Here is a 57,671-nt window from a genome sequence, read left to right as displayed (position 1 = left end):
GGGCCGGGCCAGCGGGAGCTGGACCTGGCGGAGGGTCTGCCAGCGGGTGGCGCCCAGGGAGTGGGCGGACTCGATGGCGGCGGGGTCCACCTGGCGCAGGCCCTGGGTGGTGATCCGGATGACCGCGGGCAGCGCGTAGACCACGGCCGCGGCGGCCGCCGGGGCGCGGCCGACGGCGAAGAGCGCGACGACCGGGATCAGGTACACGAACTGCGGCATGGTCTGCATGACGTCCAGGACCGGGCGCAGGATCGCTTCGAAGCGCTTGCTGCCCGCGGCCAGGATGCCGATGCCGAAGCCCAGCACCAGGGTCACCACCAGGGCGGCGATGACCTGGGAGAGGGTGTTCATGGACGGCTTCCAGACGCCCAGCACACCGATGGCGGCCATCGCGAGGACGGCGGTCAGGGCGGTGCGCCAGGTGCCGATGAGCCAGGCCAGCGCGGCGACGATGAGCAGCGTGCCGTACCAGGGCAGCGCCGTCAGGCCGTCACGCAGCGGGTTGAGGACCCAGTCGGTGAAGTGGGCGGCCCAGTCGGCGGTGCCGCCGATGACGGGGACGCCGGAGTAGAGGTGGTCGACCATCCACTCCTTGAAGTCGTTGACCGGGCGGGCGATGGCGACGACCCAGCCGGTCGGCCAGACCAGGGAGCCCGCCAGGCGGCCGATGACGGCGAGGACGACCGTGATCACGCCGATGCCCGCCCAGGCCGGCCAGCCGCGCAGCAGCTTGGGGCCGTTGGGGTCGGAGGCGGCGCCAAGGCTCCCCCAAGCTCTCGGCTTCGCTCGGGCAGGGCGGTCCCCCCCTCCGGCCGCCGCGGTGATGCGGTCCATGACGATGGCCAGCAGGATGATCGGGATCGCGGCGGAGAGCGCGGCGCCGACGTCGACCGAGGCGAGCGCCTGGTAGACGCGGTCACCGAGACCGGCGGCGCCGATCATCGAGGCGATCACGACCATGCCCAGCGCCATCATGATCGTCTGGTTGACGCCGAGGAGGATCTCCTTACGGGCCAGCGGCAGGCGGGCGGTCAGCAGCCGCTGCCGTCCGGTGGCGCCGAGGGAGGCGACGGCCTCCAGGACGCCGGCGTCGGCGCCGCGCAGGCCGAGCGCGGTCAGGCGGGCCATCGGCGGAGCCGCGTAGATGACGGTGGCCAGGAGGGCGGCCGGTACGCCGATGCCGAAGACCAGCACGACGGGGAGCAGGTAGGCGAAGGCCGGGAGGACCTGCATGGTGTCGAGGACCGGGCGCAGGATCTTGAACAGCCGGTCCGAGAGGCCGGCGGCCAGTCCCAGCAGGGCGCCGACGACGACCGAGACGGCGACCGCCACGACCATCAGGGCGAGCGTCTGCATGGTGGGGACCCACATGCCGAGCAGGCCGCTGACCAGGAAGGAGATCAGGGCGGTGGCGGCGATGCGGAGGCCGGCCACGCGCCAGGCGAGAAGCGTGACGCCGGCCGTCACGCCGGTCCAGCCCAGGGCGAGCAGCAGCAGATAGACACCGCGTACGGAGATCACCACGGCGTTGCTGAGGTGGCCGAGGAAGTACACGAACAGCCAGTGGCTGTCGCGGTTGTCGATAATCCAGTCGCTGGTCTTGCCGAGCGGGCCGGAGACGTCGACGGTCAGCGACGACGGCCAGGCGGCGCCGTACTTGGACTGCAGCAGCGGAACCAGGACGGCCGCGGCCACGGCGAGCAGCAGGAGCTTGGCCAGGCCGCGGCGGTGCAGCAGCTGCTGCACCGGGGCGGGCTTGGCGGTGTCGAGGTATCTCTGGGAGATCGGGGGCGTACCGAAAACACTCATGCGCGCCCCCGCTTCACGGTGCCGGTGAGGACATTCATCGCGGCGGCGCGCTGGGCCTCGCGCCAGCGGCGCAGCAGGGCCGCGCGCAGACGGGAGCGGCGGGTCGCCACGGGGACTCTGGAGCTGACGACGCGGAGCCTGGCACCGCGGTGGGGAGCGGCGGCGTACATCAGGCAGCCACCTCGCCGTGCTGCGGGTGGTCGATCCGGGCGACCACCTTGAGCAGGCAGGCGTGGTCGACGATGCCCAGGCAGCGGCCGTCGTCGACGACGCGGGCGGCGCCGCCGGAGCGGGCGACGGCCTCGATGGCGTCGGAGATGAGGGTGTCGGGGGTCAGCGCCGGGCCCGCTTCGGCCTCGCCGTCCTCGGCCGGGCGCATGGCCCGCCGTACGGTCAGCACCTGCTCGCGCGGGACGTCCCGGACGAAGTCGCGGACGTAGTCGTCGGCCGGGGAGCCGACGATCTCCTCGGGGGTGCCGATCTGGACGATCTTGCCGTCGCGCATCAGGGCGATCCGGTCGCCGACCCGCAGCGCCTCGGCGAGGTCGTGGGTGATGAAGACCATGGTGCGGCCCTCTTCGCTGTGCAGGCGGCAGACTTCTTCCTGCATATCGCGGCGGATGAGGGGGTCCAGGGCGCTGAACGGCTCGTCGAAGAGCAGGACCTCGGGGTCCACGGCGAGGGCGCGGGCCAAGCCGACGCGCTGCTGCTGACCGCCGGAGAGCTGCCCGGGGCGGCGCTTCTCCAGCCCGGCCAGGCCGACCTTCTCGACCATCTCGGTGGCCCGCTCGCGGCGTTCCGCCTTGCCCATGCCCTGGATCTCCAGGCCGTAGGCGACGTTGTCGACGACGGTGCGGTGCGGCAGCAGGCCGAAGTGCTGGAAGACCATCGAGGCGCGGCGGCGGCGCAGTTCGCGCAGTGCGCTGCGGTCCATGGCGCGCACATCCTCGCCGTCCATCTCCAGGCCGCCGCTGGTCGGCTCGATCAGCCGGGTCAGACACCGGACGAGGGTGGACTTGCCGGAGCCGGACAGGCCCATGACGACGAAGACCTCGCCCTTGTGGACGTCGAAGGAGACGTCGCGGACGGCGGCGGTGCAGCCGGTCTTCTCGCGCAGCTCCTGCGCGGAGAGATCGGCGACGGAGGCGTCGTCGGGGATGCGCTCGGCCTTGGGGCCGAAGACCTTCCACAGGTTACGCACGGAGAAGACGACCTCGCGGCCGTCGGCGGACTCGGACTCGGACGCGGCTATGGCGGAGGTGGCTGCCATCACGCATCACCTCCCTTGGTAGGTGCTTCCTTGAGCAGTTCGGCGCACTTCTCCCCCACCATGAGCACGCCCAGCATCGGGTTGACGGCCGGCATCGTCGGGAAGACCGAGGCGTCGGCCACACGGATGCCGGACAGGCCACGGATCTTCAACTGCGGGTCGACGACGGCGAGTTGGTCGTCGGTGGCACCCATCTTGCAGGTGCCGGCGGGGTGGTAGACGGTATGCGCGGCCTTGCGTACGAGCTCGCTGATCTCCGCGTCGTCGGTCACGTCCGGACCGGGGAAGACCTCGCGCTTGAGCCACTTGGCGAACGGCTCGGCCTGGGCGACCTTGCGGGCCAGCTTGATGCCGTCGACGAGGGTCTTGCCGTCGTAGTCGCCCTCGTCCTCGAAGTAGCGGAAGTCGAGCGCCGGCTTGGCCTCGGGGTCCGCGGAGGTGAGGTAAAGGCGGCCGCGGGAGCGGGACTTGGGGATGTTCGGGGTCATCGACACACCGTGCTCGGGACGCTCGTAGCCCAGGCGCTCGGGGTTGTCGGTGAAGGGGATCTGGTAGAAGTGGAACATCAGGTCGGGGCCCTTGTGCTCCGGGTCCCGCTTGACGAACAGACCCGCGTCGGAGTCCATCGCGGAGTTGTCCGGGATCGGCCCGTCGGTCTCCCAGACGATGACCGACTCGGGGTGGTCGATGAGGTTCTCGCCGACGCCCGGCAGGTCCAGTACGCACTCCATGCCCAGCGCCTCGAGATCCTTGCGCGGGCCGATGCCGGAGTGCATCAGCAGCCGCGGGGTGTCCACGGCGCCGGCGCACACCAGCACCTCGCGCGCGGCCTCGACGTAGACCTCTTCGCCGTCCTTGGTGCGCACGTGCACGCCCTTGGCCCGGCTGCCGTCCAGCTCCAGCTTGTGCGCCCAGGTCTCCAGCATCAGCGTGAGGTTCGGCCGGTCGCCGGCCTCCATGTGCGGATGCAGGTACGCGACGGACGCCGAGGAGCGCTTGTTGTTCTCCGGGTGGTACGAGAGGTCGAAGAACCCGACGCCCTCCTCGAAGGGCTGGTCGTTGAAGCCGACGACCTCGGGGACCCCGAGCGCGCTCTTGGTGGCCTCGATCCAGTCCGTGGCGATCTGGTTCTGGTCCTTCTTCGCCACCCGCACGATGTTGTTGCGCAGCTTGCCGAAGTACGGGTCCATGGCCTTGGCGTTCCAGCCGGTGGCCCCGGCCTCCTCCCACTCGTCCCAGTCGGACGGCAGCGGCTTGAAGGAGATCAGGGTGTTGTGCGAGGAGCAGCCGCCGAGGACCTTGGCGCGGCTGTGCAGGATGTGCGAGTTGCCGCGCGGCTGCTCGGTGGTCGTGTACTCGTAGTCCAGCTCGCCGCCGAGCAGGCCGAGCCAGCGGCGCAGCGTCAGGACGTCGTCGCGGTCGATGTCGGAGGGGCCGCCTTCGATGACGGCGACGGTGACGTTCGGGTCCTCGGTGAGCCGGGAGGCGATGACGGAACCGGCGGTACCACCGCCGACAACGACGTAGTCGTACACGGGCATTGAGGGGTGCTCCTTACTGCAAAGTGCGTGCGTGGCCGGGGAGTTGTGGGTCACCGGACGTCAGCCGGCGAACCACCGCACGGGCTGCGGCCGCAGGTTCTCGTAAACGTGCTTGCTCTCGCGGTACTCGTCCAGCCCCGTGGGCCCCAGTTCCCGGCCGATGCCCGACTTGCCGAAGCCGCCCCACTCCGCCTGCGGGAGGTAGGGGTGGAAGTCGTTGATCCAGACGGTGCCGTGCCGCAGCCGGGCGGCGACCCGGCGGGCGCGGGCGGTGTCGGCGGACCACACCGCACCCGCCAGCCCGTACTCGGTGTCATTGGCCAGCGCGACGGCCTCGTCCTCGGTCGCGAAGGTCTCCACGGTCAGGATCGGCCCGAAGGTCTCCTCCCGGACGACCTTCATCTCGCGGTGGCAGCCGTCCAGCACGGTCGGCGCGTAGAAGTAGCCGGTGGCGGGCCGTACGTCCGAGGGCTTGGGGCGGGAGCCACCGGACCGCAGCTGCGCGCCCTCGGCAAGCGCGGACGCGACATACGCCTCCACCTTGTCCAGCTGCTGCTGCGAGACCAGCGGACCGCACTCCACGCCGTCCTCGGTACCCCGCCCCAGCTTGATCTTCTCGGCGCGGCGGGCGAGCTCGGCGACGAACCGGTCGCGCACCGGCTCCTCGATGATCAGCCGGGCGCCGGCCGAGCAGACCTGCCCGCTGTGGATGAACGCGGCATTCAGCGCCTGGTCGACGGCGGTGTCAAAGCCTTCTTCGGTCGCGCACGCATCGGCGAACACCACATTCGGGTTCTTGCCGCCCAGCTCCAGTGCGATCTTCTTGGCGCCGGAGACCGCCGCCGCGCCCGCCTTAGTACCGCTGGCGAGGCCGCCCGTGAAGGAGAAGAGGTCCACGTCCGGGTGCTCGGCCAGCCGCTGGCCGACCGGCAGGCCCGCGCCGGTGACGATGTTGGCGACGCCGGCCGGCAGCCCGGCCTCGACCAGCAGCTTGATGAGGTGGACGGTCGAGAGCGGGGTGACCTCGCTGGGCTTGATGACGAAGGTGTTGCCGGCCGCGATCGCCGGGGCGACCTTCCAGCTCGCCTGCAGCAGCGGGTAGTTCCAGGGCGTGATCATCGCGCAGACGCCTACCGGCTCATGCACGACGACGCTGTGGATGTCGGGCGACCCGGCGTCGACAACCCGTCCGCCGCTCTCGTTCATCACCAGGTCGGCGAAGTAGCAGAAGGCATCGGTGACGCAGTCGACGTCGACCCGGCCCTCTTCCAGCGTCTTGCCGGTGTCCCGGCTCTCGATGAGCGCGATCTCCTCGCGGTCGCGCCGGAGCAGATCGGCGACCCGGCGCAGCAGGCCGGCGCGGTCGGCCACGGCCGTACGGGGCCAGGCGCCTGCGCCGCCGTCGAAGGCCCGCTTGGCCGCCGCGACGGCCGCGTCCGCGTCCGCGGCGCCGCCTTCGGACACCAGCTGGAGCACTGTCGCGTCGGCGGGGTCGAGGACCTCCCGCGTGGCGCCGGACGCGGCGGGGAGCCACACCCCGTCTACGTGAATGGTCTCGATTGCCGACACGTGTGTTCTGCCTTCCGCTTACGAATTTGTTCCCACTGGTGCAACCACTCGCGCACTCAGCAACGGGGACCCCTCCCCGAAAGCCCCCTACCTATGCCCAAACCTTCATGGAAAGTGAGCCGAGTCACTCCGTGCGGGTCCGATCGCCCAATGTGCGTATGAAAAGTCCGGAACGTACCCTGAATAGCCGTATGCCCCAGTCGATGTTCCGGCCGCACGTCGCCCGGGACCGGAGGTGCAGCAATGGCCAGCAGACGCCGCCCCGCGACCGCGATCACCGCCCTGACCTGCGGTGCAGCCCTTCTCGCCGGACCTGCCTGGATGGGCGTCGCGGCCGCGGCCGGCCCGGCGGACGGCGAGGGCGACCTCGCCGGCAAGTCGGCCCAGCAGGTCTCCGACGCCTCACTCCACGCACTCCTCGGCGCAAAGTCGCTGCGCCTGCGCACGATGGCGACCGCCGACGCGGGCAAGCTCGACATCACCTTCGACCGGGCCGGTAACTGCACCGGCACCATCAGCAAGGGCTCCTACGGCCGCGTCGACATCATCAAACGCGGCAACGACGTGTGGATGAAACCGGACGCCGCGTTCTGGAAGACCCAGGTGCCCGGCAAGGCGGGCGACACCGCCGCCCGCAAATACCAGGGCCGCTACCTGCACGGCACCGCCAAAGACGTCTTCCTCCAGAGCATCGCCACCGCCTGCGACCTGACCGCCTTCCAGAAATCCGCCGCCGCACCCACCAGCCCGCCCCCCTCCAGCCCGCCCCCCTCCGGCCGGCCCACCGCCCACCTGTCCAAGGGCAAGCCGACCGTCCAGGAGGGCGTCCGCGTCCTGCCCGTCGTCAAAAAGATGGGCAATGCGACCCAGACCCTCTACGTCGCCATCGGCGGCAAGCACTACCCCCGCAAACTCACCACCGAGGCCGATCACCAGACCGGCACGGTCCTGCTGAGCAACTACGACCAGCCGGTTTCCTCGAAGACGCCGCCGCCCGGCGATACGGTGGATATTTCGGCGTTGGAGAAGCGGTTGCCGGGGTCGCAGGCGACGTGACCTTTCGTACATACGAGCGTTGCACCGGGTAGCTGCCCGCATCGCGCGGCAGCGGGGAGGGAGCGGCACGATGACCATCACCGAAGAGCGGACCGAGACGGTCGAGACCGACGGGATCGAGATGGACGAGGCCAGCGAACAGCCCAATGATCAGCCCAAGGAGCTGAGCTTGGACGAGTTGTTCGCATGGCTGGAGCAGACGCCTGTCCCCGAGGGCTACAAGGTCGAGATCGTCGAGGGGACCGTCCACATGTCACCGCAGCGGGCCACGCACTGGGAGACCATCCTGGACATCGTCGAACAGCTGCGCACGCGATATCCGAAAAAGCGCGTGCTGTCCGACGTACGCATCGACTTTCCCGGCCACCTGAACGGATTCGCCTCCGACGTGGTGGCGCTGGCCGAGGACTGGGCCAAAGACGACAAGGGCCACTATCGCCACCAGGACGTCGAATTTGTCGCCGAAATCATCACCAAGGGCACCGCGGTGAACGACTACGGGCCGAAGAGGGCGGCGTACGCCACCGCCGGGGTTCCGGTCTATGTGATCGCCGACCCGTACATCGGCCGCTGCCGCGTCTTCACCGATCCTCAGGACGGCGAGTACAAGAGCGACCTCACGCTGACGTACGGCAAACCCATCGACCTCGCCGACACCGTCGTCGGCATCACCCTCACCACCGACGAATTCCCCAAGGACTGACCCGCCCCTCCCCCTCAACGGATTACCGAACGGAGCGGCGGGACGGGGTCGTAGCGCGGGCGCCTCGTCGCCGTCGCTCGGCGAGCCGCCGCGCTCCGTCACCGTCGCCCGGAAGACAATTCGGGCATGGGTAACGACACCGCGAGCAAGGCAGTACTGGAAGGCGGCCCGGACGATTTCCCGGGGCGCGTGGTACCGGTCGATCCCCCGGGGTCGCCCGAGCTGAAGATCCCGCATCTGGCCGGGTACGAGCACTTCCGGGCCACGCAGCGGACACGCGAAACGGATGAGGGGACGCTGCCGGTGTACGAGTGGTGGGAGCGGACGGAGCTGCCGGGATAGCGGGACTTGGCGGCAGCGTACGTGGCCCGGCGGGGCGGCTCAGCTCGCCGGGGCGAACTCCTGCAGCGCGATCCGCTGGATCTGCTCCTGTCGTGGCCATTCGGCCTCGGTGCCCCGGACGAGTACGGCGAACTGGCGGCCGTCGGTGGCGGTGAAGGCGCAGTCGACCACCTTGACGCGCTCCCCCACGTCCTTGCTGTCATAGGCGTAGACCAGTTGGACGGCGTCGGGGGCCGGGGCGGGGCCGGGCGGCGGGCCGAGGCTGATTTCCTCGTAACCGGGGTTGGCGGGGGATGTGGACAGCTCCGCCGACGTCTTCTCCAGCGACTGCTGCGGCGTCGCGTACGGGTCGGCCGGCTGCATGATCTGCACCAGGCCGCCCTTGTCCGGCGCGGTGTAGAAGACGCCGTTCTTGCGCTCGGTGCGCTGCCAGCCCCTGGGCACCGCGAGGGTGAAACCCGCGGTGTCGTGGACGAGGCGGTAGGCGCCGGGGAGGTCCGTGGCGGAGGGGGAGAGCTGCGTGGCGGGGCCGGCGTCGGTGGCCGGCGTGGTGGCGCCGGACGCCGAGGCGGTGGTGCGGTGCGATGCGCGGGCCACGGCCGGGTCGTCGCCGTGGCGGCCCCACAGCAGGTAGCTGCCCCCTGCGCCCGCCGCGATCACGGCCACCGCCGCACCGGCGACCAGCGCCCGGGTCCGGGTCCGGCGATGCGGGCCGGGTAAGGAGCCGGGCGGCCCGGGAGCGACGAGGGGGCCGTCGGCCGGGAGGGGGTCCGGGACGGGGTCCGTCGCGGAATCCGGGTCAGGATCCGGCCCGGCACCCGACGACGGTGCGAACCTCGGCCGCGGCGGCATCGGCCCCGTATAGGCGGCGGGTGGCGGCGTGCCGTCCTCCCAGCGCTGGGACTCGCTGTTCCAGCGGGCCGGTCGCCCGCCCGGCGCCGTCACCCGCCCACCAGGGCCGCGACGGCCTGGCCGACCGCCGTCCCGGAGGCCAGCAGGCCGACGACGGCGCCGGCGTCGCCGAGCGCCGTACGCAGCCGGGCCAGCCGCCCGGGGCCGGCCGCGCCGTTAGCGGTGATCTCCGTTTCGGTGTCGGTGAGTTCGCTGCTCAGCGCGGTGATCTGCGGGCTCGGCACGGCCCGCGCCAGATCGTCGCGCAGCTCCCGGACGGCACGCAGCAGCTCCTCCTGCGCCGGGTCCGCCGGGGGCCCGCCGACACCGTCGTTGTGGGTCACCGTGTTGTGGTCACCAATGGCGAAGGCGCCCCGGACGCTGCCGATGTGGATGCCGTTGCCGCGCTCGTCAGCCGTTGCCACGTTCGTTGCTTCCCTTCGACGCGGAGCCACTCGGGGTGGCGGTGTTGTGGGTGATCGTGTTGTGGTCGCCGATACCGACGGCGCCCTGTGCGGACTCGACGTACACCCCGCCCTTGGCGACGGTGACGACCCGCTGCTCGAATTCCTCGGTCCGGTAGCCGGCCTCGCGCAGCGCCGTGGTCACCCCGGCCGCCACCCGCTGCTGAATGGTCTTCAGATAGCGGGCGACATCCATGTCCTGGAAGAGCGAGGACTCGCCGAAGGAGCCCAGCTCGCGTACGGAGACGCCGGGACCCTCGGGCAGCGCGGCGCCATACCCTCCGGTGGCCAGCCGCCAGGTGGACAACAGGCCGCGCACCAGTGTGAGGACGGCCTGTCCGGCGGAGCGCGGGGTGCTGGTCAGCGCCCACACGGCCTTGCCGAAGTGGTGGTGGTGGCGGTACTGGTGGGCGATGCGGTCGGCGTCCTGGAAGACCTGCCGCAGCGGCCACAGCACATGCGGCGCGACCTCCAGCATCAGCATCCCGCCCTGGGTGTGCACCCGGACGAAGACCGTGGTGACCACGCCCTCGTTCCAGCCGCCGACCCGGATGCGCAGGAAGTGCCGCCGGGGCTCGCCGCCTTCTTCGACCGCGGCGGCCCGGTGTTCCTCGAAGGCCTCCGGTGCGTACGGCGCCGCCGCACGGGAGGGCAGCCCCTCGGCCGGCAGGAAGACACACTCGTCGATCTCCAGCGCCCGCAGCCGGTCGCGCACCGCGGCCGCCCGCTCCGGCGACCCGTGCGGGGACGGTACGCGCAGCGCCGCCACCAGGGGGACGATGCGTTCGAGGATGGCGGCGTTGTCCAGCGGTTCGGCCTCGCGGTCCGGCCGCGGGGTCAGTTCCACCGACAGCGACCAGGTCCGGTACGGGTCGCCGGCGCCGCAGAACGGGTTGGCGTCCCGGTACATCACCAGCGGCCCGTGCTGCTCGGTCCGTACCCGCTCGCGCAGCCGCTGGAAGCGGATGCCCTCGGACTGCTCGGCGGGGTCGGACAGGACGTCGGGGAAGCGGTCCCTGGAGAGTTCACGGGCCAGTACGCGGGCGAACTGGCCGCGCTGCATGGCGACGAGTACGGCCAGCATCAGCGGCAGCAGCAGCGCGACCCAGACCGGCAGCACCTGGCCGGCACCGGCCGTGTCCGAGGACGTGGAAACGGTGGCCGTGGTGGCGTCCATGGTCGAGTAGCCGCCGGAGAGGTCCGGGCCCGCGGTCGGCAGGTCCGGCAGCAGCCAGTGCCCGATTCCGGGGATGCCCTCCCCGCTGAACGCCGCCACCACCAGCCCCACAACGAACACCAGCAGCGTGATCCGTGCGTACCAGCGCAGCGTGAAGGAGGAGAGCAGCGCCAGCCACAGGGGGACGGGTGCCCGGCGTACGAAGCGGGCGAGCGCCATCAGGGCGACGGGGAAGAGGTACAGCACCGCCAGCCCGGACGAGAGGGGGATGGCGACGATCCACAGGACCAGGATGGCGGCCGCCCAGCCGAGCTGGAGGCGGCGGGCGCGCAGCGCGTGGGCGAGCACCCGGGCCGCGTCGATGCCGGACGAGGGTGCGGCGAACCGCTCCTCGTGGACGTAGAGCTCGTCGATGACCGCGTCGCGGAACGAGTCGTCCAGGTAGGTCCCGGCGCACAGCAGCCGGCCGGCCTCACTGGCGCCCGGCGGGGTCGGGGAAAGCGGCGGAGGAGGTGCGGGACTCCCGGATGCCTTGGTCAGCCGCTCTTGCTCTTCGGGGTCTCCGGGCTGCGCGGGCACATTCGTCCGGCTCATCGGCCTCCCTCAAAACATCAACTGCCCATCGTGGCAGCGTTGTTGTGCGGAATCCGCAGCATAGGGGAGAAACGGCCGAGCCCGCACGGCCATTGGGGGCCGTGCGGGCTCGAAGTGGCAGGGGCGCCGGATCAGATGAGACCGAGGCCGCGGACCGCCTCGCGCTCCTCTTCCAGCTCCTTGACGGAGGCGTTGATGCGCTCGCGGGAGAAGTCGTTGATCTCCAGGCCCTGGACGATCTCGTACGCGCCGTCCTTGGTGGTGACGGGGAAGGAGGAGATCAGGCCCTCCGGGACGCCGTAGGAGCCGTCCGAGGGGATGCCCATGGAGGTCCAGTTGCCGTCGGCGGTGCCGTTGACCCAGGTGTGGACGTGGTCGATGGCGGCGTTGGCGGCCGAGGCGGCGGAGGACGCGCCACGGGCCTCGATGATCGCCGCGCCGCGCTTGGCGACGGTCGGGATGAAGGTGTCCGCCAGCCACTTCTCGTCGTTGACGGTCTCGGCGGCGTTCTTGCCGGCGACCGTGGCGTGGAAGATGTCCGGGTACTGGGTGGCGGAGTGGTTGCCCCAGATCGTCAGCCGCTTGATCTCGGAGACCGGCGTGCCGGTCTTCTTCGAGAGCTGCGAGAGCGCACGGTTGTGGTCGAGGCGGGTCATCGCGGTGAAGCGCTCGGCCGGTACGTCCGGGGCGGCGGCCTGGGCGATCAGCGCGTTGGTGTTGGCGGGGTTGCCGACGACCAGGACCTTGATGTCGTCCGCGGCGTGGTCGTTGATGGCCTTGCCCTGCGGCTTGAAGATGCCGCCGTTGGCCTCGAGCAGGTCGCCGCGCTCCATGCCCTTGGTACGGGGGCGGGCGCCGACCAGCAGCGCGACGTTCGCGCCGTCGAAGGCCACGTTCGGGTCGTCGGAGATGTCGATGCCCTGGAGCAGCGGGAAGGCACAGTCGTCGAGCTCCATGGCGGTGCCCTCGGCGGCCTTCAGGCCCTGCGGGATCTCCAGAAGGCGCAGCTTGACCGGGACATCCGCGCCGAGGAGGTGACCGGAAGCGATGCGGAAGAGGAGGGCGTAACCGATCTGGCCGGCGGCGCCGGTCACGGTGACATTGACGGGAGTGCGGGTCATGGCGATCTCCTGCGCGACGTTTTCTGGGGGCAAGCCCCCGGACCACCATGGGTGGCGGTGGGTGTCCCTGCCCGGTTATCGAGGTCTCTTGGTATCGAGAGAACCAGCCGTCAGGCTATCGGACCCCCGGCCGGCACCGGCGTCGGGCCGGTGTGGGACACCTCACCGGGTGTCGCGGATCGCCGGTCAAGGGGCGGCGGTCGCCCACTCAGGGAGGGGGCTGCGGGCGACCGCCGGGTTGTGCCGCACCCGTGGGGGGGTATTCGTTCGCCTGCCCGGGATCCGTACGGGCAATCCCCCCTGATGTCCGCCGCCCGCGGCGAGCGACGATTCCCGGCCAGGAATCGTCGGGGGCCACTGGCTCAATACCCCGCGTTCGATGTCGTGCCCGCATCAGGAGGTGCGCCCTCGCCCGCGTCCGGGCGACGGACGGGCACTACGCCGGGCAACTGCCCGCCACCTGGCGGCAGTTGACTTCCGAGGTGCCCGCGACGGCCCCTCCTGCGCCACGAGCAGGCCGCCTTCCGCAGGGCCGGAAGGAAAGACTCAAGCGGTCATCCGTGCCCGCAGGTTGGTCTCCAGCGCATCCAGGAACTGCTCCGTGGTCAGCCACGGCGAGTCCTTCGAGATGAGCAGGGCCAGATCCTTGGTCATTCGGCCACCCTCGACGGTCTCGATGCAGACCCGCTCCAGCATCTCCGCGAACCGGGTGACCTCCGGGGTGCCGTCCAGCCTGCCCCGATGGGCCAGGCCCCGGGTCCAGGCGAAGATGGAGGCGATCGGGTTGGTCGAGGTGGCCTTGCCCTGCTGGTGCTGGCGGTAGTGGCGGGTGACGGTGCCGTGGGCGGCCTCGGCCTCGACGGTGCGGCCGTCGGGGGACATCAGGACGGACGTCATCAGGCCGAGCGAGCCGAACCCCTGGGCGATGCTGTCGGACTGGACGTCGCCGTCGTAGTTCTTGCAAGCCCAGACGTAGCCGCCGGCCGACTTGAGGGCCATGGCGACCATGTCGTCGATCAGGCGGTGCTCGTACGTCAGCCCCTTGGCCCGGAAGTCCTCGGCGAACTCGGCGTCGAAGGCCTCCTGGAAGAGTTCCTTGAAGCGGCCGTCGTACTTCTTCAGGACGGTGTTCTTCGTGGACAGGTAGACGGGGTAGCCGCGGGACAGGGCGTAGCGGAACGAGGCGCGGGCGAAGTCGCGGATCGACTCGTCGTGGTTGTACATCGCCAGCGCCACGCCGGAGCCCGGGAACTCATGGACCTCCAGCTCGACCGGTTCGGAGCCGTCCTTCGGGATGAAGGTCAGGGTGAGCGTGCCGGCGCCGGGGACCCGCAGCTCGGTGGCGCGGTACTGGTCGCCGTAGGCGTGCCGGCCGACGATGATCGGCCGGGTCCAGCCCGGGACCAGCCGCGGCACGTTCGCCATGATGATCGGCTCGCGGAAGATGACGCCGCCGAGAACGTTGCGGATGGTGGCGTTCGGCGAGTGGTACATCGCCTTGAGGTTGAACTCCTCGACCCGCGCCTCGTCCGGGGTGATGGTGGCGCATTTCACCCCGACTCCGTACCGCTGGATGGCGTGCGCGGCGTCGAGGGTCACCTGGTCGTGGGTGGCGTCACGGTGCTCGATGCCGAGGTCGAAGTACTTCAGGTCGATATCGAGATACGGGAGGATCAGCTTGTCCTTGATGAAGGACCAGATGATGCGGGTCATCTCGTCGCCGTCGATCTCGACGACGGGGTTGACTACCTTGATCTTGGCCATGCGGCGGACGTCCCTCTCGCGCTCCGGCCGGCTCGGCGGAATCGACGGACCGTGCCGACGTCACGACATTGCGTCATCAAGACATTGCGTCATCAAGTTACGCGACGGCGCTCCCGAAACGCGGAACCCGGCTACCGCACGGTGAAGTGAACGATGTCGTCCAGGAACGGAATGTGGATCCACGGCTTGGGCTGCACCATCAGCGCCAGCATCACGATCACGAAACCGAGCAGCCCGTAGGTCGCCAGGTCGGTGAAGCGGGACCGTACGGCCAGCATGCCGACCGACGGGAGCGCCCAGCGCAGGGCCGCCCCCGCCAGCAGGGACAGGCCGATCACGATCGTCCCGATGCGGAAGGCATCGACCGCGACCAGCAGCAGACCGGCCGCGACACCGGCCAGGACGGTCAGCAGCGGCCACTGCCGGGCGGGCGCGGGATGACCGCCGGAGGCGGCGCGGCCGCCGCCTTCCGGCCGGGCGGTGTCCCGGGTCAGCGACGGGAAGCGGCGCGAGGAGCGCTGCGGCTCGGACGCCTGTTCGGAGTGCGCATCGGCAGCCATACGGGGCGCTCCCTTCGGGTCGGGTACGGGTCAGCCGGCCGCGCGTTCGGCGGCCTCGACGACATTGACCAGCAGCTGGGCGCGGGTCATCGGACCGACACCGCCCGGGTTCGGGGCGACCCAGCCGGCCACCTCGGCGACGCCCGGGTGCACATCGCCGACGATCTTGCCCGCCTCGTCGCGGCTGACGCCGACGTCCAGGACGGCCGCGCCCGGCTTGACGTCCTCGGGCTTGATGATGTGCGGCACACCGGCTGCGGCGACGATGATGTCGGCCTGCTTGAGGTGCGCGGACAGGTCCCGGGTGCCGGTGTGACACTGGGTCACCGTGGCGTTCTCGGACTTGCGGGTCAGCACCAGCGGCATCGGGCGGCCGATGGTGATGCCGCGGCCGACCACGACCACGTCCGCGCCCTTGATCTCCACGCCGTGATGGCGCAGCAGCTGGACGATGCCGTACGGGGTGCAGGGCAGCGGGCCCTCGACGCCGAGCACCAGCTTGCCCAGGCTCATCGGGTGCAGGCCGTCGGCGTCCTTGGCGGGGTCCATCAGCTCCAGGACGCGGTTGGCGTCGATGCCCTTGGGGAGCGGGAGTTGGACGATGTAGCCGGTGCAGGCCGGGTCGTCGTTCAGCTCCCGGACGACCGCCTCGATCTCTTCCTGGGTGGCCGTTTCGGGCAGTTCGCGCTGGATGGAGGCGATGCCGACCTGGGCGCAGTCGCGGTGCTTGCCGTTGACGTACCAGCGGCTGCCGGGGTCGTCGCCGACCAGGAGAGTGCCCAGGCCGGGCTGGACGCCCTTGGCCTTCAGCGCCTCAACGCGGACGGCGAGCTCGGACTTGATCGCTGCGGCGGTGGCCTTGCCATCGAGAATCTGGGCAGTCATGCCCCCATCCTCCCGGATGAGGGCGGCCACGTTCCAATCAGGGCACGCGGGACGCCGCTGGCCGGAATTGATCATTGCACTTGCACAACGCCTTCAGGTCTTGACTGGACAGAGCCAAGCCGCAAATAGAAGGATTGTCGCGCAGTGCCGCAGGCATCGTCGGGGGCGGGCCAGTGAAACCTGTTTTTCCTCCGAGTCACGCCGCGTCGTCCCCCACTGACCCACACGGAGGAAAACACCAGATGAGCTTCGGCGATCCGAACAACCCTTACGGCCAGCAGCCGCCGCAGGCCCCGTACGGTGCTCCCCAGCAGCAGCCGGGCGTGCCCCCGCAGGGCGGCCAGCCGGGCTACGGCTACCCGCAGCAGACGCCGCCGCAGGCCCCGTACGGCGCCCCGCAGCAGCAGCCGGGCCAGTACGGCTACCCGCAGCAGCAGGCCGCGCCGGGCTACGGCTACCCGCAGCAGCCGGGTTACCCCGGTCAGATCGGCATGCCGGGCGTGCCGACGGCCTTCGCCAGCTGGGGGGCCCGCGTCGGTGCCGCGCTGCTCGACGGTCTGATCGTGGGCGCGGTGCCGATCATCGTCGGCATCATCTCGATAGTTGTCGCGACCTCGTCCGTCAAGACCTGCGCCTACGACGACTACTCGTGCAACGCGGAGGTGGCGAACTCCGGTGCGCCGACCATCGTCCTCATCCTCAGCCTGATCGCCTGGCTGTGCGCGATCGCCGGCGGCATCTTCCTTGTCGCCAAGGAAGGCAGCACCGGCCAGACGCCCGGCAAGAAGGCTCTGAAGATCCGGGTGGTCCGCGAGAGCAACGGCCAGGCGCTCGGCTTCGGTCTGGCCTTCGGCCGCAAGATCTGCCACTTCCTGGACTCCCCGCTGTGTGGCCTGGGCTACTGGTGGCCGCTGTGGGACGAGAAGAACCAGACCTTCGCCGACAAGATCGTCGGCACCGTGGTCGTCCGCGCCCAGTAAGTGCCCGCCCGACCGGCCCCACTTCGGCCGGTCCCCTGCTCCACCACCCCGAAGGCCCCCTCGCATCGCCGCGATTGGGGCCTTCGCGGCGCTGTACGCGACATCGCCGGGGCATCAAAACCCCGCTGCCGCCATACTTCTTTGACATCAGCGCAAGCCGATATCCGGTCAAGACGTCTGAAGGACACCGCTCGTGAGCTACCCGAATCAGAATCCCTACGGCCCGCCGCCGGGCCAGCAGCCCGGATACGGCTATCCGCAGCAGCCGCCGCAGCCGTCGCCGTACGGGCCCTACCCGGGCGGCGGCATGCCCGGCGGCGGCATGCCGGGCGGTCCGGTGCTGAACGGGATGCCAGGAGGGGTGAAGGCGGCGCGCATCATGCTGTTCGTGCTCGCCGGTCTGAACCTCATCGGCCTCGTCGGCGCGGTGGTCGGCCTGAGCAGCATCAGCAAGGCCTCCAAGCAGACCTCGGAGTTCGCCAGCGCGGACAGCACGGACATGCTGAACGTCGGCAAGGGCGTGATGATTGCCCTGATCGTGCTGATCGTGATCTTCACGGTGGTGGCGATCACCTGCGCCGCGCAGTTCGGCAAGGGCGGCAACGGCGTCCGCATCACGACCATCATCTTCGGCGTCGCCAACACCCTGGCCAGCTTTGTCGCCTTCCCCGTCGGCCTGGTGCACACCGCCCTGGGGATCCTGGTCATCGTCTTCGTCTCCAAGGACGACGGCAACGCCTGGTTCAACAGGCCGCGTTACTGACATCACGCGGTTCCCGGCAGCACAACGGGCCCGGCGGAGCGATCCGCCGGGCCCGTTGTGTTCGCCGGTCAGTGGAAGAAGTGCCGCGTCCCCGTGAAGTACATCGTCACGCCGGCCTTCTTGGCGGCCTCGACGACGAGTTCGTCGCGGATCGAACCGCCGGGCTGGGCCACCGCCTTGACGCCGGCCTCGGCGAGCACCTCGAAGCCGTCGGGGAAGGGGAAGAAGGCGTCCGAGGCGGCGTAGGAGCCGCGCGCCCGCTCCTCGCCGGCGCGCTGCACGGCCAGCTTCGCCGAGTCCACGCGGTTGACCTGGCCCATGCCGACGCCGACCGTGGCGCCGTCCTTGGCGAGCAGGATCGCGTTGGACTTCACCGCGCGGCTCGCGCACCAGGCGAAGGACAGCTCGGCCAGCTCCTCGGCGGACAGCGCCTCGCCGGCGGCCAGCGTCCAGGTCGCCGGGTCGTCGCCCTCGGCCTGCAGGCGGTCGGTGACCTGGAGGAGGGCGCCGCCGTCGATGGCCTTGACCTCGACGGGGTTCGACGGGGCGTCAGGGCAGCGCAGGACGCGGATGTTCTTCTTCCGGGACAGCGCCTCGATCGCGCCGTCCTCGTAGTCCGGCGCCACGATGACCTCGGTGAAGATCTCCGCGACCTGCTCGGCCATCGCCCGCGAGACCGGACGGTTGACGGCGATCACACCGCCGAACGCGGACAGCGGGTCGCACTCGTGCGCCTTGCGGTGCGCCTCGGCGACATCCGCGCCGACCGCGATACCGCAGGGGTTGGCGTGCTTGATGATCGCCACGCACGGCTCGGACTGGTCGTAGGCGGCCCGGCGGGCGGCCTCGGTGTCCGTGAAGTTGTTGTAGGACATCTCCTTGCCGTGCAGCTGCTCGGCGTCGGCGAGGCCGCCGCCGGTGCCGTCCACGTACAGCGCGGCGCCCTGGTGCGGGTTCTCGCCGTACCGCAGGACGTTCTTGCGGGAGTACGTGGCGCCGAGGAACTCGGGGAAGCCGGAGTCGTCGGCGGCGGCGTAGTCGTCGGCGAACCAGGAGGCGACGGCCACGTCGTACGCGGCGGTGTGCTGGAACGCCTCGGCGGCCAGCCGCTTGCGGGCGGCGAGGTCGAAGCCGCCGGCAGCGACCGCGTCGAGGACATCGCCGTAGCGGGCGGGGTTGACGACGACGGCCACCGACGGGTGGTTCTTGGCGGCGGCGCGGACCATCGAGGGGCCGCCGATGTCGATCTGCTCCACGCACTCGTCGGGGGTGGCGCCGGAGGCGACGGTCTCCCGGAACGGGTAGAGGTTGACGATCACCAGGTCGAACGGCTCCACGCCGAGGTCGGCGAGCTGCCGCCGGTGGTCCTCCAGGCGCAGGTCGGCGAGGATGCCGGCGTGCACCTTGGGGTGCAGGGTCTTGACCCGGCCGTCGAGGCATTCCGGGAAACCGGTGAGCTCCTCGACCTTGGTGACCGGCACTCCGGCAGCGGCGATCTTCCCGGCCGTCGAGCCGGTGGAGACGAGCTGGACGCCCGCCGCGTGCAGCCCCTGCGCCAGCTCCTCCAGACCGGACTTGTCATAGACGCTGACCAGCGCGCGCCGGATGGGGCGCTGCGTGCCTTCGGTGGCGGTCACGAGATACGTACCTTTCGTCCCTCAATGCGGTAGCCGTGCCGGGCCAGACGCCCCACGACCTCGACGAGCAGCGATCGCTCGACTTCCTTGATGCGCTCATGCAGCGCGGATTCGTCGTCCTCGTCCCGGACCTCGACCACACCTTGGGCGATGATCGGGCCGGTGTCGACGCCGTCGTCGACGAAGTGGACGGTGCATCCGGTGACCTTCGCGCCGTACGCGAGCGCGTCGCGCACGCCATGGGCACCGGGAAAACTCGGCAGCAGCGCCGGGTGGGTGTTGAGGATCCGGCCGCCGAAGCGGGCCAGGAATTCCTTCCCGAGGATCTTCATGAAGCCGGCCGAGACGACGAGGTCGGGCTCATGGGCGGCGGTCGCCTCGGTGAGCGCCGCGTCCCAGGCCTCGCGGCTGTCGTGGTCCTTGACCCGGCAGATGTACGTCGGCAGGCCGGCCGCTTCGGCGCGCTCCAGCCCGGCGATGGCGCCGCGGTCGGCGCCGACGGCCACGATCTCGGCGCCGTAGGTGTCCGGGCCCTGCTCGGCGATGGCGTCCAGCAGCGCCTGCAGGTTCGTACCCGAACCGGAGACGAGGACGACCAGGCGCGCCGGTCGGGCGGGCTGGGTGGGGGCTGGGGAGGAAGCCACGGCGGGGCTCTTTCTCGGTCTCGCGTGCGGTGATCTCACGTGCTTTGCGTGGTCGCACGCGTTTTGTGTGGTCGTACAAAGCCGTGGGTACCGCAAATACGGGGAACCCTACGAAGGCGCCGACCGTCAGCAACGATACCGGCACACCGAGCGGCCCCCGCGGGACGGGGGCGGGCACGGGAGGTAGCGTCAGGCGTAAGACTGCATGCAGTTCGTGGTAACCGGGCGCTGGGGCCAGTTGGCCCGCGTACGGACGAGACAAGGGGAAGACGCACTCCAGATGACGGACCGACGCCGCAGCGCGGCCCTCCTGCTTCTGCTGCCCGCCACCACGCCGGGGGCGGTCCTGCTGCGCGAGCGCAAGTCGTCGTCCTCCTCGCCGGGCAGCCCCTCCCCCGATTCCGGCGGCCCCGGGTCCCCGGACTCGCCGGACTCCCCAGGCACCCCGGATGCGGGCGGCAAGCGCCGTCGCGCGCACACCCCGGACCAGGACAATCCCTTCGCCGCCCCGCCGGCCGACGCCCCCGACCAGGAGTGGCGGCCGCGTCATCCGCACGGCCAGGGGGACGACGGCGATCAGGAGCAGTCGCCGCCGGACGAGCCGTCGCCGACCTGGGGCAGCCAGTGGAGCAGCCGGCAGCCGGGGCGGCAGAGCGGCGGATTCGGCTCCCGGACCGGCGGCCGCGGCACGCAGCAGGGCGGCGGGCAGGGCGGGCCCGGCGGCGGACCGGGCGGGCTGCGCTGGGACCCCACCGATCCGGCCCAGCGCCGCGCCCGCTACGCGCTGCTCTCCGGCATGTGGTCGTTCTTCTTCGTGCTCTTCAGCCTGCCGGAGGTCTCGCTGCTGCTGGGCGCGCTGGCCCTCTACTGGGGCGTCAGCTCGCTGCGCGCCAAGCCGGGCGCCGCGAAGGCGGCCGCGACGGCGACCACCGCGGCGATGGAGGGCCGCCCGGCGCCCGCTCCCGGCCCGGGGCAGCCGCCCGGCGGCCCGTCCGGACCGGTCTCCACCCGGCCGCAGACCACCGCGGCCATCGCCGGTCTGGTGACCGGCGCGCTGGCGCTGATGATGGTGGCCGCGACCTTCACCGTCCACATCGTCTACCGCGACTACTTCACCTGCGTGGACGACGCCCTGACCCAGCAGGCGGGCAAGTCCTGCGAGCAGCTGCTGCCCAGGGAACTGCGGCCGCTGCTGGGCACCACGCAGCAGTAGGACGGCGCCGCCCGGCTCAGAAAATGGCGCGCCCGGCTCAGGCGGTGGTGGTCGGGTCGCGCTCCTCCGCTTCGGCGGGGGCCGAGCGGGCGGCCGGTACGGACTCGGCGGCCGGCGCCGCCTCCGGGGGCGGTCCGGACGCGGGTGCGGGGAGCGCGGCCGCCGGCGGGACCGCGGCCGCCGGCGACCGGGCGGCCTTCCGCAGCTGCCAGGCCCGCAGCCCCAGCGCCCCCGGGACCCCGACCAGCAGCGTCCACCCCGTCGCCGCGAGTCCCGTGAGCCACCAGCTGGGGCCGAAGTCGGCCAGCGCGGCACTGCCCATCGCCCCGCCCGACACCGCCGCCGGCACCGCCGTCGCCACGCCGCACAGGCCGGAGCCCAGGGCGGCCACGGAGGCGGTCGTCCGCGCGGTCCAGGGCCCGGCCGGGGAGCCGGGGGCGGCCGCGGGGCGGGCCACGTAGCGGGCGAGCAGCACCCCCGCGGCCACCGGCACCGCGGCCACGACCCAGGTCAGCGGGCCGCCGGCGCCCGGCTCCGGCAGGCCGCTGAGCAGCGGGAAGTGCGGGAGCGCCGGACGGCCGGACGTACCCAGCGGTCCGACGGCGCCGCCCGCCCCGACCATGAACCCCGGCCCGAGCCCGTATGCCGCGCCCCAGACGGCCGCGTTCGGCAGCAGCAGCAGGCACAGCAGCAGCACCGTGCCGCGGCCCGCCCAGTCCCGGGCGAGACGGCAGAGGTCGTGTTGGGCGGTGCCCGCGTGCAGGGCGAGGGCGAGGAGGGTCAGCAGGACGCCGGCGGCGAGCAGGGTGAGGGTGGCGGCGGTGGCGGCCCGGAACGCGGCGGCGAGCCGGGGGCCTTCGAGGATGTCCCGTACGCCGTCCGGAAGGCGGGCCGGGAGCCGGCGGAGCGGGGCGGGCAGCAGGCAGGCGCCGGCGCGGCCGAGGATGCGCCAGGCGGTGACGGCGAGGACGGCGGCCGCGGTGGCCGGTACCCAGAAGAGGGCACTGAGCGGGGCGGCCCGCAGCGGACCGGTCGAGGCGTACGGCACCGTCGCCACCGCCACCGTCAGATAACCGGTCAGCAGCGCGCCGAGCGGGCGCCGGGGTTCGGCGGCCGTCGACAGGGCGTGGCGGGCGGCCCGGTGCAGCAGCCAGGCGGGGAGGACGGCGAGCAGCAGCGGGGTCACGGCGAGCGGCGCCGGGGTGCCGGACAGGGTGGCGTCGCGTACGAGGCTGCCGCCGTGGGCGAGCAGCCACAGGTCGGCGGACAGATGCAGGGCGCGGGAGAGGTTGCCGTCGGGGGACGGGGACGCGACCCAGAGCAGCAGGACGGCCACAACCAGCGCACCGAGGCCGAGGCCGGCGGCCAGTACTCCGCCGGCGAAGGCGGCGCCGAGGGAGGTGGAGGAGCGTTGCGCGGTCTGCTGGCTCACATGGCCATGCTGCCAATAACACCCGTTTCATCCGAGTAGTGACGGAATGCCCGACGTGTCGCACTGTGCAGGGATATAGCCTTTTTCCACACTGCTGATATGAGCAAGCGCAAGCGGAAACCGACCCCCGCGCCCGAACCGGCGCCCGAACCCGAACCTGCGCCCGAGTCCGAACCTGCGCCCGAGTCCGCGCCCGTCACCCCCGTCCCCACCCCGTCCGCCGCCTTCGACGCGCTCTGTACCCGGCATGCCGACACCCTGATCCGCCAGGCCTTTCTGCTCACCGGGCGGCCCCGGCTCGCGCGGCGGGCCGTCGAGCGGGCGTTCCAGCAGGCGTGGCAGCAGTGGCCGGAGGTGGCGGCGGACGAGGATCCGGCGGGCTGGGTACGGGCGGCGGCGTATGAGTATGCGCTGTCGCCCTGGCACCGCTTCCGCCCCAGGCGCCGGATCACCCTCAAAGCCTCGGCACCCGAGGACCGCGCCCTGCTGCACGCGTTGCTGGAGCTGCCCGCCTCCTACCGCCGCACACTGCTGCTGCACGACGGGGTGGGTCTCGGCCTGTACGAAACGGCGGCCGAGGTGGAGGCCAGCTCGCCCGCGGCGGCCGGACGGCTGATGCATGCGCGGGACCGGCTCGCCGAACAGCTCCCGGAGCTGGGGCTGGACGGCCGGTCGCCGGTCCGTCAGGGCGAGCTGCTGCGGGCCCGGCTCACCGAGCTGGCCGCCGCGCAGGAGGTCAAGGTGCCCACCCCCCGGGCCGTACGGACCGGGAGCGCGCGCACCGTCCGGTGGACCACCGGGGCCGCGCTCGGCCTGACCGGCCTGGTCACGGCGACGACCGTACTGACGGTGTTCACCGCGCCGGCCCGCTACACACCGCCGCATCGGCCCGCCACGAAGTCGGCCGCGCCCGCGGAGCGGGCCGAGCGAAGCGGGCCCGCCAAACCGGGCGTTGAGGCCGGGCAGGGCACCCGCAAGCATCCGAGCGGCCGTACCCACCCCGCCCAGGCCCGCCTGACCCCCGGCCTCCGCTAGCCGGAGCCACCCGAGCCGCCGGAGCCCTGGAGCCACCGGAGCCCCGGAGCCCTTGGAGCCGCAACGGACGCGGGCCCGCACCCACCAGGGGGTACGGGCCCGCGTCCGTATCTGCACTGCAGGCACTGCGCCGCAGGACGGGTCCGGCGGTGCCGCGTGGCGCAATCAGCCGCCGAGGATCTCGCGGGCCAGGCGCGCGGTCTCCGACGGGGTCTTGCCGACCTTGACGCCGGCGGCCTCGAGGGCCTCCTTCTTCGCCTGGGCGGTGCCGGAGGAGCCGGAGACGATGGCGCCGGCGTGGCCCATGGTCTTGCCCTCGGGCGCGGTGAAGCCCGCGACGTAGCCGACGACCGGCTTGGTGACGTTGGCCTTGATGAAGTCGGCCGCACGCTCCTCGGCGTCGCCGCCGATCTCGCCGATCATCACGATCAGGTCGGTGTCGGGGTCCGCCTCGAACGCCGCGAGGGCGTCGATGTGCGTGGTGCCGATGACCGGGTCGCCACCGATGCCGACGGCCGAGGAGAAGCCGAGGTCACGCAGCTCGTACATCATCTGGTAGGTCAGCGTGCCGGACTTCGACACCAGACCGATGCGGCCGGGCTTGGTGATGTCGCCCGGGATGATGCCGGCGTTGGACTGGCCGGGGGTGATCAGGCCGGGGCAGTTCGGGCCGATGATGCGGGTCTTGTTGCCCTTGGACTTCGCGTACGCCCAGAAGGCGGCGGAGTCGTGGACGGCAATGCCCTCGGTGATGACGACGGCGAGCGGGATCTCGGCGTCGATCGCCTCGACGACGGCGGCCTTGGCGAAGGCCGGCGGCACGAAGAGGACGGAGACGTTGGCGCCCGTCTTCTCCATCGCCTCGGCGACGCTGCCGAAGACCGGGACCTCGGTGCCGTCGAAGTCGACGGACGTGCCGGCCTTGCGGGGGTTCACGCCGCCGACGATGTTGCTGCCGTCACCGAGCATGAGCTTGGTGTGCTTCATACCGGTGGCGCCGGTCATCCCCTGGACGATGACCTTGCTGTCCTTGGTGAGGAAGATAGCCATGGTGTTGGTGTCCTCGTCCCTTACTTGGCCGCGGCCAGCTCGGCGGCCTTGTCGGCCGCACCGTCCATCGTGTCCACGCGCTGGACCAGCGGGTGGTTCGCGTCCGACAGGATCTTGCGACCCAGCTCGGCGTTGTTGCCGTCGAGGCGCACGACCAGCGGCTTGCTGACGTCCTCGCCCTTGGACTTGAGCAGCTCCAGCGCCTGGACGATGCCCTTGGCGACCTCGTCACAGGCGGTGATGCCGCCGAAGACGTTGACGAAGACGGACTTGACGTCCGGGTCGCCGAGGATGATCTCCAGGCCGTTCGCCATGACCTCGGCCGAGGCGCCGCCGCCGATGTCGAGGAAGTTGGCGGGCTTGACGTTGCCGTGGTTCTCACCGGCGTACGCGACGACGTCCAGGGTGCTCATGACGAGACCCGCGCCGTTGCCGATGATGCCGACCTGGCCCTCGAGCTTGACGTAGTTCAGACCCTTGGCCTTGGCCGCAGCCTCGAGCGGGTTGGCTGCGTCCTTGTCCTCGAGCGCCTCGTGCTCCGGCTGGCGGAACTCGGCGTTCTCGTCCAGGGACACCTTGCCGTCGAGGGCGATGACGCGGCCGTCGGCCACCTTCGCGAGCGGGTTGACCTCGACGAGGAGCGCGTCCTCGTCGATGAAGGTCTTCCACAGGGTGACCAGGATCTCGGCAACCTGCTCGGCGACCTCGGCCGGGAACTTCGCCTGGGCGACGATCTCGCGGGCCTTCTCGATCGAGACGCCCTCGTTGGCGTCGACCGGGACCTTCGCGAGGGCGTCGGGGTTCTCCTCCGCGACGACCTCGATCTCCACGCCGCCCTGGACGGAGGCCATGGCCAGGAAGGTGCGGTTGGTGCGGTCGAGGAGGTACGAGACGTAGTACTCCTCGGCAATCTCCGGCGCGGTCTCGGCGATCATCACCTTGTGGACCGTGTGGCCCTTGATGTCCATGCCGAGGATGTCCGTCGCGCGAGCGACGGCCTCGTCCGGGGTGGCTGCCAGCTTGACGCCGCCGGCCTTGCCACGGCCGCCGACCTTCACCTGCGCCTTGATGACGGACTTGCCGCCCAGCCGCTCGGTCGCCTCGCGGGCTGCCTCAGGCGTGTCGATGACTTCACCGGCCAGCACCGGTACACCGTGCTTGGCGAAGAGGTCCCTCGCCTGGTACTCGAACAGGTCCACGCGCGTCCGTCCCTTGTCTTCTCAGAATCGCCGTAGTGATCGCGGATCGTTGTCTGCGATGGGCGTGCCGCGAAGGGCAACGTGACGGCGCTGTCACTGGGGAGGCGTACACGGTGTCCGGATACGCGGCATGTCCGTCTCGCAGGTTATCGCCGCAGGACCTGAGGCCCTAAATCACAGATCACACTGCGGCGGTGATTACGGTCACAGATCTTTTGGCCAACTTACGCCTCCCCCGGTTTTCCGCATGCGGCCGGCCGCTTTTCGGCGCCGTCGCGGTAGCCGGCGGCTCCGCTGTCACCTGTCGTGCGCCTCCGCTTCACACATCGTTCGAGAGCTCCTCCCGGTACATCCCCGCACGCCCGATCTCACGCGATTCCGCTTCCGAAGACGAGGGGAATCCGGTTGGGAAGAAGGTGCAAGGCATCGTCACAAGACCTCCGCAGGCGGTGTCCTGAAAGGTCTCTTGACCCGTCAACTGCCCTCAGCTGAAACTGCGTTGAGCACTTACACATACATACGCATCAGGAGTCACAAGCTTCGGGCTTGGTCCCGTGCAGGTCGGTCGCCAGATCGCTCCGCACCGGGTGCAGACGGGGGAACTTGATGGGTAGTGGGGGGATGCGCGACCGCGGGCAGGGGGCGGCCGTGGGCTCTTCCGCACCCGCTTCTCCTCCCCCTTCTTCCCGCCACCCCTCCCAGCTTTCTCGATTTCTTGGTGTCGTCACACTCGGTGCCCGAAGGGATTGGAGGGGGAATGCCGACACATACGACCTATCCCGGCGTTTATGTCGAAGAGCTTCCCAGCAGCATCCGCAGCATCACCACCGTCACCACATCCGTGACCGCATTCGTCGGTCACACCCGGCGCGGCCCGCTCAACCAGCCGGTACGGATCACCAGCTTCGCCGACTTCGAGCGCCGCTTCGGCGGCCTGACCGCACAGAGCCCGGTCGCGTACGCCGTCCACCAGTTCTTCGGCAACGGCGGCACGGTCGCCGTGATCGTCCGGGTCACCAAGGCCGGCAGCGGCAAGGAAGCGCACGCCACCCTGGAGTCCACCGAGGGCCACAGTCAGTGCCCGGTGCTCGAGGTGCACGCCAAGGAGCCGGGCGTCTGGGGCTCCGGCCTCCGGTTGGCCGTCGACCACAGCACTCCCTGCCCGGACCAGACCTTCAACCTTCAGGTCCTGGACGCCCACGGCACCGCCCGCGAGTCCTTCTCCGGCCTGTCCATGGATTCCGGTCACGGCCGCTACGCCGAGACGGTGATCAACGCGGGCTCCGCGCTGATCCGCGTCCAGGTCGTCGGCGAGGGCCGCCCGGACCCGTCCGGCACCGTCTCCAAGGCCTTCCACCACGAACTCCCCGATCTGAACGTCGAGTTGACGGTCAAGATCGGCGAGGTGGAGCGCGAGTTCACGCTCTACGACCCGGACTGCGACGGCGAGGCGCCCTGCACCGTCACCGAGCTGGCGCTGCTGCTGGAGCACAAGCTGCGGACGCTGCCGGACGCCCCGGGCAAGCACGCCTTCGCGGGCGCCGAGGTCACCGCCTTCGGCCGCCGCATCCAGGTCGTCGCCGGTTCCACCGACCCGGACGACGTCGTGCGCTTCCTCGGCGAATGCGCCAATGACCTGGGCCTGGAAGCCTCCGTCAACCCGCCGGTCTTCCCGCTGTGCGGCGGCGAGGACGGCGATCCGCCCGGCCCGCTCGACATCATCGGCAGCGAGTCCCGCAAGAGCGGCCTGCAGGCGCTGCGCGACGTCCACGACGTCAACCTGCTCGCGCTGCCCGAGCTGGCCGGGTACGAGAACGTCGACGAGGCGATCACGGTCCTGTCCGCGGCCGAACGCCTCTGCCAGGAACGCCGCATCTTCCTCCTCGTCGACGCCCCCGCCACCTGGGGCAGCGTGGACGCCGCCCGCGCCGGCATCGCGGCCTTCGATCCGGTCCGCGGCAACCACTCCGGCCTGTACTTCCCGCACCTCCAGCTCACCGACCCGCTCTCCGGCCGGCTCCGCTCCTTCCCGCCGTCCGGCGCGATCGCGGGCGTCATCGCCCGTACGGACAGCGAGCGCGGAGTGTGGAAGGCACCGGCGGGGACGGAGGCCCGGCTGGCCGGCGTGCACTCCCTCACCGTGCAGCTGACCGACCGGGAGAACGGGCTGCTGAACCCGCTCGCGATCAACTGCCTGCGTACGTTCCCGATGGCCGGCCCGCTGGTGTGGGGCGCCCGCACGCTGCAGGGCGCCGACGCCCTGGACAGCGAGTGGAAGTACGTGCCGGTGCGGCGGCTGGCGCTGCATGTCGAGGAGAGCCTGCTGCGCGGACTGCAGTGGGTCGTCTTCGAGCCCAACAACGAGCAGCTCTGGCAGCAGATCCGGCTCAACGCCTCGGCGTACCTGCACTCGCTCTTCGAGAAGGGCGCGTTCAAGGGCGGTACCCCGCGCCAGGCGTACTTCGTCAAGTGCGACAAGGACACCACGACCGAGGAGGACATCGAGCGCGGCATCGTCAATGTCGTGGTCGGGATCGCGCCGGTCAAGCCCGCGGAGTTCGTGATCGTCAAGGTCCAGCAGATGGCCGGCCAATTCGACGTCTAGGCACAGGGACACGAGGGAAACGGACGTGAAGGAATCCGATGGCTGAGTTTCAGATCAACGCCCATCGCTTCGACCCGTACAAGAACTTCAAGTTCCTGGTCCTGTGGGACGGTCGTACGGTCGCGGGTGTCAGCAAGATCAGCCCGCTGAAGCGCACCACCGAGGTCGTCAAGCACCGCAACGGCGGCGACCCCAGCTCCCCGCGCAAGTCCCCGGGCCGCTCGGAATTCGAGGGCATCACCCTGGAGCGCGGGGTCACCCACGACCCGGAGTTCGACCGCTGGGCCAACAAGGTCTGGCAGGTCGGCGCCGGCCTCGGCTCCGAGGTCTCGCTGGCCGACTTCCGCAAGGACCTCGTCATCCAGGTCCTCAACGAGGCCGGGCAGGTCGCCGTCTCGCACAAGATCTACCGGTCCTGGCCGAGCGAGTACCAGGTCCTGGGCGAGTTGGACGCCAACGCCAACGCCGTCGCCATCCAGAGCCTGAAGCTGGAGTGCGAGGGGTGGGAGCGGGACTACGAGGTGCCGGAGCCGGAGGAGCCGTCGTTCACGCATCCGGCCTGAGGCGGACATCGGGTGAGCGCTGGGCAGCGGAACGGCGGGACGAGGTGAGGAATGGCGGTCACCGGGCCCGCTGAACTGCTGGCCACCTGGGAGGCCGGGCTGGCCCAGCAGGGCGGCGACCGGGCCCTGTTGCTGCACCGTGCGGCCCGCCCCGGGGTCGGCACCGACGCACTGCTGTCGGTGCCGCTCGGGGAGCGGGCGGCCGACCTTTTCGCGCTGCGCCGGGCGCTGTTCGGCGAGCGGATGCAGGTCACGCTCGACTGCGCGGACCCGGACTGCGGCGAGGCGATGGAGTTCGACCTCGACGCGGGCGAGATGGGTGCGCGGCCGCGGGTGCCCGAGGGCGGGCTGCGGGTCGGGGAGGGGGAATGGGTGGTGCACTTCCGGCTGCCCGGCCCTGCCGATCTCCTGGCGGTTTCCTCCGCTGCCGCCGATGCGGAGGACGCCCGGCGGCTGCTGGGCGCCCGCTGTGTCCTCTCGGCGGAACGGGAGGGGCGTGAGGTCTCCGAGAAGGAGTTCGCGCGGCTGCCCGAGCCGGTGCTCAAGCGCTTCGCCGAGGCAGCCGAGGAAGCCGATCCGGCCGCCGAGGTGACGCTGAACATCGCCTGCCCGGAGTGCGGTGCGGCCACCCCGGCCGAGCTGGACATCGCCGCCTACCTGTGGACCGAACTGGACGCCTGGGCGCGCGATGTGCTCCTGGACGTCCATCTGCTCGCCTCGGCGTACGGCTGGAGCGAGCCCCAGATCCTGGCGCTGAGCCCGCTGCGGCGCCGCTACTACCTGGAGCTGTGCGCAGATGCCTGACCTGGCTGACTACTTCGACCGGCTGCTGGTCCGGCATGCGCCGGCGCTCCCCGCGGATCCGTTCGCGGAGCTGCCCGGGTCGGCCGATGGTCATGCGGACGGGTCCGGTGGCCGTAGCGGCGGGGCCCGGCGCACGCTCGTACAGCCCCGTCTCCCGGGCCCGTTCGAGCGCATCGAGGCGCTCCGTGGCGCGCCCGCGGAGCCGGAGGAACCGGCGCCGCTGTATCCGCAGGCGCCCCGGACCTCGCCGTTCGACGGGGCGCAGATCCACTACGCGCGGGAGGTCAGGACCACCGAGCGGCAGACCACCGTCCTGCGGAGCGAGGCGGCGTCGCGGGAGGCTTCCGACCTGGCCGCGGCCGTGCTGCGGCCGGCCGGACCGCTGCTGCGGCCCGCGGCGGCGCTTGATCCCGGGCCGCTTCGCGTGCCGCCGGATGGCGTACGGCCACGGCGGGGGGCGGCCGGCCGGGCGGACGACGGCGGGCCCGCGCACCCGGCCGCGTCCGCGCCCGCCCGTCGGGGCGGGGATGCCGCTCCCGCCGCCACAGTCCCGGCGCTGCGCCCGCGTACCGACGACGTACCGACTGCCGCCCGTCCTGCCGCGCGGGCCGCGGCCGCCGGGCGGCGCGGGCAGCGCGGCGCCGAGCGGGTGGTGCATGTGCAGATCGGCCGTCTGGAGGTCAGCGCGGCCGGTACGGAGCGGCCCGCGGCGGCCGGCCGGCCGGCGCGTACGGAGCGGCCGGCGCCCTCGCTGAGCCTGGCGGACTACTTGGCGCGCGGGGAAAGGACCAGCTGACGGTGGCACCTCGGACGGCACCAGCGGCGATACGTACGACGACAGACACGGCCACAGGGACGACGACGGGGCCGGGGGCGGCTTCGGGGGGACGGACTTCATGAGCAACGCACTCGCCGTCGCGACGGTCACGCAGGCCCTTGCGCTGCTGATCGAGCACAATCTGCACCCCGAGATCGACATGGCCGTCTCGGTGGAGACCCGTAAGCCGCCGGCCGACCCGCCGACGGACCCGACGATCACGGTCTTCCTCTACCAGGTCACGCACAACCCCTCGATGCGCAACAACGACCTGGTCACCCGCGCCTCCGACGGCACCCTGCTCAAACGGCCCGCCGCCGCGATCGACCTGCACTACGTCATCAGCGCGTACGGCGAGGAGACCGAGCTGGTCGGGCAGCGGCTGATCGGCAGCGTGGTGCGCACGCTGCACGAAATACCGGTGCTGCCGAAGGAGTTGATCGAGGAGGCGGCGCAGCGCCCGTATCTGGAGGGCAGCGATCTCGCCGATTCCCCGCAGAAGGTCCGCTTCACTCCGACCCAGATGGACGTCGACGAGACCTCCAAGCTCTGGGGGATGCTCAACAACACGCCGTACTCGCTGTCGGTCGTCTACCAGGCATCGCTGGTGCTGCTCGACGGCCACCAGAAGCCGGTTCCGGCGAAGCCGGTGCAGAGGCCGGACGTCACGGTGCTGCCGTTCGGGGCGCCGGGGGCGCCGGAGCCGCCGGAGTCTTCGGTGCCGGGCGGGAAGGGGGGCGCCGGGGACGGCGCGTCGGGGGCGGCTGCTCCCTCGGGGCCGGCGAAGAAGACCGCGCCGGCAGCCGGGGCGAAGGCAGCGGGCGGGAGGCCGGAGGACGCGGCCGCCCACGCAACCACGCCGGACGACGCGAAGGCGGCTGCGCCCAAGGCACCTGAGGCGAAGCCCGCGTCGGGCGGCAGCACGCGAGCCGTCGCGAAGAAGACGGCGGCGGGCAACGCCAAGTCGGCTGCGGCGCCCGCACGTTCACGCACCCGCACCCGGAGGGCGTCCGGCGGGGCCGCCACCACACCCGACAGCGGCCAGGGCGGCCCCGGCCGCACCGAGGACACGGGCAAGGGAAGCACCAGCCGTACGGACGACGGCAAGGAGAGCTGAGCAGACGTGCGCGGAACGGGGGGAGTTGAGGGCATGGGCAGCGGCAGGGAAACGGGCGCAGCGCCCGGCGAACCGGACGGCGCCGCACTGGCCGCAGCCGTACGGTCCGTGCTGGCGCGCCTGGACGCCCACGCCGCGCGGGCCGGCACCAAAGGGGGCGAAGCGAGCGACGCCCCCACGGCCGCCCCCGACGCCACCGTGGCCCCGGCCCGGCCCGGCCCGGACCTCCCCTCCCCCGCCACCCTCCCCACCCTCGACGCGCTGACCTCCTGCTTCGGCCTGAGCCCCTTCGAGCGGGAGATCATCCTGCTCGCGGCAGCCGCCGAACTCGACCCGACGACCGGCGCCCGCTGCGCCGCCGCGAGCAGCGACCCCAGCCATACGCACCCCACCTTCGCCCTGGCCCTGGCCGCGCTCGGCGACCCGCACTGGAGCGCACTCACACCGGTCGCCCCGCTGCGCCGCTGGCGGCTGGTCGAGCTGGACGACGAGACCCGCCTGACCACCACCCGGCTCCGCCTCGACGAGCGCATCCTGCACTTCCTGGTCGGCTCGCCGTATCTGGACGCCAAGCTGCACGGTCTGCTGCGCCGTACGAGCGCGCCCGGCGCCCTGCCGCCGTCGTACGACACGGCCGCGCACCGGGTCGCCGCAGGCTGGGCGGGCGCCGCCCCCGACGCCCCGCTACGGGTCGAACTGGTCGGCGGCGATCTGCGCACCCGCGCCGATATCGCGGCGACCGCCGCCCGCCGCTCGGGCCTCGGCCTGTACTCCATGGCCGCCGACGACGTCCCGACCGACGCCGCCGACCGCGACCGGCTGGCCCGGCTCTGGCAGCGCGAGGCGATCCTCCTCCCCGCCGCCCTGCTCATCGAGGTCGGCGAGATGGACCGCGACCAGCACGCCGCGGCGGATGCCTTCATCGCGGGCGCGGCCGTACCCCTGGTCGTCTCCAGCGCGGCCCCCCGGCAGACCGGCCGGCCCCGCGGCGAGCGCGTGACCGTACCGAAGCTGACCGACGAGGAGCAGCTGGGCCTGTGGGCGGACGCCTTCGCGGAGATACCCGAGGTGACACCTCGTCATCTCCAGTCTCTGGTGGCTCAGTTCCAGCTTCCGCCGCACGTCGTTCGTTCGGCCGCCGCGACCGTACGCCGCGACCTGCCCGCCTCCGACACCCTGGACGCCGCCGAACTCGCCTGGCAGGCCGGCCTCACCGAGGCCCGGATGGGCCTGGACGAGCTGGGGCGCCGCATCGAACCCCGCGCCGGCTGGGCAGACCTCGTCCTCGCCGACCGGCAGCTGCGCATCCTCCAGGAGGTCGTCGCGCACGTACGCCAACGCAGCACCGTCTACCAGGACTGGGGCTTCGCGAAGGCGCTGCGCAGCGGCCTCGGCGTGACGGCCCTCTTCGCGGGCGGCTCCGGCACCGGCAAGACCCTGGCCGCCGAAGTCATGGCCAAGGAGCTGGGCCTCGACCTCTTCATCATCGACCTCTCCCAGGTGGTCAGCAAATACATCGGCGAGACGGAGAAGAACCTCAGCAGGGTCTTCGACGCGGCCGAGCGCGGCGGCGCCCTCCTCCTCTTCGACGAGGCGGACGCCCTCTTCGGCAAGCGCAGCGAGGTCAAGGACAGCCATGACCGTTACGCCAACCTGGAGGTCAGCTACCTCCTGATGCGCATGGAGGCGTACCGCGGCCTGGCGATCTTGACCACCAACATGAAGAAGGCCCTGGACTCCGCGTTCATGCGCCGCATCCGCTTCGTCGTCGACTTCCCCTTCCCGGGAGAGAAGGAGCGCGCGGAGATCTGGAGCCGGGTGCTGCCTGCGCAAGCGCCGATGAAGGGCATCGAGCCGTCACTGCTGGCCCAGCTCACCGTCGCGGGCGGCTCGATCCGCAACATCGCCCTCTCGGGGGCGTTCCTCGCCGCCGAGGAGGGCGACCGCCTCCAGATGCGCCACATGCTGGCGGCGGCCCGCACCGAATACCTGAAGCTGGAACGCTCCTTGACGCCGTCGGAGGTCCACGGATGGGTCTGAACGAGGTCAGGAACCCGCACCCCGCGCGGGAGCCCGCACCGCACTCCTTCCGTATCGACATCGGTGAACTGGTCCTGGACGGTTTCGACGCCCGGGTCGATCCGGACCGCGTATCGGCGGCGTTCCAGTCCGAGTTGACCCGTCTCGTGCGGGAGCGCGGGGTGCCGCTGGCGGCGGACGGCGCGGGCGTGGCACTGGACGGGCTCGCCGGTCTGCCGCCCCTGCCGGCCACCACCTCTCCCGTACGGCTGGGCGAGGCACTGGCGCGGGCGGTGCACGCGGGACTCGCAGGACGGGGGGAGGCGCGATGAGCACGGCACAGTCGTCCACGCAGGACAACCAGTCCGCCGCGAGCGACAAGCGGCGCAAGCGCAAGGAACGGTCGGCCAAGTCCCGTACCCCGGAGCCGAAGAACATCGTCAGCGGCGCCGGCCAGCCCCTCGACCTGAGCGTACGGCGCGAGCTGGAGGAACGGCTCGGCCACGACTTCAGCCAGGTCCGCCTGCACACCGACCGCGACTCCGGTCAGCTGGCGGACATGATGGGCGCGGACGCCTTCGCCGTCGGCCAGGACATCTTCTTCCGCGAGGGCACCTACAGGCCGGGCACGGCGGACGGCCGGCGGCTGCTGGCCCACGAGCTCCTCCACACCGTCCAGAACCCGCACGGGCTGGGCGCCCTGCGGGCCGGCCGGGACCTGGGCTCGGTCAGCCTCCCCCAGGAGTCGATCGAGCGGGAGGCGGAGTCGGCGGCGCAGTCGTCCGTACTGGGCGCATTACGCGATTCCGCGCGCGAGGACGAACCGGCCGCGGAGATCGAGGAGGGCCGGGCGACCCCCGGCTGGCTCCGTTACGCCACGGTCGACGCCGACCGTTCCCGTATGGAGAAGGTCGACCCGGCGACGCTGGTGGACCGGCTGGCGAACGGGGTGCTGAGGTCGCTGCGCGGCGACCCCGCGGATGTGTCCGGCCGCGTCCGTATGCAACTCGCCCGTATGAGCCCGGAGTTGCAGGACTCCGTACTGGACCGACTCGAAGTGCGCCTGCTGTCGCCGGAGTACGACCGGCTGCTGGATCTGACGGACGAAGCGGAGGTCGCGCCCCTCGGCCTGCAGCCCTCGAACGCGCCCGAACCGGTCCCGGACGTGATCGAACTGCTCCGGGACGAGCGGGCGGTGGAGGCCGACCGTGCGGACGGCAAGGAGAAGTCCGAGAAGGCGCGGGACGAGGACGCCACCGAGGAGAAGAAGGACGCCAAGGGCCGGGACGGCAAACGCGAGCAGGACCGGACCCGGGCCCAGCAGGACGCCTCGGCGGAGCAGAAGGAAGCCGGCGAACGCAAGGCGCAGGAGGACGAGCGGGCCGAAGAGCTCACCGACTCCAAGAAGGAACAGCAGCAGGACGAGGAAAAGCAGGGCCAGGAGCGCGAACAGGCGGACCAGGCGGACGCGGAAAAGGCCGAGAAGGGCCAGGAGGGCACCGAGCGCACCAAGGAGGAGCGCAAGGAGCAGCGCGAGCGCGAGGAGCAGGACCCGGAGCAGGCCAACCGGCCGGGTGCGGACAAGCGCCGGCGCAAGGACGACGAGAAGAAGCCTGCCGACGGGTCGAGGCAGGAGGAGCTCGAGAAGAAAAAGAAGGAGCAGCAGGGGCCGGTACGTCCGGAGAAGGTGGATGAGCGCGGCGAGGAACGCGACAGCCCGCTCAGCGAACACGGCCTGCACGAGAAGGATGAGGACGAGGGCGAGCCGCGCGAGGAGGAGCGGCCCATCGGGCTGGAGGCCGGCGCTGACAGGGAGGTCGACAGCGGTAACGACGAGAAGCGGGCCAGCGGTGGCGGCACGGGCGACGCGGAGCTGAAGCCCGAGGACTATCTGCCGGAGACCGATCTCGACCTGTCGTCCGTCCCGACGGCCGCGAACCCGACGGCCTCCATGCCGTCCTTCCCGGCACCCCCGCCCACCAAGGCCGAGCGTATCCAGAAGGAACGGGAGAACGACGCCGACGAGGAAGAGGATGAGGAGGCGCCGGAGGCCGAGGCCAAGGCGCCGGGTGAAGAGCGGGGGCCCGTAGAGGGCGAGGCGCCGCAGCCCGAGCACGGTCCGGCGTCCGAGGCCCCCGATCGCAGCGAGAAGGACCTGCAGCCGGAGAAGCCGGTCGAGCAGGAGGTCGGCCCTGATCCGGAGAACGAGGAGAAGCCGGATCCGGAACAGGAGGCCGAGGAGAAGGACCCCGAGCAGCAGCAGGACCAGGAAGAGGACGGGGCCAAGGCGGCGAAGCAGGACGCCAAGGACCGTGAGGCGGACGCGGACGGCGACTCGGGCGACGGCCAGGAGAAGCCGGACGCGGCCGAGGCGCAGGACGAGCAGGACGAGAAGAAGGAACAGGACCAGCACGAGGAGAAGAAGGAGGCCAAGGGCCGTCCTGAGGGGGCGGCCGCCGAGAAGCCCACCTCAGCCGCCCCCGCCGGCGGGCCGGGCACCGGTGCCACGGCCGCGCCCGCCGCGGTCTCCCGTCCCGCGGGTGCGCAGAAGGAGATGACGCAGGCCGAGGACCGTCACCCCTCCCCCGCCGCGCGCCGTACCGCCCAGCCGGACAAGGGCGAACGCTCGGAGCGCGAAGCCGCCGCGCCGCGCAGCCAGATCCCGAAGGAGAGCGGGCCGGGGGCAGCACCAAGCGGTTCGGTGGGTGCGTCCGAGGCGGCCGGTGGACCGAAGGTTGCCGAGGGGCCAGGCGGTGCGCCCTCCGCGGCGAAAGCGGCGGTCAGCCCTGCCGCCGAACAGGCTGATAGCCCAGGCAAGCTGGGCGCACCCGCGTCGGAGGGCGCCAAGGCCAGCCCCGAGGCGTCGCTGGAGAAGGACGGCGGTGGCTGCGCCCCACCGGAGCCGGCTGGGGAGCAGGACGCCGGTGGGAAGGGCGGCTGCGGCGGGGGCGGCGGTGCCGCGCCCAAGGAGGAGAAGAAGCCCGAGCCCCCGGACGTCTCCGGTCAGGACCCGAAGGCGGCGCTGAGTACGGTCAGCAAGCTGCCGCCCGACCAGGCGCAACAGGCACTGCCCGGTGTGGACGGTGCTGCTGAGAAGAAGGTCAGCGACGAGCAGAAGCGGCTGGACGCCAACCCCCCGAAGCGGGAACGGCCTTCGGGCGCCCCGCAGACCCAATCCGCGCCTCCTCCGCCCGCACCCGTCGCGGCCCCGGTCACCGGGAAGCTGGAGCGGGTCGGCGACGAGCAGGACAAGGGCAAGCAGCAGGCCAAGGGCGGCGAAAAGGCCGAGGGAGCCAAGGCGACGGAGAACGTCAAGAAGCCGGAGCTCCCGCCCAGCAAGGACGGCAAGATCTCAGCGGGCGACGCGGACAGTGTGGAGGCCGCCGCCGACCGGGTCCCGACCACCGACCCCGAGCTCAAGAACAAGACGGTCGGGCCGGCACCGAAGATCAAGCTGGAGGGCAAGAGCGACCCGAAGCGTACGGATGAACAGGCCGATGCGCTCAAGAAGAAGCAGGGGAAGGTCCAGTCGACGGGTCGCGAGGACGCGTCCAAGCCGATGGGCGAGGACAAGATCTTCCCGAACGCGCCCAAGGAGCAGTTGGAGGGCAAGGCTGCCGGGGGCCGCAGTCGCGGGGGCGGCGGACGGGAACGCCCTGGAGCCGCCCCCAAGCAGGGCATCGGCGTGGTCGCCCAGCAAGAGCGGGGGGCGGAGATCCGCGGCGGGGCGAACGATGCCCATGGGCAGCTGACGGCCAAGGAGAAGGAACACCAGCAGGGCGAGCAGAAGGCCAAGCAGGAGAAGCAGGCCGAGATCGACAAGGAGGTCGCCGCCAACGCCGACAAGCAGACGGCGGAGCGCGGCCGGGCGGCCCAGGAGACGACCAAGGAGCGTCAGAACTGGCGCGACGAGCAGGACAAGAAGATCGAGGAAGCCGACAAGGAGACCGAGAAGGAGCACAAGGACAAGAACGGGAAGATCACCAAAGGCCGGGACGACAAGGACAAAGAAGTCTCGGGCCGAAAGGACACTGACAACAAGGACATCGACAAGAAGCGCGAGGACGCCGAGAAGGAGGCGGAGAAGAAGAAGGAGGACGAGAAAAAGAAGTCCGACAGCCTCCTCGGCAAGCTGATGGGCGCTATCTCCGACTTCTTCGACAACCTCGTCAAGCTGGTCTCCGATGTCTTCGACAAGGCCCGCGGCCTGATCAACGGTGTCATCGACAAGTTCAAGGAGTTCGCCAACAAGGCGATCGACTTTGTACGCGACCTCGCCATCGATCTCATCAACAAGCTCGCGGACGCCCTGATCGCGGTCTGCGACGTCCTCCTGGCGGCCTTCCCCGAACTCCGCGACAAGTTCCGCAACAAGATCAACGAGCTGCGCGACGCGGCCATCAACACAGTCAACAAGCTCGCGGACGGCCTGAAGAAGGCCGTCAACACGCTGCTGGACGCCCTCGCAGCCGGCCTCAACTCACTCCTCGATGTCCTGGAAGCGGGCATCAAGGCCGCCATCAACGTGTACAAGGCGGTGATCGTCGGCGCGCTGAAGTTCGCGCAGGCCGCGATCGACGCGATGGGCAAATTCGCGGAACTCCTCGCCGACATCGCCCCCGACCCGGGCGGCTGGCTGAGCAAGGCGGGTAGTGCAGCGAAGACGGGCATCCAGGAACACCTGTGGGACGCCATCAAGACCGGCGTGAAGCGCTGGTTCGACACCAAGGTCGAAGGCATCCTCGGCCTCGGCAAGGCGGTCATCAACGTCCTGGTCAAGGGGTGCATGTCGATCAAGCAGATCGGCAAGATGGCATGGGACGCCATCATCGCTTCCCTCCCGATGATGATCGCCTCACTCGTCATCGAGAAGCTGATCAGCTCCCTGATGCCGGCCGCCGGCGCAATCCTCACCATCCTCCAAGGCCTGCTGGCGGCCTGGCGCAGCATCAGCTCGATCATCACCGCCTTCGGCAAATTCTGGGCCTATCTCAAGGCGGTCAAGGCCGGACCAGCGGCCTGCCTCTTCGCGGAGGCGGTCGCCGCGGGCATCGTCGCCCTCCTCGACTTCATCTCCAACTTTCTCCTCATCCGCCTGGAACGGGCTACAAAGGGCGTCGGCAAGCGCCTCAAGGGCATGGCCCAAAAGATCATGCAGGGCCTGAAAAAGACGGGTAAGGGTGCCCGCAAGGCCGCCGGCAAAGCCGTCAACGCCGCCAAGGGCGCCGCCCGCACGGCCGCCCAGGCCCTCCGCAAGCCGGTACGCCCGTCCAAGCCCAAGGGCCCCCGCCTCCCGGACCGCCCAGGGGTCTCCACGGACCGCACGCCGGGCGGCGGACAGCCCAAGCACCAGCCCAAGACACACCCTGACCACCGTCCCACCAGCAAGACGCCGGACCCGCTGAAGAAGAAGCACGACGACGAGGCCGAGGCGAAGAAGGCCAAGGACGGGGAGAGTACGGGCAAGACCCCCGACCAGAAGCCCGACAGGACGCCGGAGAAGGACGGCCCGGGGGGCAAGAAGGACACTGCTCCGGACAAGGACACCACCCCGGGCAAGAAGTCCGACAAGGGCAGCGATGGCAACAAGAAGGACAAGGCGCCCGACAAGACACCGAAGAAGAAGGAGACCGAGGCCCCCAAGCGCACCAAGAAGCAGAATCCGAAGTCTCCGTTGGGCCGGGCCCTGAAAAAGATCAAAAAGACGATCAAGTCGACCCTGAAGAAGGTCAAGAACGCGGGCAAGACCCTCGGCAAGAAGCTCCGCAAGAGCAAGGTTGGAAAGGCTCTCAAGAACGGCGCGAAGAAGCTCTGGAACAAGTTTAAGAACAGGCGCGACACCATGCGCGACAACAAGAAGAACCGCACGGACAAGAAGCGGAATAATGACAAGGGCAAGGAAAAGGAGAAAGAGAAGGACAAAAAGATGGAGCGCCTTGAGGAGGCAGCCGCACGCATCCACCCGCGTTACGAAGATCGCCTGAAGCGCGGCATCCCGGTCAAGGACAATCCAGAAATTCTGTCCAGGCTCCGCAGGCACTATCGACTGACCGACCTGAGCAAGTCCGGTGGCGAAGAATTCAAACTGTGGGCCACCCTTAACCCTACCGTCTCTCCCAACTCGGGAGTACAGCAGGCGAATCTCCTCCTCCTCAGGAGCCTCGAGCGCCCGGACCCCCAACCGTCTGTTCCGCCCTTCAGCAATGGCGCGTCACTGAAACCGACCTCCTTTTCTCAGAGGTACATCAATCAAGAATGGTCCAAGGAACACGGAAGGGAGCCGGGCGGCAAAGCTTGGAAGTTGAATAATGTGCCAGGATTTCAGTACATCAACAACCGGGATGTCTGGGATCAAGCGGGCGGGTCACCTAACCAGTGGGATGCGATGCACCTCCTCCCGAAGGAAATCGGAGGACCGAATAAGTCGACCAACTTCGTACCCGCCCCAAACAACAAGAACGCCGGCTTCTATCGGTCATTCGAAGGTCAGGCAGCTGCCGCATTCGGGTACCAGAAGAGCGACGGAGGAGACACTAAGTCGAAACCGCCGGGCGACTACGAACTGACGCTGAACCTCTACGACGGGCCGGCGCAACAGTACCCGGGCGGCAGGTATCCAAAATGGTTCCCGGAGAGCATCGAAGCGAGGTATCGAACCTACAAATACAAGGGCCCTGCGACAGCCGGGCAACACCCTGGAAAAGATCCGAACGAATGGAAAGCAGAATCCTGGCAGAAGTCGAGCCCGGTGAATTTCCGGCCACCGCCCGCAGGGAATGTAGGAATACCGAATCTGAACACCGCGCCCCTGACTGGCCAGAACCGAATATTGGCACACAAGCTTCTGGCAAGAAGAGAATCGATCGTCAGGGCAGTGGCGGCTCTCCGGAACCCCAATGGATTCCAGGGAATCGACGATATGTTGACCCAGCTCAAGGCCTACACAAACCCGAGAACCGGGCGGCGGATACCCAGAATCGATACGCTCGTGGAAGAGATCAGGCGGAACTACGACAGCGGCCTGTTCACACTATGACGATCGAAGGAGAAACGGAATTGAACCAGCTGGAAATGCGGCACATTTCCTCACTCGATGAACTCGAGCGGGAGAATTCGATCGAGATCAACGACGTACGTCGCGGAGAAATCAGCGAATCCTTTGAAGACCTGCTCCCGCTGGATGAGTTCGACAGTGCTTGGGAAGAGGTGACTCTGGATGGCGATGTCGTGGCGGAGAGTCTCAGATTCGATGAAGTCGCTGTGTACTGGCAGACCAGGTCCCCACTGCCAGAGTTCTTCGGGGAGTACCGCCTGCCGCAGCCGTACGAAATTCTTGTGCAAGAACCTCAAGAGACGGACGACCTGACGGACCGCACCCAGGCCGATTTTGTCGGACAACTCAGGTATATCGATCACTCGTACCGATCGACTTCAGGTTCAGTGACCTACCTTCGCATGTCGCCGAACACATCGCCTCTTGAAATCTGGCACCACGACCTGGTCATGACGGGTGGGGATCCCTTTCCGTACGGCTTCGTCCGGCTTGACCTCACCTACCGCCAGTACATGGAGACGCTGCTGACCACCAAGGGAGTCAGAGGGTGGCAATACCTTTTCGCTGATGTCCCGTTCCGGCACAGCGCCATCGAGCACCTCGGCGACAATGTTCGATTCATGCTCGAAACGTTCCCTGAGATATTCCCCGAACATGACTACACAGATCTCCAGCGCCGCTGGGAGGCCCGCCAGTGACCCGGTACGCCGACATACCCAAGCCCATCCGGTCCGGAATCGTCATTGTCGATCCCGAGCTGGGGACGCCGCAGCGGATCATTGTGCTGCAGTTCAACCCGGACACGTTGGAGCGGTCCGTCGCCCCTCAGGCCGCAGGCGGGGAAGGGGATAGCGGCGGAGGGGGCAGCGGCGGGGACAGGAACGAAGCGCTGCGGCTTAAGGGGCCGGCGCAGGAGACGTGGAAGTTCACCGCGGAGATTGATGCCACGGATCAGCTCGATGTGGCGGCGCCGGACGGTATTCACCCGCAGTTGGCGGTGTTGGAGATGTTGGTGCAGCCGACGACGGCGCAGCTTCGCGCCGCCTCTCATCTCAGCAAGAAAGGCACGATCGAGATCAGTCCCATCGAGATGCCGCTCACGCTCTTCACCTGGGGAAGTAAGCGGGTCATGCCCGTCCGGCTCACCGAACTGTCGGTCAATGAGTCGGCTTTCGACGTCAACCTCAACCCGATCAGGGCCTCGCTCAGCATCGGGATGAAGATTCTGACGGTGAGTGATCTGCCGGCCGGGCATCGGGGGGCGGAGTTGTACCTCGCGCATCTGGCGCAGAAGGAGCAGTTGGCGCGGGCCGCGCGGGGTGGGAGTTTTGCGGCGCTTGGGCTTGGTGGGAGGGGGATCTGAGACGTGATCGAGCCGTATGAGCGGGCGTTGGATGATGTGCCCGGGGCGCATCCGTATCCGCGGAGCAGTCGGTACCACGAGGTGGAGATCGGGGTGCATCGGGCGGCCGACGGGACCGAGGTGAGGTATGCGAAGAGGCGGTTGCTGCCCAAGCTGGAGGATGCGGGCGAGGAGACGGTGCCGCATACCGTCAGTGCCGGGGAGCGGGTGGATCAGCTCGGGCAGCGGTACTTCGGGGAGTCGGGGCAGTGGTGGCGGATCGCCGATGCCAATCCCACTCTCGATCCGCGGGAGTTGACGGATGAGCCGGGGGAGCAGATCGCCGTGCCGCTTCCGGGTGGGTTCCCGGGTGGGACGGGCGGGCCGGGTGTGAGGAATGGCTGATGAGCCGGTCGGGCGGGGCCCGATTCATGTGTCGCTGTATATGGGGCCGAAGTCGGCGCGGCCGGTGCCGCAGGAAGTGATCGAGGCGCTGTTGTCGGCGCAGATCACGAGTACGGCGGGTGAGCGGAGCGGTTTTCAGATTGCCTTCGATCTGACGAAGAAGGGGGCGATCATTCAGCGGTTGTTGCCCGAGGGGTTCTTCGATCCCAAGACGCGGGTGATTGTGGCCGTGTCGATCAAGGGGACGCCGTTTGTGCTGCTCGACGGATTGATCGTGCGGCAGGAGGTGGGGGCCAGTAACCAGCCGGGGCAGACCACTCTTACTGTCACCGGGGAAGATCTGACGTTGCTCATGGATCTGGAGGAGCGGACGGACCGGTACCCGAACCTCGCGCCGTCGCAGCGGGTTGAGCGGCTCCTCGGGAAGTACGCCGATTACGGGATCGACGCGCGGATCATTCGGGAGCAGATTCCTCAGCCGCCGCGGGAGCAGTTGCGGGTTGATTACCAGGTGGGGACGGATCTGCAGTATGTGAATGAGTTGGCCAGGGCTAATGGTTACACGTTCTATCTGGATCCGGGGCCGGTGCCGGGGAGGTCGACGGCGTTCTGGGGCCCGGAACAGCGCCTCGGCCAGCGGCAGCACGCCTTGAACGTGAATATGGATGTGAACTCGACTGTGGATCAGTTGACGTTCGCGTACGACGGGACCGCGAGGGAGGAGCCGCAGGCTCGGGTGCAGGACCCGGTGACGCGGGAGGCGCCACTCCTCGCACAGCCTGATATCAGTCCGTTGCGGCCCCCGCTGGGGCGGCGGGCTTCGCCGGCGTTGAAGAGGAAGACGCTGAGCGGGACCGCGAAGCGGGATGAGGCGATCGCGAAGGCGGAGGCCCTTGGGCGGGCTGCTACCAGTGCCGACGCCATTTCCGGGTCCGGGTCGTTGGATGTGAACCGGCACGGATATGTGCTGCGGCCGAGGGAGTTGGTCGGGGTGCGGGGCGCCGGGGTCACGTATGACGGCGATTACTACGTGAAGAGTGTGACGACCAATTTGCGGCCGGGGTCGTACCAGCAGAACTTCACGCTGTCGAGGGAAGGGCTGATCGCCCGTAGTGGCACCGTACGCCCTTAATCAGCACTCACTAGATCCAGGAGACGCAGGAATGGCCGGCGCACCTAACAACCGCTTTCTCGGCAAGTTCCGTGGCCGGGTGGTGGACAACAACGACCCGATGGGGCGGGGGCGAGTGATCGTCCAGGTTCCGGACGTGCTGGGGGATGAGCCTTCCACGTGGGCGCTGCCGTGTTTTCCGTTCACCGGGCCGGAGGCGGGGCAGGTGGTCGTGCCGTCGGTCGGGGCGGGTGTGTGGGTGGAGTTCGAGCAGGGCGAGCCCAGTTATCCGATCTGGGTGGGGTGTTGGTACGGGAGCCGGGAGGAGTTGCCGGAGGATGCGCAAAGCGAACCTGCGACGGCCCACCCCGTCGTTATTCAGACGCCCGGGAAGCACAAGCTGGTGATGTCGGATGTGCCGACGAATGGGATTTTGCTGGAAGCGCCGGGTGGCGCGTACGTGAAGATCGATGCGACGGGTGTCCATATCAATAATGGGCACGGCGCTTCGATTTCGCTGGTCGGGGATCAAGTCGATATCAATGAGGGCCGGTTGACCGTGCCCAAGAAGCGCTGAAGGGGACGGGGGAAAGGGACAGATGGTGAGCGGGAATGTCGTGCACGGTGGGGCCGTGATCAGTTGTCCGCACGGTGGCCGCGCGTTATCCACGACGGCGGGCGGAGCGGGCGTCGTACGGGTCGACGGTGCGCCCGTCGCCACCGCCGCGGATTTCTTCACGGTCAGCGGATGTCCGCACACCGTCGGCCACCACCCGCAGCCGTGCACCAGCATCCGCTGGACCCCGGCCGCCGGCGGTGACGCCGTACGGGTCGACGGGGTGCCGGTGCTGCTGGACACCACGGCGGCGATGTGTTTCAGCGCCGGGCTGGTGCCGCAGGGCCCGCCGGTCGTGGCGTCCGTCCACCAGGGCCAATGGGGTCACCAGGGGGTTTCCAGCCAATGAGGACCAAGAGGCAGGTACGTACCGAGGTCGCTTTTCCGTTGCGGATCGACCGGCGGGGGCGGACCGCGCATGCCGGCCATGACGACCATGTACGGGATCTGATCGAGCAGTTGCTGTTCACGAGTCCGGGTGAGCGGGTGATGCGGCCGGACTTCGGGTGCGGATTGCTGGATCTGGTCTTCACCCCGAACAGCCCGGAGCTGGCGTCGGCGGTGGAGCTCTCCGTGCAGGCGTCTCTGCAGCGCCGGCTGGGGGATCTCATCGAGGTCGAGTCGCTGGATGTGGTCAGCGAGGAGAACGTCGTGCGGGTGTATCTGCGCTATGTCGTGCGCTCCACCGCGAGCCGGCGTGACGAAGTGTTCGAGGGGCGGGGCGAGGGGCGGGGCGAGGGATGAACCAACCGAACATCACTGCGGCCGAGTTGATATGCCGGACGGACAACCGTCGCGGGCGAATCCGGGCGGCGCAGCTCAATGGGATCGACGCGGTGGAGGTCGCCGATGACGGGGTGACGCTGACGGTCACTTTTCTGGGGAAGGCGCCGCACGGTCTGCGCCCGGAGAATGTCCGTATTGACGGCGGTCGGCGGATCAGCGGGCTGGAAGCCCTGGAGGTCTCCGTCGAGCGGGAGGAGGACCCCGAGCTCGACGACCGGCTGTATGTCGTCCTCGACCGGACCGGTGACACTTCCCGGTATCGGCTGTCGGTGGTGACGACCGATCCGTACGGGCGGCCCGGCACGGAGCCGTATGAGGGCTTTGACCAGCGTTATTTCAGCCAGGAGTTCTCTTTCCGAGCCGATTGTCCGAGTCCCTTTGACTGCGTTGACGTCGACGAGGCCGGGCGGAACTGCCCGGATACCTTCGCGTCGGCACCCGTTATCGACTACACGGCGCGCGACTACGACACGCTGCGGCAGCTCGTCCTGGACCGCCTGCGGCTGACCACCCCCGACTGGGTCGAGCGCAACCCCGCCGACCTGGGGATGACGCTCGTCGAGCTGCTCGCGTACACCGCCGACCAGATCAGTTATCAGCAGGATGCGGTGGCGACCGAGGCGTATCTCGACACCGCGCGGCGGAGGGTGTCCGTACGGCGGCACGTCCGGCTCATTGACTACCCGATGCATGACGGGTGCAGCGCACGGGCCTTTGTCTCCGTGGAGAGCGTCGACGAACTCACCCTCCTTCCGGGCGAGTTCCGTTTCGCCGCCATCGACACACGGACGTACGGCCCGCACGACCGGCCCGAGATCGGGACCGTCATCGACGACCGGGATCTGGCGGTGCTGGATGAGCGCGGTTCGGTGGAGGTCTTCGAACCGGTCGCCGACGCGCCCCTGACCGTGCGGCCCGAGCACAACGCCATCCGGTTGTGGACCTGGGGCGGGGAGGTCTGCGCCCTGCCGAAGGGTGCGACGGGTGCGACGCTGCGCGATGAGTGGAGTGATGACGGCTGCGAGAGCCGCGCGCTGCGGCTCACACCCGGCGATCTGCTGCTCTTCGAGGAGGTCAAGGGGCCGCGTACGGGCACGCCCGGCGATCAGGACCCGGCGCACCGGCAGACGGTGCGACTGACCTCGGTCACCCCGGCCGTCGACCAGCTCGACAACCAGCCGGTACTGGAGGCGACGTGGGCGCCGGAGGATGCGCTGGCCTTCCCGCTGTGTCTGTCCACGCGGGGTGGCACGGGCTGTGCGGTGGTCGAGGACGTCAGCGTCGCGCGCGGGAATGTGGTGCTGGTCGATCACGGGCGGTCGCTGACCTTCGGAGCCACAGCGGGCGAAGCGGAACCCGAGACCGTCACCGTCCCGGCCGTTCCCGCCGTCCTCGGCTCGTGTGATCCGCCGGCCTTCGGCTGCGGCGACCGCAAGGACAGCGGGAACGCCACCGCCCGCACCATCAACACCCTGATCGAGAAGGTCAGTTGCCATCGGACGCTGACCCCGGACGACATCCGTGAGCTGTTCACCGTCGTCGGCGAGGAGGCGACCGTACGGGCCGGACTCGGGCTGGAGCGGGCCGGACAGCGGCGCGAGAAAGTCGTCCCCGGCACCGTCTACGCACAGGCCGAGGCGCTGCGCACCCTGCTGGCGCAGTCCGTGTATCCGGGCATCGCGCCACGCTTTCGGCCCGTACTGCTCCGCTCCCCCGTCGCCCAGACCGTGCCGTTCCCGCAGCCCGCACAGGTAGCCGCGGGGCAGGCCGACCGGCTGGCGGGCATCCGGGAGCGGGTGCGGGCGCGGCTGGTGGAGCTGTGGCGCAGCGCCCGGGACCACGACGGGCTGTCGGAGGGGGAGATCGCCGAGCTGACGGTGGTCTTCGGCCTCAAGACCCTCGAACGGTTCGAGCTTCGCCGTCACCCCGTCAGAGCGCTGCGTGAGCTGCTGCACCGCGGTGACCGGCTGCTGGACGCCAAGCTGCGCCGTCTGGAGGTGCTGACCGCGCGAGCCCGTGCGGGTGCGGTGCTGGACGGGCGGATCGCCTGGGAAATCGCGCAGAGCTGGGGTCCGGCCTATGCGGTGGGGCTGCATCCGGACGAGCCGGTGCTGCACGGGCCGGCCGCCACCCTGCTGCCCGACCCCCGCGCCGCGCTCCCCGCCGTACGCATCCAGGAAGACGGCGGTGAGTGGCTCCCCCGCCGCGACCTCCTCGACAGCGGCCCGCGCGACCGGCACTTCGTCGGCGAACTGGAAGACGGGGGTACCTCCCGCTCGAGCGGAGCCGAGAGTGGCGGAGGGCGGATCGCGCTGCGCTTCGGCGACGGACGGTACGGCGCCCGCCCCACGCCCGGCAGCCGCTTGGCGCTCCACTACCGTCTCGGCGGCGGCACGGCGGGCAACGTCGGCGCCGAGGCCATCAACCACCTCGTGCTCAGCAGGGACCCGGAAGCCTCCGAGGCCGCCGGCCCGATGCCGGTGGCGGGGGTACGCAACCCGCTCCCCGCCACCGGTGGCACCGAGCCGGAGCCCCTCGAGCAGGTGCGCCAGCTCGCGCCGCTGGACCTCAAGCGGACCCGGCTGCGCGCCGTGACCGCCGAGGATTACGCGGAGCTGGCGTCCGCGCTTCCGGGTGTGCAGCGGGCGGCGGCCGAGATCCGCTGGACCGGCAGCATTCAGGAGGCGCATGTCGCGATCGACGCGGCGCGGACCGGCGAGCCCACGCCGCGGCTGCTGGACTCGGTCGCCTACGCGCTGGAGAGGTACCGGCGCATCGGACACGACCTGGTCGTGGAGCCGGCCCGGACAGTTCCCGTGGACCTCGCGGTCGAGGTCTGTGCGGCACCCGGCCATCAACACGGCCAGATCCTCGCCGAGTTGAGCCGGGTGCTCGGTAATCGACGGCTGTCCGGCGGCCGCCTCGGCTTCTTCCACCCGGACGCGCTGACGTTCGGCGAGCCGGTGCGGCTGAGCCGGCTGACCGCGGTGGCCGCGGCCGTCCCCGGCGTGCAGAGCGTACGGGTGACCCGGCTGCAGCGGCTTTTCTCTCAGGAACACGTGGACAACAGAGCACTGGAGGACGGTGTGCTGCGGCTCGGCCCGCTGGAGATCGCCGTGTGCGACAACGACCCGGAGCGGCCCGAGAACGGCCGGCTGGTCATCGAAATCGGAGGAGCCGGCGGAGCCGGAGAGCTCGGGGGTGCGCGATGAGCGACTGCGGATGCGGCTGCCAGGGCGGCGGGGGCGGCCATGACGAGCGCCGCGCCCCTGACGCCCTCTACAACCCGCCGGGCCGCACGGCCCTGGACTATCGCGTCGGCGATTACGGCACGCTCCTCGCGGGGATGCTCGACCGGCTCGCCTCGCCCGCCTACCCGGCGCTGCGCGGCCTGACCGTGAGGACGCCGGACGACCCGGCGATCGGACTGCTCGACGCCTGGGCGGTGCTGGGCGACGTACTGACCTTCCACAGCGAGCGGATCGCGGACGAGGGATATCTGCGGACCGCCAATGAGCACCGTTCGCTCGCCCTGCTGGGGCGGCTGGTCGGGCACCGGCCGCGGCCCGGTGTCGCGGCCGACACCCACCTCGCCTACACCCTCGACAGGGATCCACGCGCCGAGGACCTCCCGGTGGTCATCCCGCACGGCTCGCGCAGCCACAGCGTGCCCGCCGCCACCGGCGAGGAGTCGCAGACCTTTGAGACGGATGAGGATCTGACCGCCCGGTGGGCGTGGAACGAGCTGAAGGTGCGCAGGCGGCGCCCGGCCCTGCTCGTCGCCGAAGACCTGGCCAAGCGGTCGGAGCTGTTCGTCTCGGGCACGTCCACCTCCCTGCAGACCGGGGACCAGCTGCTCTTCGACTTCGGCAGCAAGCAGCTGCTGCTGGCGGTCGCGAAGGTGCGCATCGACCGGGACGAGGACATCACGGCGATCGGGCTGCCGCAGTCCGCTCCGCCGACGCTCAAGGAGCTGGTGGACGAGCTGCGCCAGTGGATCACCGAGCCGGAGGACGGCGGCGACCCGGACGACCCGGAGGAGCCGGGGCCGCCCACCCCCCAGACCCCCAACCCCCGCCCCATCAGCAAGCTGATCGAGACCTTCGACATCCAGGTGCTGGCCCCGCTGCGCAAGGACCTGGACGGCGAGGCCGGCAAGACGCCTGCCGCGTTCGCCGAACGCCTCGCCGGACCGCATGAGCGACTGGCGGAGGCGCAGGTGCTGGCCGAGCCGTACGAGGAGGTCGCGGCCTGGTTCGAGCGGCTGGAGGCGGTGGTCGGCGAACTGCGGGAGCGGGCCGGGGACCTGGATCCGGCCCCTGCGGTGCCCACCGCGCCGAAGCCGGAGTCCGCGGCGGGCAAGGGAGCGCCGGCGCTGCAGGCCCTCAACGCCCTCCTCCCCGCCCTGCGCACCCGTGTGGTGCGCCCGCCCTCCGGTGCCCAGGCCGTCTCCCGCGTCCCCGGCTCGGACCTGACCGCGCGTCTGCTGTCCGCGCTGGACCCGCGCCTCGCCGACGGGATGTACGCGGCCTGGCGGCAGGCCGCGCCGACGGCTCCCGCCGCGCTGCGTGACCTGCTGGCGATGCGGGTGACCGCCGCCCCCTTCGGGGCGACCGCGCCGCTCAAGCCCGTACAGGACGAGCACGGCCGGGTCATCCGGCAGGCCGACTGGCCGCTGTCCGGTGGCATGCTGACCAGCATGCGGATCGTGTTCGACACGGCGGGCAAGGTGCCGGTGAAGGCGGAGTTCGAGCACATCGAGACCGGCGCCACCGTCCAGCACACGGTGAATCTGCCGTCCGACGAGCCGTTCGACCTCGGTCCCGGCCGCGTCGAGCTGTCGACCCCCGCCGGCCAGGAGCACGATCTGAGCTGGCTGGGCCGCCGTCCGGCCGGTTCGCAGGAGACCGGGGTCACGGCGCGGCTGCTGGCCGGGCTGCCTCAGCGCACCCTGTTCGTGGCCCGCCCGGACGAGGCGGGCCGGATCGAGGTCGCAGTGCACAACGGCCAGACCAAGACCTGGCATCTCCAGCCGGGTGAGCAGGATCAGATCAGGCACGGTGAGTACGAGGTGACCGTGCGCCGTACGCCGGGCAGTGAACCACCGGCCGTGGAGATCGGTATCGCGACGGTCCCGGAGCCCGCCAACCGCTATGTGCTACCGCTGGATTCGGTCCAGAGCGGCATCACGGTGGGCAGCTGGGTCGCCATCCGACGGCCGCGTAAGGGCGCGGGCGGCGACGACGGCATCCCGGGCGACAAGAAGCTGGCGTTCGTCACCACCCGGGTGACGGCGGTCCGTACTGCCGCGTACACCAACTTCGGCATCACCGGACGCGGCACCGAACTGACCCTGGCCGACCCCTGGCTGGACGATCACGATGTCGTGCTCTCCGCGATCCGGGACACGACCGTGCACGCGGGCGGCGAGCCGCTGCGGATGGCGGACGAGCCGCTGGGCGAGGACGTACACGGCAATGAGCTGGAACTGGCCGATCTGTACGACGGGTTGCTTCCGGGGCGGCGCCTCATCGTCTCCGGTGAACGGACCGACATCCCGGGCATCCCGGGGTCCGCCACGCTCCGCGCCACCGAACTCGCCGTGATCGCCTCGGTCGACCAGCGCCTGGACCCCGACCTGCCGGGCGACCATGTGCATACGGTGCTCACGCTCACCGCGGACCTCGCCTACCGCTACCGCCGGGACACCGTCCGCATCCAGGGCAATGTCGTGCCCGCCACTCACGGCGAGAGCCGCGACGAACCCATCGGCAGCGGGGATGGCGCCCGCGCCAACCAGACGTTCGCGCTGTGGCAGTCACCGCTGACCTGGCTGCCGGACGACAGTCCGCTGGGCGCCACCCCGGAGCTGGAGGTGCGGGTGGACGGTCTGCTGTGGCATGCGGTCGACAGTCTGGCCGGGCGCGGTCCGCGGGAGCGCGTCTACGTGACGGGCACCGCGGACGGGGGCCGTACGACGGTGACGTTCGGCGACGGGGTGCACGGCGCCCGGCTGCCGGGCGGGCATGACAACGTACGGGCCCGCTACCGTTTCGGCACCGGCAGGGCCGCGAACGTCCCGGCCAACCGCATCACCCAGGCGGTCTCCCGGCCGCTCGGCGTCACGGGCGTCACCAATCCGCAGCCCGCGAGCGGTGGCGCGGACGCCGACGGGCCGGGGCTGACCCGGCGCACCGTCCCGCTGTCCGTCTCCGCGCTGGACCGGCTGGTCTCGCTCGCGGACTACGAGGACTTCGCCCGCTCCCGGGCCGGCATCGGCCGGGCCTCGGCCCGCGAACTCTTCGACGGGCGACGGAAGGTGCTGCACGTCACGGTCGCGGGAGTGGATGACATCCCGATCGCGCCGGACGCGGAGGTGCTGCGGACGCTGCGGTCCTCGCTCGCCGAGTACGGCGATGCGCGGTTGCCGGTCCGGGTGGATGTACGTGAGCCGGTGCTGCTGCTGTGCGCGGCGAAGGTGAAGGTGGCGGCGGATCATACGTGGCCGCTGGTCGAGCCGCGGGTGCGGCGGGCGCTGATGGCCCGACTGGGCTATGACGGGCGGGAGTTGGGGCAGCCGGCGCAGCTGTCGGAGGTGCTGGCCACGGCCCAGTCCGTGCCGGGTGTCGACTACGTCGACGTGGATGCCTTCACCGGCGTGCCGGCGTCCGTCACCCCCTCCGAACTGGCCGGACTGGCAGGGCAGTTCGCCGGTCCGCCCGTCACCTCGGTGCCGTCCCGGCTCGCCACGTACGACGAGCAGGTCCATGAGGTGACACAGGCCGGCCGGGGGCCCGTCCCCGCGGCAGCTGGGGGAGAGACGCTCACCGCGATCGCCGCCCACTACGGCATCTCCCTCGCCGAGCTCCTGCGCCTCAACCCCGACATCACCGATACCGAGCCGCTGGCCAAGGGCCGCGCGGTCTGCGTCTTCCGCGGTATCCGGCCGGCCCAGCTCGCGCTGTTCTCGCCGCAGGTCACGGACACGCTGATCCTTACGGAGGTGACCCGATGAGTACGACCAGGGAGCCCGACGGGCTCGCGGAGCTGCTGCCGCGGTGGCACCGGCTGCGCGACGCGGAGAACGGCGAACCCCTGCGGGCACTGCTGGCCGTGATCGCCGAGCAGGTGGACCGGGTACGCGACGGGGTCGCCCAGCAGTACGACGACTGGTTCGTGGAGAGCGCTGCGGAGTGGGTGCTGCCGTATATCGGCGATCTGGTGGGCTACCGTCCGCTGCCCGGCTACGAGCGGGTGCTGGCGACCGGACTGCGGGACGGCGGGCTGCCGGACTTCTCGCGGCGGCGGCTGGCCGAGGCGCTGGCGCCGCGCCGCGATGTGGCGGCCACGGTCGGCAACCGGCGGCGCAAGGGCACCCTCGCACTGCTGGAGGAGCTGTCGCAGGGAGTCGCGGGATGGCCGGCGCGGGCGGTGGAGTTCTCCCGGCTGGTGGCGCACCAGCAGCCCGTGAAGCTGTACGGGTCGGGCACCGAGGCCGCCAACGCACGGCGGGGCGGGCGCGGCCGGCTGGTGGATGTACGGGACGGGGCCGGGCTGGATCTGGCCGGCGGGCCGTTCGGCACGGTGGCGCGGTCCGTGGATGTGCGGCGGCTCAACTCCGCTCGTGCCCAAGGGGGTTACACCCCGGCCGGGGTCGGGCTGTTCGTCTGGCGGCTGAAGCCGTATGCGGTGACGCGGGCGCCCGCGTACTGCATCGACCGGGCCCGTAACCTCTACACCTTCTCCCTCCTGGGCAATGACACCGCGCTGGTGACCCGCCCCGAGCCGGAGCCGTCCGCGGCGCACCTCGCCACCCTCGACAACGTGCCGGCCGCGATCCGCCGCCGGCAGCTGCACGACCGGCTCGCGGACTATTACGGGCCGGGCAAGAGCTTCACCATCCGGCGGGACGGCGAGGACAGTCCGGTGCCGCCGTCCGACATCGTCGTGGCGGATCTGAGCCAGTGGCGCTACCGGCCCAAGCGGGGGCAGGTGGCGGTGGATCCGGAGCTGGGCCGGATCGCCTTCGGGGCGCGGTCGGCCCCGCGGCAGGGCGTATGGGTGGACTACCACTACGGGTTCGGGGACGAGCTGGGGGGCGGGGAGTATCTGCGCGAGCGTGCCGATATCCCCGGCGCGGCCGTCTACCGGGTCGGGCCCGGTCAGGCCTTCCAGCGGATCATGGATGCGTACGGGGCGTGGCGGCACGACCGGCGGGGCGGGCACTGCGGGCCCGACGGCATCATCGAGATCACCCACAGTGGCGCCTATCAGGAGCAGCTGGACTTCGACCTGGATCCCGGCGACCGGCTGGAGCTGCGTGCCGCCGAGGGGACACGGCCGGTCATCCGGCTGCTGGACTGGTACAGCAACCGGCCCGATGCGCTCAACATCCGGGCGCGGGAGGGCGATTGCGCGGCCGGCGAGCGGCCGCGGATGGTGCTGGACGGGCTGCTGGTCACCGGCCGCGGGCTGAATGTCACCGGGCCGATGGGCTCCCTGGTGCTGCGGCACTGCACGCTGGTGCCGGGCTGGTCCCTGGAGCCGGAGTGCGATCCGCACTCCCCGGAGGAGCCCAGTCTGGTCCTGGACCGTACGACCGCGTGTGTGGAGATCGACCGGAGCATTCTGGGCACGATCGAGGTGATCGGGGACGAGGTGAGCACCGACCCGCTGCCGATCCATCTTCGCGACTCCGTCCTGGACGCCACGGGCTCCGATCGCCAGGCGCTGTCGGCCCCCGACTGCCGGCATGCGCACGCGGTGCTCCACACACACCGGGCGACCGTCATCGGCGAGGTCCACACCCATGCCGTACAGCTCGCCGAGAACAGCATCTTCACCGGGCGGATGCATGTGGCCCGGCGCGGCATCGGCTGTCTGCGGTTCAGCTACGTCCCGCCGGGGTCGCGCACCCCGCGCCGCTATCGCTGCCAGCCGGACCTGGCGGGGCCCCAGGACGCCGCCCGGGTGCGGCCGCTGCTGCGCGGTGAGCGCTACGGGACGCCGTGGTACGGGCAGTTGGCGGCGGGCTGCGCCGAGGAGATCAGGCGCGGCGCGGAGGACGGTGCCGAGATGGGCGCCTACCACGACCTCTACCAGCCGCAGCGCGAGGACAGCCTGCGGGCCCGGCTCGCGGAGTACACCCCGGCGGGGACCGACTCGGGGATCGTGTTCGTGACGTGATCGACGTGCTTGACGTGCCCGATGTGCTTGAAGTGCTTGAAGTGCCTGCCGCGTTTGACGTGACTGACATGACTGACGTGACTGACGCGGACCAGCCGCCCACGCCCATCCATCGATGTGACCTTCCGTACGAGGGGGACCCCTTTCATGCACGCTGATCTCTCGCGCCTCACCTACCGGCCGGAGCGTCACTACTCCGCGGTGGTCGCCCAGCAGGGCCGCGTCCAGCTGGACGCCGACGCCAATGAGCAGACCGCGATCCAGCTGTTCCAGGCCCGTACGCTCGCCGTCGATCTGATCGGCCGGCACGGCGGGCCGAGCGGCGCCACCGGCTTCAAGATCGATTTCTGGGGCGGCAGCGGCAAGCTGGACAACCTGCTCATCGGCGGCGGCCGCTACTACGTGGACGGTATTCCGGTCGATGCGACCCGCCCGCAGCCCGGGGAGCCGGTGCCCGCGGAGGGCGCGGGCGAGGGAGCCAGGGACAAGGACGGGCCGGACGACGCGGCGGACGCGCCCGAGCCGGCCGCGGCGCCCACCACCTGGTCGTACTGGGACCAGCCCGACGGCTTCCGGGACCCGGAGCGGCCCGGCGACCGGCTGCCCGGCGAATTCCCGTATCTGGCCTATCTGAAGGTGTGGGAGCGGATCGTCACCGCGGCCGAGGACCCGGCGCTGCGCGAGGTCGCGCTGGGCTCCGCGCTGCCCGACACCGCGGCCCGCGCCAAGGTGGTGTGGCAGGTGCTGCCGCTGCCCGGCACCGAACTGGGGCTGGCGGGCGACAATCCGCCGATCGACGAGATCCGCAAGGCGTTCGACAAGTGGGCGCAGAAGGCATCCGCTCCCGCCTCCCGGCTCGCGGCACGCAGCGAGCGCCCCGACCACGCGGACGACGACCCGTGCCTGGTCAAGCCGGACGCGCGCTACCGGGGACCGGAGAACCAGCTCTACCGGGTCGAGGTGCATGCCGCGGGCGGCGCCCAGGACGCCACCTTCAAATGGTCCCGGGAGAATGGCTCCGTCACCCTCCCGGTCGATGAACTGGACGGCACCTGGGTGGAGTTGGCGACCCTGGGCAGCGACGACAAACTGGACCTGAACGTCGGCGACTGGGTCGAGTTCATGGACACCGCCGTCACGAGCCGCGGCGAGGCACTGCCGCTGCTGCGGGTGGAGGAGCTCGATCTGCCGGGGCGGCGGGTGCGCCTCTCGGACGAGCCGGCGGCGGGCGTCGGACGGCGGCCGGAACTGCACCCGTATCTGCGCCGCTGGGACCACCGCGAGGGCGGCGCCCGGCAGTCCCCCAAGCTCTCGGCTCCGCTCGAGCAGGGAGGTGCCCCCATGCGGGGCGCCAGGGCGGAGCGGCTCAAGCACGGTGCACTGCCGGTCGAGGAGGGCGGCTGGCTGCCACTGGAGGACGGCGTCGAGGTCTTCTTCGCGGCCGACGGCACCTACCGCACCGGAGACTTCTGGCTGATTCCGGCCCGTACGGCCACCGGTGGCGTGGAGTGGCCCACGGACGCGGCGCGCCGGCCGCTCCTGCAGCCTCCGGCCGGGATCGCGGTGCACTACGCACCGCTGGCGTGGGTGCACGGCGAGCAGGCGGTGCCCGATCTGCGGCTGGCGTTCCGGCCGCTGTCGGCGGGTATTCCGGCGGCCGATGACGCGGCGCTGGCCGCGGAGGCCGAGGCGCGGGACGAGGAGTCGTACGACGCCCCGGCGGCGGGCGAGGCGTCCGCGCCCGTGGTGAGCCGGTCGCAGACGACCGCCGCGGCCGAGGCGGCGGTCGACGAAGAGGGGCTGGGCTGATGGCCACCCCGCTGACCGCCTCCCAGCTGCTCAAGGCCCTGCGCGACGAGGGCCTGGTCGTCCATGAGATCCGCAACTGGCGCAAGCACAACCGCAATTCGAAGGGCAGCTGGGGCCCGTTGAACGGGGTGATGATCCATCACACCGTCACCACGGGCACCGACAGTTCCGTGGACCTGTGTTACGACGGCCACCCCGATCTGCCGGGGCCGCTGTGCCATGGCGTGATCGACAAGCAGGGCGAGGTGCATCTCGTCGGCAACGGCCGCGCCAACCATGCCGGGCTCGGCGACCGCGACGTCCTGCAGGCGGTGATCGACGAGCGGGAACTGCCGCCCGACAACGCCGCCGACACCGACGGCAACCGCCACTTCTACGGCTTCGAGTGCATCAACCTCGGCGACGGCAAGGACCCGTGGCCGGAGGCGCAGAAGCTGGCGATCGAGAAGGTCTCGGCGGCGATCTGCCGGGCGCACAGGTGGAGCGAACGGTCGGTGATCGGCCATAAGGAATGGCAGCCGGGGAAGGTCGATCCGCGCGGCTTCACGATGGACGGCATGCGGGCGAGCATCAAACGGCGGCTGGCGAAGGCGCCGGAGGGGCCGCCGAACGCCGGGGGCGGCGACCAGGGCAGCGGTGGAGGGAGCGGCGAGGGCAGCGGCCGGCCGCCGGTACCGCCGAAGCCGGAGTATCCGCCGTACGAACCGTTCCCCGGCGGCGGCTTCTTCCGGTCGGGCGAACGGAGCGCGGTGATCGCGGCGATGGGCGAGCGCCTGGTGGCCGAGGGCTGCGGCCACTACCGGAGCGGCCCCGGGCCGGACTGGAACGAGGCCCACCGCAAGTCGTACGCGGCCTGGCAGCGCAAGCTCGGCTTCTCGGGCAAGGACGCGGACGGGGTGCCGGGCAGGGTCAGCTGGGAGAGGCTGCGGGTACCGAACTCGTAGGGGGTGGCTTGCCGGACTGGTAGGCGGTGCCCTGCCGATCACGTCCGATCGCCTTCGGTTGCGTTCGATCGCGTGGTGAGCCACGGAAATACCGTGCCGGCCCGCCACGTTGTGGCCCCGCAGGGGGCGCTTCCGTCCCCTACGGCATGCGTTCGACGACCCCCTAGTACTGCAACCGCATGTGGCGTGACGGGTGGCGGCGGTGTTCGTTGATGTGACTGTGTGAACAGTCGCTGACGGTTGGGCAAATCGAGTCGTGGTCTGAGGGTATTGCCGGGTTGCATGCCCGGTTCGGGCATCGTTTCGGCAGGTCGGAGCCGCGTGATCGGGCCCTGGACTACCTGCGGGGCCTGCTGGCTCCCTTGGAGAGGAAGAACGGCTGGACGCTGGCCGAGCAGGTCGGCCAGCTCCGCCCGGACGGTGTGCAGCGGCTGCTCAACCACTCCGACTGGGACGAGAACGCGGTCCGCGACGATGTGAGGGACTTCGTCGTGGAGACCATCGGCGCCAAGGACGGCGTGTTCATCGGCGACGACACCGGCTTTGTGAAGAAGGGCACCCGCTCGGCGGGTGTGCAGCGGCAGTACTCAGGAACCGCCGGACGGCGGGAGAACTGCCAGATCGGCACGTTCTTGGCCTACGCCTCCGCCAAGGGCCGGGCGTTGATCGACCGGGAGCTGTACCTGCCCACCTCCTGGACGGATGACCGCGAGCGGTGCCGGGCGGCCGGGATCGGCGACGAGGTGGAGTTCGCCACGAAGATCGAGCACCTGAAGTGGATGCTGCAACGCGCC

General features: G+C 70.5%; 45 protein-coding genes (1 of these 45 running past the window's edge). 28 read left to right on the top strand and 17 right to left on the bottom strand.

Translation table 11 applies throughout. The features are described from left to right. The 5 genes in view from ACZ4S3_RS07295 to ACZ4S3_RS07275 are tightly spaced (at most 60 nt apart) and all read right to left on the bottom strand, a layout consistent with a single transcriptional unit that may run on beyond the window. On the bottom strand, positions 1-1,809 hold the 5' portion of the coding sequence (locus ACZ4S3_RS07295; protein WP_467927546.1) for an ABC transporter permease. It extends 225 nt beyond the left edge of the window; only the first 1,809 of its 2,034 coding nucleotides appear in the window; the start codon lies at positions 1,807-1,809; its stop codon lies beyond the left edge, outside the window. After that, on the bottom strand, positions 1,806-1,979 hold the full coding sequence (locus tag ACZ4S3_RS07290; RefSeq protein WP_467927542.1) for a hypothetical protein: 174 nt from the start codon (positions 1,977-1,979) through the stop codon (positions 1,806-1,808). Before ACZ4S3_RS07290 ends, ACZ4S3_RS07295 begins: the two co-directional genes overlap by 4 nt. Next, positions 1,979-3,079, bottom strand: a complete 1,101-nt coding sequence (locus ACZ4S3_RS07285; RefSeq protein WP_467927538.1) for a quaternary amine ABC transporter ATP-binding protein — start codon at positions 3,077-3,079, stop codon at positions 1,979-1,981. The genes ACZ4S3_RS07290 and ACZ4S3_RS07285 overlap by 1 nt, the downstream gene beginning before the upstream one ends. After that, positions 3,079-4,620, bottom strand: coding sequence for a GMC family oxidoreductase (locus ACZ4S3_RS07280; protein ID WP_467927534.1), 1,542 nt, complete (start codon positions 4,618-4,620; stop codon positions 3,079-3,081). The genes ACZ4S3_RS07285 and ACZ4S3_RS07280 overlap by 1 nt, the downstream gene beginning before the upstream one ends. A gap of 60 nt (positions 4,621-4,680) precedes the next feature. Then, complete coding sequence (locus tag ACZ4S3_RS07275) at positions 4,681-6,189, bottom strand: aldehyde dehydrogenase family protein (RefSeq protein ID WP_467927531.1); 1,509 nt, start codon at positions 6,187-6,189, stop codon at positions 4,681-4,683. A 243-nt stretch (positions 6,190-6,432) separates the two neighbouring features. Between ACZ4S3_RS07275 and ACZ4S3_RS07270 the strand changes: the two genes are divergently transcribed. The 3 genes from ACZ4S3_RS07270 (at position 6,433) to ACZ4S3_RS07260 (ending at position 8,290) form a co-directional block, all read left to right on the top strand. Next, positions 6,433-7,245, top strand: a complete 813-nt coding sequence (locus ACZ4S3_RS07270) for a hypothetical protein (RefSeq protein WP_467927527.1) — start codon at positions 6,433-6,435, stop codon at positions 7,243-7,245. A 70-nt stretch (positions 7,246-7,315) separates the two neighbouring features. After that, positions 7,316-7,948, top strand: a complete 633-nt coding sequence (locus tag ACZ4S3_RS07265; RefSeq protein WP_467927523.1) for a Uma2 family endonuclease — start codon at positions 7,316-7,318, stop codon at positions 7,946-7,948. 126 nt (positions 7,949-8,074) lie between these two features. After that, positions 8,075-8,290, top strand: coding sequence for a DUF5988 family protein (locus ACZ4S3_RS07260; RefSeq protein ID WP_467927519.1), 216 nt, complete (start codon positions 8,075-8,077; stop codon positions 8,288-8,290). A gap of 39 nt (positions 8,291-8,329) precedes the next feature. Here the strand turns inward: ACZ4S3_RS07260 and ACZ4S3_RS07255 are convergent, their stop codons facing one another. The 7 genes from ACZ4S3_RS07255 to ACZ4S3_RS07225 form a co-directional block, all read right to left on the bottom strand. Then, complete coding sequence (locus ACZ4S3_RS07255) at positions 8,330-9,235, bottom strand: hypothetical protein (RefSeq protein WP_467927514.1); 906 nt, start codon at positions 9,233-9,235, stop codon at positions 8,330-8,332. After that, entirely contained in the window at positions 9,232-9,606 is a 375-nt protein-coding gene (locus ACZ4S3_RS07250; protein WP_467927511.1) for a hypothetical protein, read from the bottom strand. Before ACZ4S3_RS07250 ends, ACZ4S3_RS07255 begins: the two co-directional genes overlap by 4 nt. Further along, positions 9,593-11,416 (bottom strand): hypothetical protein, encoded by a 1,824-nt coding sequence (locus ACZ4S3_RS07245; RefSeq protein ID WP_467927509.1) that lies wholly within the window; start codon positions 11,414-11,416, stop codon positions 9,593-9,595. The genes ACZ4S3_RS07250 and ACZ4S3_RS07245 overlap by 14 nt, the downstream gene beginning before the upstream one ends. 131 nt (positions 11,417-11,547) lie before the next feature. Next, positions 11,548-12,537, bottom strand: a complete 990-nt coding sequence (locus ACZ4S3_RS07240) for a malate dehydrogenase (protein WP_467927505.1) — start codon at positions 12,535-12,537, stop codon at positions 11,548-11,550. 546 nt (positions 12,538-13,083) lie between these two features. After that, positions 13,084-14,301: an NADP-dependent isocitrate dehydrogenase gene (locus tag ACZ4S3_RS07235; RefSeq protein ID WP_467927502.1), complete on the bottom strand. Its 1,218-nt coding sequence runs from the start codon at positions 14,299-14,301 to the stop codon at positions 13,084-13,086. A 131-nt stretch (positions 14,302-14,432) separates the two neighbouring features. Next, a complete protein-coding gene (locus ACZ4S3_RS07230; RefSeq protein ID WP_467927499.1) occupies positions 14,433-14,861 on the bottom strand; it encodes a DUF3017 domain-containing protein in 429 nt (142 codons plus the stop codon). A 30-nt stretch (positions 14,862-14,891) separates the two neighbouring features. Beyond that, positions 14,892-15,746: a bifunctional methylenetetrahydrofolate dehydrogenase/methenyltetrahydrofolate cyclohydrolase gene (locus ACZ4S3_RS07225; protein WP_467927496.1), complete on the bottom strand. Its 855-nt coding sequence runs from the start codon at positions 15,744-15,746 to the stop codon at positions 14,892-14,894. A 242-nt stretch (positions 15,747-15,988) separates the two neighbouring features. Here ACZ4S3_RS07225 and ACZ4S3_RS07220 point away from each other — a divergent pair, with 242 nt between their 5' ends. Further along, a complete protein-coding gene (locus ACZ4S3_RS07220) occupies positions 15,989-16,726 on the top strand; it encodes an RDD family protein (RefSeq protein WP_467927493.1) in 738 nt (245 codons plus the stop codon). Between the two features lie 193 nt (positions 16,727-16,919). Next, a complete protein-coding gene (locus ACZ4S3_RS07215; protein ID WP_467927490.1) occupies positions 16,920-17,489 on the top strand; it encodes a hypothetical protein in 570 nt (189 codons plus the stop codon). A gap of 68 nt (positions 17,490-17,557) precedes the next feature. On the opposite strand, the gene purH is transcribed toward ACZ4S3_RS07215, so the two are convergent. Together purH and purN are read right to left on the bottom strand one after the other, a co-directional pair. After that, the gene (gene purH / locus ACZ4S3_RS07210) at positions 17,558-19,126 is read right to left on the bottom strand and encodes a bifunctional phosphoribosylaminoimidazolecarboxamide formyltransferase/IMP cyclohydrolase (protein ID WP_467927488.1); all 1,569 of its coding nucleotides are present in this window, start codon (positions 19,124-19,126) and stop codon (positions 17,558-17,560) included. Then, on the bottom strand, positions 19,123-19,770 hold the full coding sequence (gene purN, locus ACZ4S3_RS07205) for a phosphoribosylglycinamide formyltransferase (RefSeq protein ID WP_467927483.1): 648 nt from the start codon (positions 19,768-19,770) through the stop codon (positions 19,123-19,125). Before purN ends, purH begins: the two co-directional genes overlap by 4 nt. A 280-nt stretch (positions 19,771-20,050) precedes the next feature. Here purN and ACZ4S3_RS07200 point away from each other — a divergent pair, with 280 nt between their 5' ends. Beyond that, on the top strand, positions 20,051-20,983 hold the full coding sequence (locus ACZ4S3_RS07200; RefSeq protein ID WP_467927480.1) for a hypothetical protein: 933 nt from the start codon (positions 20,051-20,053) through the stop codon (positions 20,981-20,983). 37 nt (positions 20,984-21,020) lie between these two features. Here the strand turns inward: ACZ4S3_RS07200 and ACZ4S3_RS07195 are convergent, their stop codons facing one another. After that, entirely contained in the window at positions 21,021-22,415 is a 1,395-nt protein-coding gene (locus ACZ4S3_RS07195; RefSeq protein ID WP_467927476.1) for a cell division protein PerM, read from the bottom strand. 99 nt (positions 22,416-22,514) lie between these two features. Between ACZ4S3_RS07195 and ACZ4S3_RS07190 the strand changes: the two genes are divergently transcribed. Further along, positions 22,515-23,450, top strand: a complete 936-nt coding sequence (locus ACZ4S3_RS07190; RefSeq protein ID WP_467927472.1) for an RNA polymerase sigma factor — start codon at positions 22,515-22,517, stop codon at positions 23,448-23,450. 165 nt (positions 23,451-23,615) lie between these two features. Here ACZ4S3_RS07190 and sucD read toward each other — a convergent pair whose 3' ends face one another. Both sucD and sucC read right to left on the bottom strand, forming a co-directional pair. Continuing rightward, positions 23,616-24,500, bottom strand: coding sequence for a succinate--CoA ligase subunit alpha (gene sucD / locus ACZ4S3_RS07185; RefSeq protein ID WP_467927468.1), 885 nt, complete (start codon positions 24,498-24,500; stop codon positions 23,616-23,618). Positions 24,501-24,520: 20 nt separating this feature from the next. Continuing rightward, complete coding sequence (gene sucC / locus ACZ4S3_RS07180) at positions 24,521-25,699, bottom strand: ADP-forming succinate--CoA ligase subunit beta (protein WP_467927466.1); 1,179 nt, start codon at positions 25,697-25,699, stop codon at positions 24,521-24,523. 757 nt (positions 25,700-26,456) lie between these two features. Between sucC and ACZ4S3_RS07175 the strand changes: the two genes are divergently transcribed. The 21 genes from ACZ4S3_RS07175 to ACZ4S3_RS07075 form a co-directional block, all read left to right on the top strand. Next, entirely contained in the window at positions 26,457-28,304 is a 1,848-nt protein-coding gene (locus ACZ4S3_RS07175) for a phage tail sheath family protein (protein WP_467927461.1), read from the top strand. A 38-nt stretch (positions 28,305-28,342) separates the two neighbouring features. Continuing rightward, positions 28,343-28,867, top strand: a complete 525-nt coding sequence (locus tag ACZ4S3_RS07170) for a phage tail protein (protein ID WP_467927458.1) — start codon at positions 28,343-28,345, stop codon at positions 28,865-28,867. Positions 28,868-28,918: 51 nt separating this feature from the next. Beyond that, the gene (locus ACZ4S3_RS07165) at positions 28,919-29,671 is read left to right on the top strand and encodes a T4 family baseplate hub assembly chaperone (RefSeq protein ID WP_467927453.1); all 753 of its coding nucleotides are present in this window, start codon (positions 28,919-28,921) and stop codon (positions 29,669-29,671) included. Further along, positions 29,664-30,467, top strand: a complete 804-nt coding sequence (locus ACZ4S3_RS07160; RefSeq protein ID WP_467927450.1) for a hypothetical protein — start codon at positions 29,664-29,666, stop codon at positions 30,465-30,467. The genes ACZ4S3_RS07165 and ACZ4S3_RS07160 overlap by 8 nt, the downstream gene beginning before the upstream one ends. Before the next feature lie 100 nt (positions 30,468-30,567). Beyond that, positions 30,568-31,605, top strand: a complete 1,038-nt coding sequence (locus ACZ4S3_RS07155) for a Pvc16 family protein (RefSeq protein ID WP_467927447.1) — start codon at positions 30,568-30,570, stop codon at positions 31,603-31,605. Positions 31,606-31,638: 33 nt separating this feature from the next. Continuing rightward, positions 31,639-33,645, top strand: coding sequence for an ATP-binding protein (locus tag ACZ4S3_RS07150; protein WP_467927443.1), 2,007 nt, complete (start codon positions 31,639-31,641; stop codon positions 33,643-33,645). Then, complete coding sequence (locus ACZ4S3_RS07145; RefSeq protein ID WP_467927438.1) at positions 33,636-33,956, top strand: hypothetical protein; 321 nt, start codon at positions 33,636-33,638, stop codon at positions 33,954-33,956. Before ACZ4S3_RS07150 ends, ACZ4S3_RS07145 begins: the two co-directional genes overlap by 10 nt. Further along, positions 33,953-40,660, top strand: coding sequence for an eCIS core domain-containing protein (locus ACZ4S3_RS07140; RefSeq protein ID WP_467927433.1), 6,708 nt, complete (start codon positions 33,953-33,955; stop codon positions 40,658-40,660). Before ACZ4S3_RS07145 ends, ACZ4S3_RS07140 begins: the two co-directional genes overlap by 4 nt. Then, positions 40,657-41,376: a hypothetical protein gene (locus ACZ4S3_RS07135; RefSeq protein WP_467927429.1), complete on the top strand. Its 720-nt coding sequence runs from the start codon at positions 40,657-40,659 to the stop codon at positions 41,374-41,376. Before ACZ4S3_RS07140 ends, ACZ4S3_RS07135 begins: the two co-directional genes overlap by 4 nt. Further along, the gene (locus ACZ4S3_RS07130) at positions 41,373-42,041 is read left to right on the top strand and encodes a hypothetical protein (protein WP_467927424.1); all 669 of its coding nucleotides are present in this window, start codon (positions 41,373-41,375) and stop codon (positions 42,039-42,041) included. The genes ACZ4S3_RS07135 and ACZ4S3_RS07130 overlap by 4 nt, the downstream gene beginning before the upstream one ends. 3 nt (positions 42,042-42,044) lie before the next feature. Continuing rightward, entirely contained in the window at positions 42,045-42,425 is a 381-nt protein-coding gene (locus ACZ4S3_RS07125) for a LysM peptidoglycan-binding domain-containing protein (RefSeq protein ID WP_467927420.1), read from the top strand. After that, positions 42,418-43,557 (top strand): hypothetical protein, encoded by a 1,140-nt coding sequence (locus ACZ4S3_RS07120; protein WP_467927417.1) that lies wholly within the window; start codon positions 42,418-42,420, stop codon positions 43,555-43,557. The genes ACZ4S3_RS07125 and ACZ4S3_RS07120 overlap by 8 nt, the downstream gene beginning before the upstream one ends. A gap of 31 nt (positions 43,558-43,588) precedes the next feature. Then, on the top strand, positions 43,589-44,113 hold the full coding sequence (locus ACZ4S3_RS07115; RefSeq protein WP_467927414.1) for a phage baseplate assembly protein V: 525 nt from the start codon (positions 43,589-43,591) through the stop codon (positions 44,111-44,113). Between the two features lie 55 nt (positions 44,114-44,168). After that, the gene (locus ACZ4S3_RS07110; protein ID WP_467927410.1) at positions 44,169-44,501 is read left to right on the top strand and encodes a hypothetical protein; all 333 of its coding nucleotides are present in this window, start codon (positions 44,169-44,171) and stop codon (positions 44,499-44,501) included. Beyond that, positions 44,498-44,896: a GPW/gp25 family protein gene (locus ACZ4S3_RS07105; RefSeq protein ID WP_467927407.1), complete on the top strand. Its 399-nt coding sequence runs from the start codon at positions 44,498-44,500 to the stop codon at positions 44,894-44,896. Before ACZ4S3_RS07110 ends, ACZ4S3_RS07105 begins: the two co-directional genes overlap by 4 nt. Then, positions 44,893-48,150, top strand: a complete 3,258-nt coding sequence (locus ACZ4S3_RS07100) for a putative baseplate assembly protein (RefSeq protein WP_467927405.1) — start codon at positions 44,893-44,895, stop codon at positions 48,148-48,150. The genes ACZ4S3_RS07105 and ACZ4S3_RS07100 overlap by 4 nt, the downstream gene beginning before the upstream one ends. Further along, positions 48,147-51,953 carry a putative baseplate assembly protein gene (locus ACZ4S3_RS07095; RefSeq protein ID WP_467927403.1) on the top strand — a complete coding sequence of 1,269 codons (3,807 nt, stop codon included), beginning with the start codon at positions 48,147-48,149 and terminating at the stop codon, positions 51,951-51,953. The genes ACZ4S3_RS07100 and ACZ4S3_RS07095 overlap by 4 nt, the downstream gene beginning before the upstream one ends. Beyond that, entirely contained in the window at positions 51,950-54,124 is a 2,175-nt protein-coding gene (locus ACZ4S3_RS07090) for a hypothetical protein (RefSeq protein ID WP_467927400.1), read from the top strand. The genes ACZ4S3_RS07095 and ACZ4S3_RS07090 overlap by 4 nt, the downstream gene beginning before the upstream one ends. Before the next feature lie 147 nt (positions 54,125-54,271). After that, positions 54,272-55,933, top strand: coding sequence for a DUF6519 domain-containing protein (locus ACZ4S3_RS07085; RefSeq protein WP_467927398.1), 1,662 nt, complete (start codon positions 54,272-54,274; stop codon positions 55,931-55,933). Further along, positions 55,933-56,877, top strand: coding sequence for a peptidoglycan-binding protein (locus ACZ4S3_RS07080; RefSeq protein WP_467927394.1), 945 nt, complete (start codon positions 55,933-55,935; stop codon positions 56,875-56,877). The genes ACZ4S3_RS07085 and ACZ4S3_RS07080 overlap by 1 nt, the downstream gene beginning before the upstream one ends. Before the next feature lie 248 nt (positions 56,878-57,125). Further along, positions 57,126-57,671 (top strand): IS701 family transposase (locus ACZ4S3_RS07075; protein ID WP_467929573.1); only part of this gene is annotated, 546 nt, incomplete at its 3' end.

This window comes from Streptomyces sp. NPDC028368 (assembly GCF_055565615.1).
The sequence above is the reverse complement of the archived record's forward strand: the minus strand, read 5'-3'. Positions and strand labels throughout refer to the sequence as shown.

What these genes read in the sequence shown, in the direction of transcription:
- ACZ4S3_RS07290 (WP_467927542.1), bottom strand. Translation starts at nt 1,979, where the DNA reads ATGTACGCCGCCGCTCCCCACCGCGGTGCCAGGCTCCGCGTCGTCAGC.
- ACZ4S3_RS07285 (WP_467927538.1), bottom strand. Translation starts at nt 3,079, where the DNA reads ATGGCAGCCACCTCCGCCATAGCCGCGTCCGAGTCCGAGTCCGCCGAC.
- ACZ4S3_RS07280 (WP_467927534.1), bottom strand. Translation starts at nt 4,620, where the DNA reads ATGCCCGTGTACGACTACGTCGTTGTCGGCGGTGGTACCGCCGGTTCC.
- ACZ4S3_RS07270 (WP_467927527.1), top strand. Translation starts at nt 6,433, where the DNA reads ATGGCCAGCAGACGCCGCCCCGCGACCGCGATCACCGCCCTGACCTGC.
- ACZ4S3_RS07265 (WP_467927523.1), top strand. Translation starts at nt 7,316, where the DNA reads ATGACCATCACCGAAGAGCGGACCGAGACGGTCGAGACCGACGGGATC.
- ACZ4S3_RS07260 (WP_467927519.1), top strand. Translation starts at nt 8,075, where the DNA reads ATGGGTAACGACACCGCGAGCAAGGCAGTACTGGAAGGCGGCCCGGAC.
- ACZ4S3_RS07245 (WP_467927509.1), bottom strand. Translation starts at nt 11,416, where the DNA reads ATGAGCCGGACGAATGTGCCCGCGCAGCCCGGAGACCCCGAAGAGCAA.
- ACZ4S3_RS07240 (WP_467927505.1), bottom strand. Translation starts at nt 12,537, where the DNA reads ATGACCCGCACTCCCGTCAATGTCACCGTGACCGGCGCCGCCGGCCAG.
- ACZ4S3_RS07235 (WP_467927502.1), bottom strand. Translation starts at nt 14,301, where the DNA reads ATGGCCAAGATCAAGGTAGTCAACCCCGTCGTCGAGATCGACGGCGAC.
- ACZ4S3_RS07230 (WP_467927499.1), bottom strand. Translation starts at nt 14,861, where the DNA reads ATGGCTGCCGATGCGCACTCCGAACAGGCGTCCGAGCCGCAGCGCTCC.
- ACZ4S3_RS07225 (WP_467927496.1), bottom strand. Translation starts at nt 15,746, where the DNA reads ATGACTGCCCAGATTCTCGATGGCAAGGCCACCGCCGCAGCGATCAAG.
- ACZ4S3_RS07220 (WP_467927493.1), top strand. Translation starts at nt 15,989, where the DNA reads ATGAGCTTCGGCGATCCGAACAACCCTTACGGCCAGCAGCCGCCGCAG.
- ACZ4S3_RS07200 (WP_467927480.1), top strand. Translation starts at nt 20,051, where the DNA reads ATGACGGACCGACGCCGCAGCGCGGCCCTCCTGCTTCTGCTGCCCGCC.
- ACZ4S3_RS07190 (WP_467927472.1), top strand. Translation starts at nt 22,515, where the DNA reads ATGAGCAAGCGCAAGCGGAAACCGACCCCCGCGCCCGAACCGGCGCCC.
- sucD (WP_467927468.1), bottom strand. Translation starts at nt 24,500, where the DNA reads ATGGCTATCTTCCTCACCAAGGACAGCAAGGTCATCGTCCAGGGGATG.
- ACZ4S3_RS07175 (WP_467927461.1), top strand. Translation starts at nt 26,457, where the DNA reads ATGCCGACACATACGACCTATCCCGGCGTTTATGTCGAAGAGCTTCCC.
- ACZ4S3_RS07170 (WP_467927458.1), top strand. Translation starts at nt 28,343, where the DNA reads ATGGCTGAGTTTCAGATCAACGCCCATCGCTTCGACCCGTACAAGAAC.
- ACZ4S3_RS07165 (WP_467927453.1), top strand. Translation starts at nt 28,919, where the DNA reads ATGGCGGTCACCGGGCCCGCTGAACTGCTGGCCACCTGGGAGGCCGGG.
- ACZ4S3_RS07160 (WP_467927450.1), top strand. Translation starts at nt 29,664, where the DNA reads ATGCCTGACCTGGCTGACTACTTCGACCGGCTGCTGGTCCGGCATGCG.
- ACZ4S3_RS07155 (WP_467927447.1), top strand. Translation starts at nt 30,568, where the DNA reads ATGAGCAACGCACTCGCCGTCGCGACGGTCACGCAGGCCCTTGCGCTG.
- ACZ4S3_RS07150 (WP_467927443.1), top strand. Translation starts at nt 31,639, where the DNA reads ATGGGCAGCGGCAGGGAAACGGGCGCAGCGCCCGGCGAACCGGACGGC.
- ACZ4S3_RS07145 (WP_467927438.1), top strand. Translation starts at nt 33,636, where the DNA reads ATGGGTCTGAACGAGGTCAGGAACCCGCACCCCGCGCGGGAGCCCGCA.
- ACZ4S3_RS07140 (WP_467927433.1), top strand. Translation starts at nt 33,953, where the DNA reads ATGAGCACGGCACAGTCGTCCACGCAGGACAACCAGTCCGCCGCGAGC.
- ACZ4S3_RS07135 (WP_467927429.1), top strand. Translation starts at nt 40,657, where the DNA reads ATGACGATCGAAGGAGAAACGGAATTGAACCAGCTGGAAATGCGGCAC.
- ACZ4S3_RS07120 (WP_467927417.1), top strand. Translation starts at nt 42,418, where the DNA reads ATGGCTGATGAGCCGGTCGGGCGGGGCCCGATTCATGTGTCGCTGTAT.
- ACZ4S3_RS07115 (WP_467927414.1), top strand. Translation starts at nt 43,589, where the DNA reads ATGGCCGGCGCACCTAACAACCGCTTTCTCGGCAAGTTCCGTGGCCGG.
- ACZ4S3_RS07105 (WP_467927407.1), top strand. Translation starts at nt 44,498, where the DNA reads ATGAGGACCAAGAGGCAGGTACGTACCGAGGTCGCTTTTCCGTTGCGG.
- ACZ4S3_RS07100 (WP_467927405.1), top strand. Translation starts at nt 44,893, where the DNA reads ATGAACCAACCGAACATCACTGCGGCCGAGTTGATATGCCGGACGGAC.
- ACZ4S3_RS07095 (WP_467927403.1), top strand. Translation starts at nt 48,147, where the DNA reads ATGAGCGACTGCGGATGCGGCTGCCAGGGCGGCGGGGGCGGCCATGAC.
- ACZ4S3_RS07090 (WP_467927400.1), top strand. Translation starts at nt 51,950, where the DNA reads ATGAGTACGACCAGGGAGCCCGACGGGCTCGCGGAGCTGCTGCCGCGG.
- ACZ4S3_RS07085 (WP_467927398.1), top strand. Translation starts at nt 54,272, where the DNA reads ATGCACGCTGATCTCTCGCGCCTCACCTACCGGCCGGAGCGTCACTAC.
- ACZ4S3_RS07080 (WP_467927394.1), top strand. Translation starts at nt 55,933, where the DNA reads ATGGCCACCCCGCTGACCGCCTCCCAGCTGCTCAAGGCCCTGCGCGAC.